The following is a 56,287-nucleotide window of genomic DNA, read 5'->3' as shown; positions in this document are numbered from 1 at the left end:
AGCCCCGTTCCGATGCAGGCGGAACGGGGATGGCTCTGGACGCCGCTTACGCGGCGTCCGAAGTGTCACTGGCAGGCGCGGGAACGGCCGCATGCTGCATCTTGAGGTTGGCCGGCCCGACCACCGGAGCCTCGCCCGCTGCGAGCTGGTCCTTGCCGTCATGCACGCGGGTGAGCGGCTCGACCTTGTCGGCGTCCAGGCCGTCGCGCATTTCGATCGACTTGAACTCAACGCGGGCCTCCTCGCGGCGATATTCCAGGAGCTGCGTCTTGGGCACCAGGAACTGGCTGGCGCGCACTTCGCGGACCGCATCCATTTCCTCGGTGAAGGCGCCGGAGCGGAACAGCGTCTCGATCGCCTTGGCCACCGAGCGCGTGATGCGCTGGCCCTGCTCTTCGCTGATGCGGCCGCCGGTCTGGGCGTCCTTGACGCGGTTGATGAAGCCGGCCGCCATCATGGCGACTTCGATCTGGTAGCGGAAATTGTCCTCCGCCGAATATTTGATGCGGTCCCACACCGCGATCAGCAATTCGGAGATCTCGTCCATGATCGCCGCCGCGCCGAAAAAGTCGAAGCTTTTCGTGCTGCCGCTATCGATCGAGCCCACCGTCAGGCCGGTATTGTCGCCGCCGCGCAGCGCCGCCATGCCTTCGTAGAATTCATCCAGCGAGCGCATCACATTGATGATGATGTGCGGATCGGTCAGGGAGCGCTCGCGCTCGGCCACCAAGAGGCGCAGGCGCTTGATTTCCTGGTCGCCGCCCGTCGCGTCGGCGACGATGAGCTGGTCGCGGTCGTTTTCGCGGGTGAGCAGCTCGCGCAGCTTGGGCATGACGAAGATGACATTGTAGGCGCCCACGTCGACATCGGCCATCAGCTTGCGGGAGACCGCCTGTTCGCCGTCGATCAGCGCCGACCAGAAGGCCAGATCGAGCAGGGGAGTAAGACCGAAGAAGGTCATCATCTCCTTTTCGTCATCGGCGAATTCCTGATAATGGCGCATGAAGACATTGTAGGCGAGCAGGATCTTTTGCGTACGGTTGACGCCTTCGGCCTGCTGGCCGTTGCGCGCCGCCCGCAGCAGTTCCCGGATCTGCGCGGCCTGCAGCGCGTCCTTCAGTGTGTTCACGGCTTTGATTATTCGATCTCGACGCATCTGATCTCCCCGTCGTGTCAAGAATCAGTTTCGCAGATTATAACAGTCCAAAAGAGGCAATGATGAGCTTACGGCGAGATACACACACCACTGCAAGCTTGCCCGAAAGCTCCCAGGGCGAACGAATCGCCAAAATCATTGCCCGGTCTGGGCTGTGCTCGCGCAGGGACGCCGAGAAACTGATCGGCGAAGGCCGCGTTACGCTGAACGGGAGGGCACTCGCGAGCCCGGCGGTCAATGTAACCTCGCGCGATGTGATTCTGGTAGACGGCAAATCCTTATCCACAGCCGAACCAGTCCGGCTTTGGCGTTACCACAAGCCAAAGGGGCGCGTCACCACTCACCGTGATCCACAGGGTCGCCCGACCGTCTTCGAGGCCATGCCTGAAGACATGCCGCGGGTAATTTCAATTGGCCGGCTGGACTTTAATACTGAAGGATTGCTGCTGCTCACCAACGACGGCGCGCTGGCGCGACATTTGGAAGCGCCATCAACGGGTTGGCTGCGCCGGTACAGAGTTAGGGTGAACGGCAGGCTGGAGCAGAGCGCCCTCGACGCGCTCGCCGGCGGCATCGAAATCGACGGCATCCGCTACGGCCCGATCGAGGCGGTGCTCGACCGCACCCAGGGCGCCAATAGCTGGCTGACGCTGGCCTTGCGCGAGGGCAAGAACCGCGAGGTGCGCCGCATCATGGATCACCTCGGCGTGGTGGTGAACCGGCTGATCCGGCTGTCCTTCGGCCCGTTCTCGCTGGGCGAATTGGAGCCCGGCGCCGTCGAGGAGGTGAAGCGGCGGGTGCTGGGCGACCAGCTCGGCGAGGAGATCGCGCTGGCGCTCGGCCTCAGGGACAAGAAGCAGAACCGGGGGCAGGCCGAGAAGGCGGGGGAGGCGAAGCCGTCGAAGCCTTCACGGCCCGCCAAGAGCGGACGGCCGGTGCGTAGCGCCCGCCCGAGCGGCGGGGCCGAGAAGCCCGCCCGCCCATCCGGCAGCGGCAAACCCGCGCGCCCCGGCGGCAAACCCACGCGCCGCGAGCGGCCAGCCCGATGAGGATCGTCGCCGGACGTTTTCGCGGCATGGCGCTCGCCGCACCCAAGAGCAACGACATCCGCCCGACCAGCGACCGCGTGCGGGAATCGATCTTCAACATCCTCGCCCACGGCATCGAGGGGGCCGAGATCGAAGGCGCGCGCGTGCTCGATCTCTTTGCCGGAACCGGCGCGCTCGGCCTCGAAGCCCTGTCGCGCGGCGCGGCTTACGTGCATTTCGTCGAGGACAATTCGACGGCGCGCGGACTGATCCGGCAGAATATCGAGACCGTCGGCGCGATGGGCGAGACCAAAATCTACCGCCGCGACGCGACCAAGCTCGGCGGCCGGGGCAATTTGCGCCCCTTCGACCTGATCTTCGCCGATCCGCCCTATGGCAAGCGTCTCGCCGAACCGGCGCTCGCCTCCGCCTTGGCCGACGGCTGGGCCGCGCCGGGCGCGATTGCGGTCGTCGAGGAGCACGCCGACGCCGAATTCGCGCCGCCGCCGGGCTTTTCGCTGCTCGACCGGCGTGTCTACGGCGACACCGCGGTGTTTTTTCTTACGTATACCCCGCAAGCGGCGGCTGGTTAACGAAACGCTAAGCCCTCTCCGGTGTTACCTCGACGCGCAAGGCAAATCGCCTCGGCGCCTAAAACGGTCCCGCCGCGGCTGAGCGGGCCAGGAGCGGAGCCCATGAGCTATATTGAAGACAGCCTCGGCGCGAACGAGACCGTGCATTATGTCGCCCACTTCCACTGGGTGCATTACGCGCTGGCTTACGGCGCGCTGATCGTGTCCGTCCTGCTCGGCATGCTGAGCTACAATGCCGAATATCCCATCGTGGTGCTCGGCCCGCCGCTTGTCGGCCTGGTGATCTATCTCGCCATCATGATCCCGATCTGGGCGACCGAGATCGGCGTCACCAACCAGCGGCTGATCTACAAGACCGGCATCATCAAGCGCTCGACCGCCGAATTGCAGCTCCGCGCCATCGAGCAGGTCAATCTGGCGCAGGACATCGGCGGCCGGATTTTCGGCTACGGCAAGCTGGACATTCACGGCACCGGCAATGAGGAGATCTTTTTGCCCGCCATCGGCAATCCGCTCGAGCTGCGCAAGGCGCTGCAGGAGGCAATCGGCGAGATCCAGCACGCGACGGAGCCGGTGAGCGCCGGGGCCTCGCCGCAGCGGGCGTAGGCGCACGCGTCGTCCCGGACGCCGTCATCGATCCGCTAGCACTGCGGCAATGCTGATGCGAGTGCGCCCCGGCTCTGACGGCCGGGGCGACGAAAGACAGGCTTCTGAATTCGCGGGGATCGCCGCTGTGCCGCGCGTCCCCCGCCCTTGCCTCCCACCCCCCGTTTGACTAAAGCTTGTGCACCCTGCGGCAGGCGGAGGGCGACGCGGGGAGCCGCACATGCAGAAACATATCGAGCCCGATTTCCCCCCGGAAGGCTGGCTCTCCTATAGCCTCGGCGCCGAGCGGATCGGCCTCGTCGCCATGCGCTTCCGCTGGCTGACGCTCGTCATCGTCATCGCCGTCTCCACGCTCGCCGCCTTCGGCATCAGCCGCATCCGGGTCGATGATTCGCTGACCGAGCTGTTCCGCGCCAACACGCCCGATTTCCGCAATTATGAAAAACTGTCGAGCCGCTTCCCCTCCAGCGAATATGACGTGCTGGTCGTGGTCGAAGGGCCGAATCTGCTGGCGCGCGAATCGATCGAGGCCCTGCGCAACACCGTCATCGAAATGCAGTTCGTGCCCGGCATGCGCGGCCTGATCTCGATCTTCTCCGCCCGCGCCTCGCCCGAGCCGGGCCGGCTGCCACCGCCGCTCTTCCCCGAGCCGCTGCCCGAGGGCGAGGCTTACGACGCCTTCATCCATCAGGTGAAGGACAACCGGATCATCTCCGGCAAAATCCTCTCCAGCGACGGGCAATTGACGCTGATCGTCGTCGCGCTCGATCCCGTAACGGCGCAAGGCCCCGCCCTCGACGACGCCATCCGCGAAATCGGCGCGACCACGGCGCAGAACCTGCAAGGCACCGGCCTCACCGCGCAGCTCGCGGGCGCTCCGGTGATGCAGCTCGAAATCCGCAATGCCGTGCAGCGCGACCGCGTCATCTATAACGGGCTCGGCTTCCTGATCGGCGTCATCATCGCCATGATCTTCTTCCGGCACATCTCCTTCATGGCGATTGCCGCGGTGCCGCCCGCCATAGCCGTGCTCTGGTCGCTTGGCGCGCTGGGCTGGTCCGGCTTCCAGCTCAATCTGTTCCTCAACGTCATCGCGCCGCTGACCATGGTGATGGGCTTTGCCGATTCCATGCAGATGACCTTCGCCCTGCGCGACCGCATGCTGGCGGGCGACAGCCGCTATGAGGCGACCAAATACGCCATCCTCGTCGTCGGCCCCGCCTGTTTCCTGAATGGCGCGACGGCCGCCCTTTCGTTCTTCGCGCTCACCTTCGCCGACTCGGCCCTGATCCAGACCTTCGGCATCGCCGGAGCGGTCTGCATGGGCGTGACCTTCCTCGCCGTCATCCTGGTGCTGCCGCTGTTGGCGATGCTGTTGCTCAGCCATGACAGCCGGATCGCCGCCCGCCTCGCCGAGAAGGACGGCGCCATGCTGCTCTTGCGCCGCTTCTGCGCCTGGGTCGCGGGGCGGGTGACGCGGCGGCCCTGTGCCTTTGCCGGGCTGGGGCTCGGCCTCGTCATCGGCTTTGGCGTCGCGCATATCACGCTGGAGCCGCGCTACCGCCTCGCCGATCAGGTGCCGGACCGCGAGCAGGCCGTGCAGGCCGCCGGCCGTCTCGACTCCAAACTCACCGGCGCCAATCCGGTCGACGTCATGATCGAGCTGCCGCCGGGCGAGACCGTCTATTCGCCCGGACCGCTGGCCGTCATCGCCGCCGTACACCGGGTGGTCGAGAAGCAGGCGGGCGTCGGCAATGTCTGGTCGGTGGAGACCATGGTGCGCTGGCTCGCCGAATCCGGCCAGACCGAAATCCCCATCCTGCAAACCTATGTCGGCCTCCTGCCGGCCCATCTGACACAGCGCTTCGTCACGCCCGAGCAGGACGCCGCCGTCGTCACCGGCCGCATCCCCGACATCGACGCCAGCGACCTGCTGCCGACCGTCAACACGCTGGACAAGGCGCTCGACACCGTCCGCGAGGCCTATCCCGGCTACCAGATCTCGGTCAGCGGCCTTGCCGTGATCGCCGCGCGCAATAGCGGCGCCATGATCCACAAGATCAACCTCATGCTCACGGCGGAAATGCTGATCGTCTCGGTGCTGATCGGCCTCGCCTTCCGCTCGCTGCTGATGGGCGCGGTCAGCCTGCTGCCCGGCCTGTTCCCGGTGGTGACGGCGGGCGCCTCGCTGGCGCTGACGGGAGAGGGCCTGCAATTTGCCAGCATCATCGCGCTGACGGTCGCCTTCGGGCTGGGGCTGAACGCCACCATCCATTATCTCAACCGGCTGCGCCTGGAAGACCGGCCGGGCCGCGACCCGGAAGCCGCAACGGCCCGCGCCGCCGTGCTGATGGGACCGGCGCTGATCCTCACCAGCATCGTGCTGGCCTGCGGCCTCGCCGTCACCGTGTTCTCCGACCTGCCCTCGCTGCGGCTGTTCGGACGCCTCAGCGCGACGACGCTGATCGCGGCCATGGTCGGCGGCCTGCTCCTGCTGCCGGCCTGCATGCTCCTGGTGAAGCGCGCCGAAAACGCCGCGCGGCGCCGGTTTTCGCGCGGCAGCAACGATCTCTCATCCGCCGCGACTTGACGGCCCCGCCGCACGCCGCTAGCCATGCGAAGGTGAGCGGGTCAGCAGGGACGCGTTCGACATACATACCGGCGCAATCCCCGCGAAGGCGGGGATCCAGTACGCCGCAGCATTTCGGGACGGGCAGAGCCCCGGCCCAGAGTTTGTAATTACTGGATCCCCGCCTTCGCGGGGATTTCGAAAGGAGTCCGAGGCTCTCCTCGAGCATGGCTCCCGGTGCAACCAGAAGGTCAAGGGCATGTCGGAAATCGGCAAGGAGATCGGGCATCATTGGCTCGGCGGCGCCCGCCTCTGGGGCCGGTTCAGCCTGCTCGGCCTCGCCGTCGCGCTGGTCGCCTTCGCCGCCGATCAGCTCCACAAATATTGGATGCTGGACATCTACCGCATCGGCGAGCGCGGCAAGGTCGTGATGACCTCCTTCTTCGATCTGGTGCTGCGCTGGAACCCCGGCATTTCCTACGGCCTCTTGCAGCAGGACAGCGATGCGGGGCGGATCGCCCTGACGGCGGTCTCGGCGATCGCGGTCGTGGCGCTCATTCTGTGGATCGGCAATGCCGGCTCGCGGCTGGCCGCCATTTCGCTGGGGCTGATCGCCGGCGGGGCGCTCGGCAATATCTGCGACCGCATCGTGCATGGCGCGGTGGCCGATTTCTTTTCCTTTCACTATGCCGGATTCTACTGGTACGTCTTCAACATCGCCGATGTCGCGATCACCGCGGGCGTCATCGGGCTGATGCTGGACTGGGCGTTCTCGAGTCACACAAAAGTCCCAAAAGGCGTATAAATCAGCAATAATGGCGATTCGGGGGAATCCAATGGTTAGCACTGTCCGGCTGCTGCGCAATTTGGCGATCGCTTCGCTTCTGGGCGGTTCCGTCGCTCTCGGCGGCTGCGCCGGTGGTGTCGGCGTCGATGTCGACGCGCCGATCCTGGACGCGGTCGGCATCAATTTCACGGCCAAGAAGAAGGACGATGACGACCTGCCGGAACGCACCGGCCTTGTCGTGCCGCCTTCGACCGACAAGCTGCCCGAGCCCGGCACCCACACCGCGAGCATCAACGGCAAGCAGAACTGGCCGCAGGACGCTGACCAGATCAAGAAGCGCAAGGCCGACGAAGAGACCGCCGCCCAGGAGAAATATTGCGCCGAGGGCGACTGGAGCAAGAAGGCCAACATCACCGAATTCGAGAAGAATGTCGGCCGGGAGGCGCGCTGCCCGTCTAAACTGGGCAAGGCGATCAGCAAAAACCTGAACAGCAAGGATCAGGTCGAACAGCAGCAATAGCGTGCGAGCCTAGGCCGAGCGGCCTAGGCCGCTGCGCATCCGCCTTTAGCCGTATGGTAGACCGAAAATGCTACGCCCGGCCGCAATCGCGCCGGGCGTGTCCGTTTCTGGCACAATGACGGCGCGCCGCTCCAGATACAGCGGGCGTTTCACCAAGATTCAGCATGGATTTCGCCCGTTGTTCCCGGCGGCGGCCCGAGCAGAAATTAACCGCCCGGGCCACTAGGCTTTGCGTCGGCCTGTCCAAATTGTAACTTGTCGCTGTGCAGTCCCATGGGATACTGCCGCACGGATAAATTCCTCGTTCACCAACACGGTGTCATTGTGTTGCACAGTCGAATTCTGGCCTCTCTGGGATCCCTGATGGTCTTGATCGGTTCGGCGTCGGCCGCCTCCGCCGCGAGTTCGGACGTTACCCACACGAAATTAGCCAACGGCATGGAAGTGGTCGTCATCCCCGATCACCGCGCGCCAGTCGCCACCCATATCGTCTTCTATAAAGTCGGAGCGGCGGACGAGCCGCAGGGCAAGTCCGGCATCGCCCATTTCCTCGAGCACCTAATGTTCAAGGGCACGCAGAAGATCGCGCCGGCGGAATTCTCCAAGATCGTCGCCCGCAATGGCGGCCAGGACAACGCCTTCACCACCCAGGACACCACCGCCTATTTCCAGCGCGTCGCCACCGACCGCCTGCCGCTGGTGATGGATATGGAGGCGGACCGCATGGTCAACCTGCGGCTGCTGGAGGAGGACGTCGTCAATGAGCGCAAGGTGGTGCTGGAAGAGCGCCGCACCCGCGTCGACAACGACCCCGGCAGCATCCTGTCCGAACAGATGAGCGCCGCGCTCTATCTCGCCCACCCTTACGGCATTCCCGTCATCGGCTGGGAGCACGAGATCAAGTCGCTGAGCCGCCAGGACGCCTTGGACTTCTACAAGCGCTTCTACTCGCCCGATAACGCCATCCTGGTCGTCGCCGGCGATGTCGAGCCTGAAGCCGTCATCAAGCTGGCCAACGAGACCTACGGCAAGGTCAAGCCCACCGGCCTGACGCTCACACGCCAGCGCGTCGACGAGCCCGAGCCGCAGGCGCCCCGCCGCGTCGTGCTGAAGGATCCGCGCGTCGCCAAGGACACGCTGTCGCGCCAATATCTGGCCCCCTCCTACGCCACCGCCGCAGACCGCGAGGCCGAAGCGCTGGAATTGCTCTCTGCCATCATCGGCTCGAGCAGCACCGGCCGCCTCTACAAGAAGCTGGTGGTCGAGGATAAGAAAGCCTCGGCGGCGGGCGCATGGTATGGCGGCGAAAGCCTCGATTCCGGCACCTTTGGCCTCTATGCGGTCGCGGCGGGCGACACCCCGCTCTCGGCGATCGAAGCCGCCGCCGACGAAGTCATCGCCGAAGTGCGCGACAAGGGCGTTACCGAGCCCGAACTGACCCGCGCCCGCAACGCCCAGATCGCCGAACTGGTCTATAAGGAAGACAGCCAGTTCAATCAGGCCCGCACCTATGGCTGGGCCATGGTCACCGGCCGCTCGATCGCCGACATGAAGGACCGTGCCAAGCGCCTCGAAGCGGTGACGCTGGCCGACATCCAGACCGCGGCGCAGAAATATCTCGACCTCAAGCGCTCCGTCACCGGCGAGCTGCTTGCCGTCAACAAGACGCTGGCTGCGCGCGGCAAAGTGTCCGTCCCCGGCCCAACCGACACCATCCACTAGGATTTGACCCCATGTTCTGGCGGCGTAATCGAGACGGTGAGAGCCGAAGCGCCCAGCGCGCGGCGTCGCTGGCTGCATCTTCCCTCTTCACTCTGTTCTTCCTCATTGCTCCGGCACAGGCCATGCAGATTCAAAAGGTCGTCAGTCCCAAAGGCGTCGAAGCCTGGCTGGTGGAGGATCACACCCTCCCGCTGATCGCCATGCAATTCGGCTTCAAGGGCGGCAGCAGCCAGGACCCGGCGAACAAGGAAGGGCTTGCCTATTTCGTCAGCGGCACGCTGGACGAGGGCGCCGGCGACATCCGCAGCCAGGAATTCCAGGAGCTGCTCGAAGGCCAGGCCATCGAGATCGGCTTCGAGGCGAGCCGCGACGTCCTGACCGGCGGCGTCAAGACCTTGACCAAGAACAAGGACGAAGCCTTCCGCCTGCTCGGCCTCGTGCTCAGCCAGCCCCGCATGGACCAGGACGCCGTCGACCGCGTCCGCGAGCAGATCTTCACCCTCATCAAGACCGACAATGAAGACCCCGATCAGGTCGCATCCAGCGCCTGGTTCGCCCAGGTCTTCGCCGGACACCCCTATGCGGTGCCGACCAAGGGCGATGCGACGACCGTCGCCAGCATCACCCCCGAGGATCTGAAGGGCTACGTGAAGCGCAATTTCGCCCGCGACAATCTCTATGTCTCGGTGGTCGGCGACATCGACGCGGCCGAACTCGCCCAGCGCCTCGACGGCATTTTCGGCGCGCTGCCGGCCAAGGCCGAGCTGAAGCCCATCCCCGAAGCCGTCTGGCACACTGAGCCGCGCAGTAAGATCATCCCGATGGCCATGCCGCAATCGGTGGTGATGTTCGGCCAGCCCGGTCCCAAGCGCAAGGATGAGGACTTCATGGCCGCCTACATCCTCAATTACATCATCGGCGGCGGCGGCTTCGCCTCGCTGCTGATGGAGGAAGTGCGCGAGAAGCGGGGCCTGGCCTATTCGGTCTACACCTATCTCTACCCGCTGGAGCGGGCCGGCATCCTGCTCGGCGGCGTCGCCACCGAGAACAAGTCGGTCGGCGAATCGCTGGAAGTCATCAAGAAGACGCTGAACCGCATCGCCACCGACGGCCCGACTCAGGCCGAGCTGGACGACGCCAAGCGCTATCTGACCGGCTCCTACGCGCTGCGCTTCAGCTCCAGCCAGTCGATCGCGCAGATCGTGCTCTGGCAGCAGATCGAGGATCTCGGCATCGACTATATCGACAAGCGCAACGCGCTGGTTGAAGCCGTGACCATGGCCGACATCAAGCGCGCGGCGAAGATCATCAAGCCCGACGACATGGTCATCACCATCGTCGGCCAGCCGGAAGGGCTGACCTCGACCGGAGAAAAGCCTGCCGCTCCCGCTTCCCTTCCGCGCGGCTGACCGTTAATGTCGGTGCATGACCATCACGCACCGGATTGACGGCTGCCTGGACAGCGCCATCGGCGCGCTCGGGCTCGGCGAAGACGAACTGGCGCGCTGGACCGACACGCTCGGTCCGCGCCTCGATGAGCTGAAGCGCCAGGCGCGCGAGAAGAGCCTCGGACCGCTTGCCGTGCTCTCGGACGAAGCGGATCTCGCGGAGGCCGAGGCGGCCTATGACAGGCTCGTCGAGGGCGCCCGCGTTCTGGTCATCTTCGGCACCGGCGGGTCGAGCCTTGGCGGACAGGCGCTCGCCCAGCTCGGCGGCTGGTTCATCCCGGGCGACGACCGCATCGGCAAGGGCCGCCGCCCGCGCCTGCGCTTCTACGACAATCTCGACGCGCTCTCGCTCGCCAAGGGCCTCGAAATCCTCGACCCCGACACCACCCGCTACGTCGTCATCTCCAAATCCGGCAACACCGCCGAAACCCTCAGCCAGACGCTGACGGTGATGGGCCGGCTGCGCGAGCAGGGCCGCGAAGCCGACATCCCGCGCCTGTTCCTCGGCATCACCGAGCCGGAGCGGCCCGGCGTCACCAACGGGCTGCGCGCACTCTTCACCGCGCTCGGCGTGCCGATGCTGCCGCATCGCAGCGACATCGGCGGCCGGTTCTCGGTCTTCAGCAATGTCGGCATGATCCCGGCCTTCGCGCGCGGCCTCGATTTCAACGCCTTCCGCGCCGGCGGCCAAGCCGTGCTCGAGGCGCTCGAAGCCGCCGCCGAGCCCGCCGATTTCCCGCCCGCGCTCGGCGCGGCGCTGGCGGCCGGTTTCGCCAAGGAGCGCGGCGTCAATATTTCCGTGCTGATGCCCTATGCCGACCGGCTGGCGCGCTTCTCCGATTGGTATGTGCAGCTCTGGGCCGAGAGCCTCGGCAAGAACGATTCGGAAGGCACCACGCCCGTCGCCGCGCTCGGCCCGGTCGACCAGCACAGCCAGTTGCAGCTCTATCTCGGCGGCGCGCAGGACCATCTGACCACCATCATCCGCCTCGCCGCCTTGCCGGAGGAAGACACCGCGCCGATGCCCGCCGATCTCGCGGCGCTGGCCGGCGCGGACTATCTCGGCGGCCGCACGGTCGGCGAACTGGTCATGGCGCAGACCAAGGCCATCACCGACGCCTTCGTCGCCCATAAAAGACCGGTGAGGATAATCGAGCTGCCCCGGCTTGACGAATGGAGCCTCGGCTGGCTGATGATGCATTTCATGCTTGAGACGATTCTCGCCGCCGAACTGCTCGGCGCCGATCCGTTCGATCAGCCCGCCGTGGAGCTCGGCAAGCGCCTGACCAAGGAGCGGCTTGCAGCCATGGCGGTTGGGGACAGCAATGCCGATACGCCAGCTACCGCCTCAGCTCATCAACCGGATCGCGGCGGGTGAGGTCATCGAGCGCCCGGCCAGCGCCGTCAAGGAACTGGTCGAGAACGCCATCGACGCGGGCGCGCGCAATATCGAGATCGTGGCGACCGGCGGCGGCCTCGGCCTGATCCGCATCACCGACGACGGCGACGGCATGGACGCGGACGATCTCGCGCTCTCCGTCGAACGCCATGCGACGTCCAAGCTGGCGGGCGAGGATCTGCTGCGCATCGCGACGCTCGGTTTTCGCGGCGAGGCGCTGCCCTCGATCGGCTCGGTGGCGAAGCTGACCATCGCGTCGAAGCCGCGCGGCGGCGGCCCGGGCTTCGAGATCGAGGTCAATGCGGGGCGCAAAACCGGTCCAAGGCCGGCGGCGCTGAACGGCGGCACCCGGGTCGAGGTGCGCGACCTGTTCTATGCGACGCCCGCGCGGCTGAAATTCATGAAATCGGAAGCCGCCGAGAATGCCGCCATCGCGCAATTGGTGAAGCGCGTGGCGCTGGCCTTTCCGCAGATCGGCTTTTCGATGTCGAGCGGGGACCGGGTCGGGGCGAGTTTCCCGGCGGTGCAGGATGGCGACGGGGAAGGCTTGCGGCTGCGTCTCGCCCGCGTGATGGGCAAGGAATTCGCGGCAGACGCCGTGCCGCTCGCGGCAGAGCGCGAAGGCGCGCGCATCGGCGGCTTTGCCGGGCTGCCGACGCTCAGCCGCCCCACTCAGCAGATGCAATATCTCTTCATCAATGGCCGCCCGGTGAAGGACCGCCTGCTGCTCGCCGCCGTACGTGCGGCCTATGGCGATCTCGTGCCGCGCGGACGCCATCCGATGGCGGTGGTGTTCGTCACGCTTCCGGCGGAAGAGGTGGATGTGAACGTGCATCCGGCCAAATCCGAAGTGCGCTTCCGCGACAGCGCGCTGGTGCGCGGGCTGGTGGTGAGCGCCATCCGCCGGGCGCTGGAGGCTGGCGGCGTCAAGACCAGCGCCGCGCTCGCCGGAGCGGCGATGGCGTTCGGCGGCGCCGTGCCAGGTAGCCGCAATGCGAGCGCGGCGACTGCATGGCGCCCGGCGCCCTACCCTGCCCGGCCGTCCGGCGGCCGATATGCCGGCGGCGGCTTCGCCGAGGATTGGCAGATGCCGCTCGATGGCGTCGCCGCGATCAGCGCCAATGCCACCGCCGCGCAGGAGCCGCCGCCCGTGCATCTGCTCGACCGCCCGCTCGGCGCCGCCCGCGCGCAATTGCACGAGACCTATATCGTGGCGGAAACCGGCAATTCGGTCGTCATCGTGGACCAGCACGCCGCGCATGAACGCCTCGTCTACGAGAAGCTGAAAGCGGCGCTCGCCAATGGCGGCATTGAGCGGCAGATGCTGCTGATCCCGGAAGTGGTCGAGCTGGACGCCGTCAGCGCCGCCCTGCTCGCCAGCCGCGCCGGTGAGCTGACCCGCCTCGGCCTCGTGCTGGAGCCCTTCGGCGAGGGCGCCATCCTCGTCCGCGAAGTCCCGGCCCTGCTGGCCAAGGGCAATATCAAGGCCCTCGTTGCCGACCTCGCCGAAGAGCTGGAAGCGCTCGGCACGGCCTCGGGCCTGGAGGAGCGCCTGCACGAGATCTGCGCCCGCATCGCCTGCCACGGCAGCGTCCGCGCCGGCCGCCTCTTGAAGCCGGAGGAGATGAACGCCCTGCTGCGCGAGATGGAAGCCACCCCCAACGCCAGCCAATGCAACCACGGCCGCCCGACCTTCATCGAGCTGCAACTCTCCGACATCGAGAAGCTGTTCGCGCGGCGCTAGCGCGTGACCGCAAGCAGCGTAAGTCGAGCCCCTTTTTGTCATCCCCGCGAAAGCGGAGATCGAGGACTCCGCAGCAATCGCGGTAAGGCACAGCCTGTCGGCGGTTGTTGCCCTTTACTGGATCCCCGCTTCGCGGGGATGACATCGCGAGGTGAGCAATCGCAGAGATCGCAACTGAGCTGTTGGACGAGGATAGTTCAAGCGGGAGCCAGCGCACGACCCTCAACCAATCCGCAGCCAGGTCCCCTCTCCCATGGGAGACCTTTGCGTATCGAAGGTCCTCTCCCCGTCGTCCCGGACGGCCGTCAGGCCGAGCCGGGACCCAATCATATTCAGCTATTGCTGCGGCAAGTGGAGAGGCGAGTGGGCCCCNGACCCAATCATATTTCCGCTATTGCTGCGGCAAGTGGAGAGGCGAGTGGGCCCCGGCTCTAACGGCCGGGGCGAAGGAATCGAAGTTTTGCAAAGGTCTCCCATGGGAGAGGGAAAGGCTGCGGCTTAGATGAGATGCGTGAGCCGGTTCCGTCTGACGGCCCTGCGTGACCGGCGCCTTCGCGCGCCGTTCACTCCGCCGGCACCGGCTCGGTGCGGGCGGGCTCCGCCTCCGGAGCGGGCTCGCGCTTCCTCTCGCCGAAGATCCAGCTCTGCAGATGGTCGAGATAGATGTAGACGACCGGCGTCGTATAGAGGGTCAGGATCTGCGACAGCAGCAGGCCGCCGACGATGGTGTAGCCGAGCGGCTGGCGCAGCTCCGAGCCGACGCCGGTGCCGAGCATCAGCGGTATGCCGCCGAGCAGCGCCGCCATCGTCGTCATCAGGATCGGCCGGAAGCGCAGCACGGCGGCGCGGTGGATCGCCTCCTCGGCGCTCAGGCCCTCGCTCTTTTCCACCTGCAGGGCGAAATCGACGAGCATGATGCCGTTCTTCTTGACGATGCCGATCAGCAGGATGATGCCGACAATGGCGATCACGCTCAGGTCCATGCCGACCGCCATCAGCAGCAACAGCGCGCCAAGACCCGCCGAAGGCAGGGTCGAGATGATGGTGATCGGGTGGATCAGGCTCTCATAGAGAATGCCCAGGATCAGGTAGATGACGAAGAGCGCCGCCGCGATGAGGATCGGCGTGCTGGACAGCGAGGCAGCGAATGCCTGCGCATTGCCCTGGAAGCTGGTCTGCAGCGAGAGCGGCTTGCCCAGATCCTTCTCGACCTGCTGGATGGCGCTGACCGCCTCGCCGATGGCCGTGCCGGGCTTGAGGTTGAACGAGATCGTCACCGAGGGGAACTGGCCCTGGTGGTTGACGACGAGCGGCGCGATGGTCGAGACGGTATCGACCAGCGTCGCCAGCGGCACCTGCTGCCCGGTCGATGACGGCACGTAGATGTAATTCAGCGATTCCGGCCCGAACTGGAATTTGGGGTCGACTTCCATCACCACATGATACTGGTTCAGCGTGCTGTAGATGGTCGAGACGATGCGCTGCCCGAAGGCGTCGTCGAGCGAATTGTCGATGGCGGCCGGCTGGATGCCGAAGGTGGCGGCGACCTCGCGCTTGATGGTGATGTCGAGCATCGGCCCGGCATTGAGCTGATCGCTGGTGACGTCGATGATGCCGGGGATGGCCTTGATACGGTCGAGAAACAGCGCCGCCCAATGGCTGAGCTCGGCCGGGTCGGCATCGTCGAGGCTGTACTGATACAGCGTCTTCGACACCCGCCCGCCGATGGTGATGTCCTGCGCCGCCTGCATGTAGAGCGTGATGCCTTGCACCTTCGCCAGATTGGTGCGCAGCCTTGCGATGACCTCCTCGATCGGGCCGCGCTCGCTCTTGGGCTTGAGGGCGATGAAGATGCGGCCATTATTGACCGTGGTGGTGCCGCCGCCCGCGCCGATCTGCGCGCCGGTCGAAGCGACGGCCGGATCCTGCAGCACGGCGTCGATCAGCGCCTGCTGGCGCTGCGCCATCGCCTGGTAGGAGATATCCTGCGCCGCCTCGGACTGGCCGATGATGAGGCCGGTGTCCTGTTCGGGGAAGAAGCCTTTCGGGATCACCACATAGAGATAGCCGGTCAGCACGATGGTGCCGATCATGACCATCAGCGTGATGAAGCGGAAGCGCAGCACCACCTTCAGCCCTGACTCATAGGCGGCGAGCAGCCCGTCGAAGCCGCGCTCGAACAGGCGGTAGAGCCAGCCATGGTCCTTGCTCTCCGGCTTCAGCAGGCGCGAGCACATCATCGGCGTCAGCGTCAGCGAGATCAGCAGCGACAGCACCAGCGCGACGCTCACCGTGACGGCGAATTCCCGGAACAGCAGGCCGATATAGCCGCCCATCAGGAAAAGCGGGATGAACACCGCGATCAGCGACAGGGTGATCGAGACGATAGTGAAACCGATTTCCCCGGCGCCCTTCAGCGAGGCCTCCATCGGCGAGGCGCCCTCCTCGATATGGCGGACGATGTTCTCGATGACGACGACGGCGTCGTCCACCACGAAGCCAACGGCGATGGACAGCGCCATCAGCGAGAGATTGTCCAGGCTGTAGCCGAGCACATAGAGCACCGCGAAGGTGCCGATCAGCGACAGCGGCACCGTGATGGCGGGAATGACCGTCGCCCAGAAATTGCGCAGGAACAGGAAGATCACCATCACCACCAGCGCGACGGTAAGCATCAGCGTGAACTGCACGTCGGCGACCGAGGCGCGGATGGTCTCGGTGCGGTCGGAAATGATGTTCAGCTTGATCGCCGCCGGGATCGAAGCTTGCAGCACGGGCAGCATTTTCTTGATCCGGTCCACCGTCTCGATGACGTTGGCGCCGGGCTGGCGCTGGATCGCCAGCAGGATCGCCCGCTGCTTGTTGTACCAGCCGGCGACCAGATCGTTTTCCGCCGCGCTGATGGCGCGGCCGACATCGCGGATGCGGACCGGCGCGCCGTTGCGATAGGCGATGATGAGATCGGCATATTGCTCGGGCTGCATGAGCTGGTCGTTGGTGTTCAGCGTATAGGTCTGGCGCGGGCTGTTGAGCGTGCCCTTGGGGAGGTCGACATTGGCCTGGCCGAGCACGTTGCGCACGTCCTCCAGGCTGATGCCGCGCGTCGCCAGCGCCTCCGGGCTGAGCTGCACGCGGATGGCCGGCTTCTGCTGGCCGCCGATGCCGACCAGCCCGACGCCGGAGATCTGCGAAATCTTCTGCAGCAGGATGTTCTCGGCATAGGCGTCGACCGTCGTCAGCGGCAGCGAATCCGAGGTCAGGCCGAGCACCAGGATCGGCGTGTCGGCCGGGTTGACCTTACGGATGGTCGGCGGGTAGGGGATGCCCGCCGGCAATTGCGCGCTCGCCGCATTGATGGCCGAGAGCGTGTCGCTGACGGTGCCGTCGATCTGCCGGTTGAGGTCGAACTGCAAGGTGATCTGGGTGAAGCCGAGCGCGCTGGCCGAGGTCATCTGGGTCAGGCCGGGGATCTGGCCGAACTGCAATTCGAGCGGCGTGGCGACGGAGGCGGCCATCGTGGCCGGATCGGCGCCTGGAAGCTGCGCGGTGACCTGGAGCGTCGGATAGTTGACATTGGGCAGCGCGCCCACCGGCAAGAGCGGATAGGTGACCAGCCCGGCCGCCAGCAAACCAACCATCAGCAGCGCCGTCGCGATCGGCCGCCGGATGAACGGCCCCGAGATGTTCATGGGATCGGCACCTGCTGGGCGCTTTGCTCCTCCGCTTCCTGCGCCGCCTTGCCGTGCAGCACCGTCACCGCAGCGCCGGGCTGAAGCCGGTATTGCCCGTCGACGACGACCTGCTCATTGGCATTGAGGCCGGAATCGATCAGCGCCTGCCCCTGGCTGATCTGCGCCACCTTGACGTCGCGCAGCTCGACCGTGCCATCGGGCTTGATGACATAGGCGTAAGAGCCCTTCTGCCCGAGCTGCACCGCCGAGGCCGCGACGGTCAGCCCGTTTTGCCGCGTGTCGAGCAGCAGTCGGATATTGACGAGCTGCCCCGGCCAGAGCCGGTGATCCTTATTCGGAAAATCGGCCTTGAGCTGGATCGAACCGGTCGTTTGCAGGATCTGGTTGTTGATGAGGTCGAGCTTGCCCTGATCGAGGCGGATCGAGTCGTCCTGGCTATAGGCCAGCACCGCGAGCGCGCCCTTGACCATCTGCTGCTGGATCTGCGGCAGATCCGTCTCGGGCAGGGTGAAGATCACCGAGATCGGCTCGATCTGGGTAACGACGACGAGGCCGTTCGGGTCGCTGGGGTGAATGATGTTGCCGACATCGACCTGCCGGATGCCGGTCACGCCCGCGATCGGCGAAGTCAGCCGCGTATAGCTGAGCTGGACATTGGCCTCCTCGATCAGCGCCTCGTCGGCCTTGACCGCGCTTTCGACTTGCGCCACCTGCGCCTTCTGGGTGTCGAGCAATTGCGCGGTGGCGTCGCCCTTGGCCGCCAGTTGGGCGTAGCGCTCGAGATTGGCCTTGGCATTGGCGAGCTGCGCCTGATCGCGGTCGCGGGTGGCGACGGTCTGGTCGAGCTGGGCCTGATAGGGGCGCGGGTCGATCTGCGCGAGAAGGTCGCCGGCCTTGACGGTCTGCCCCTCGGTGAAGTTCATGGTGACGATCTGGCCCTGGATCTGGCTGCGCACCAGCACGGTGTTATAGGCGATCACCGTGCCGACGCCGCTCAGGTAGATCGGCACGTTGCCGCTGCTCACCGGGCCGGCGACGACCGGAATTTTCGGCGCGGGCGCGGCGGGCGGCGCGGGCAGCTCGAACGGATAGCGATGCGTCACCGCGAGGCCGCCGGCGACCGCCAGCACGGCAACCAGCAATGCGGCCGGAACGGCAATCATGCGTCGCATGGCGGACCTCTCTTAGGCGGCTCAATTCACCGGCGGATACGCGACTGCGTCCCGACCGTCGGAAACGACCCCGTTCCCATCCCGGTCCCCGAGCTGGAGAAGCTGCTCGCTGACGGACCACCGCTGGCCGAATCGCTCGCTGACGGCGCCGCCGGCGAGCCGATCGTCCCGCCGGGCGAAAACATCGTCGAGCTCTGGCCCTGGGTCATCATGCCCGGCTGGCCGGTCATCGTGGGATCGACGGGGGTGACCGGCGGCATCGGGCTCAGCCCGCCGGGCGAAATCTCGGTGGCGCCGAGCGGTATGCCGACGCGGCCGACCGATGTCGTGCCGGCGACGCCGCCGGGCGAGGATGTCATCGCCTGGCCCTGCGATCCCTGACCGGCCATGTCCGTAGAGGTCATGCCCGGCACGATCGTCCCCGGCATGACCGGACTTTCGCCGGGCGTCGGCAATTCCATGGCGCCGAGTGGAATGCCCGGCGTGCCCACCGGTGAGCTGGGTCCGAAGCCGAGCGGCGAGGTCGCGCCGAGCGGCGCCGTCGGACCCGGCGCGCTCGACTGGGCGAAAGCCGGCGCGCCTGGGACAAGGGCCAAAGCCAGGAAAACGGCCACACAGCGTTTCGACATGGACGGGCCTCCTCCGCTTGGAGTTCAATCGCCCTCACACTGGAAGATTTCTAATTTCGGCCGGGCGATTGCTTTGCAGGAATTGTCATGATTTGCGCGGGCTTGCCGTCTTCGCACTAGAGGACGCAACACGGGCGGGCGTTCCGCCGTCGGGCTCCGATTGAGTTCCGCGCCCCGGCACGGTACTAAGCCGCCTCGGACCCCGCCGAGACCAGGAGCATCGATGACCGTCCCGAGCTTAACGGCCGATCTCGCCAACCATTATGCCGGTATCGCGCTCGGCCATGTCCGGCGCGAATATCCCAACAATCTCGACCATGCGCTGGCCGGGCCGGAGGATGCGCGCACGCCGAGCGCGCTGCATCCCATCTTCTATGGCAGCTACGATTGGCATTCCTGCGTGCATGGCTATTGGATGCTGGCTCGACTTCTCCGCCGCTTCCCCGGCATGGCGCGCGCCGGCGAAATCCGGGCATTGTTCGACGGGCAATTCATGGCGGACAAGGTCGCCGGCGAATGCGCCTATTTCGCCGCACCGACCGCCCGCCGCTTCAAGCGTCCCTATGGCTGGGCGTGGCTGCTGAAGCTTGCCGCCGAACTGGCGCTGTCGGACGAGCCGCGCTGGTCCCGCGCGCTGACGCCGCTTGCCGATCTCATCGCGGAGCGCTTCCGCGCCTTCCTGCCGCTCGCCACCTATCCGGTGCGCGTCGGCACGCATTTCAACACCGCCTTCGGCCTCAGAATGGCGGCTGATTACGCGGCGGTCAGCGGGGATGCGGCGTTCGCCGCGCTGCTTCTCGACACGGCGCGCCGCTGGTACGGCGCCGATGCCGACTGCCCGGCTTGGGGCGAGCCGAGCGGCGACGATTTCCAGTCCCCGGCGCTGATCGAGGCGGAATGCATGCGCCGGCTACTCCCGCCTGAGGCGTTCCTGCCCTGGTTCGACCGCTTCCTACCCCGTCTCGCCGAACGGCAGCCGGCGACGCTGTTCCGCCCCGCCACCGTCAGCGACCGCACCGACGGCAAGATCGCGCATCTGGACGGCCTCAATCTGAGCCGGGCCTGGTGCTGGCGCTCGCTCGCCTCGGCGCTCGCGGCGGACGATCCCCGCCGCGCCGCCGCCCTGGCCGCCGCCGATGACCATCTCGCGGCCGGTCTCCCCCACCTCACCGGCGACTACATGGGCGAGCACTGGCTGGCGAGTTTTGCCGTGCTCGCGCTGGAGGCGTAAGCCGTCGGTCATGGTCGCGCAGGGTCCGGACGGGATCGGCGCAATTCCGCCCATCCGGACAAGACCTTCTTAAGCGAAGCTGCCGACAATAGCCCCCCGCCGTCGAAGGCAGGAGAGGGGCATGAACGCACGAGATCCGCGCGCGATCGACCGGCTCGCCGCCATCGCCGTCCTGGTCTTCGGCATCGGGACGCCCGCCGCCACTGCCGGCGAGCCCGCGCCGGCAACGCCCGAACAGATGGTCGAGGCGCTTCACGCCGCCTTCGGCGATCATCACAGCCGCGCCATATACGCCAAGGGCGTCGTCACCGAAGGCAGCTTCACCCCCACCAGCCAAGCCAGGGCGCTCAGCCACGCGGCGCTTTTCGCCGGGCCGGCGCTGCCGGTGACGGTGCGCTTTTCCAATTTCACCGGCTTCCCCGATATTTCCGATACCGCCGGCATGGCCAATCCGCGCGGCATGGCGATCAAGTTCAAGCTGCCGGACGGCGCGGAGGCCGACATCGTGGCGCAAAGTTTCAACGGCTTCCCGGTCGCCAGCGCCGCCGAGTTCCGCGAATTGCTCCTGGCCGCCGCCGACAGCCGCGCCGACCCCGCCAAGCCGTCGCGGCTCGATGCGTTTCTCGCCGGCCACCCGATCGCCAAGACCTTCCTGACGACGCAGAAACCCGACCCGTTCAGCTACGCAACCCTGGCCTATTTCGGCGTCAACGCCTTCCGGTTCACCGACGCGGCGGGCGAGAGCGTCCTCGTCCGCTACCAATTCCTGCCGATGGGGGGAGAGCATTTCCTCAGCGGCAGCCAGGTCGCGGCGAGAGGGCCGGACTATCTGCAGGAGGACATGCCCAAGCGCCTCGCCGACGGCCCGGTGCATTTCGACTGGTTCGCCCAGCTCGCCGGTCCCACGGATGCCGCCGACGACCCTTCCGTCGCCTGGCCGGACAGCAACCGCGTCGTCAAGCTCGGCACCATCAGCATCGACCGCATGGCGCCGCGCCCGGCGGAGGCGGACAAGTCGCTGCTGTTCCTGCCGTCGCGCGTGCCCGCCGGCATCGAGCCCGCCGACCCGATGATCGCCATCCGCTCGCCCGCCTACCCGGTCTCCTTCCGCGAGCGCCAATAGCCGGCGGGAGCGGATCGCGGGGCGCGCCCGCATCCAAGCCGCTTTAAAGCGATGCCGCGCCAGTCGGCGGAGAGACATCGCGGCCGTGCAGAGCGTGCATCTTGGCAAAGCCCTCGGCCACGGTGGTCCGCTTCAGGCTGTGGATGAGCCAGCGGCCGGCGGGGCCGGGCGGCGCGTCCTTGCGATAGACCGCGTGCATCGGCATCAGCAGGCTCTGGGTGGCGGGAATCGCGACCCGGATGACGCAGAGCCTGCCGCTGGCGATGTCGTCCGCCACCATGAACTGGGGCATGTGCCCGAAGCCCAGGCCGGCGCGTAAAAAGGCGTGCTTGGCCCCCAGATCCGCCAGCCGCCAATTGCTTTGCGAGTAGACGCCGTAGCTCTGGCCTTGCGTCAGTCTCGAGCGGTCGGTCAGCACGAGCTGAACGTGCTTCCGCAATTCCGCGTCCGGGATAATGCCTTCATATGAGGCAAGCGGATGCTTCGGCGCGACGACTGTCGTCATCGGCACGTCGAGCAGCAGCTCCTTGCGCAGCGTATCCGGCACCACCGGCAACGTGCCGACGACGCCGATGCGGCAGCTTCCGTTCAGCACCGGCTCGATCACCGCGCCCAGCACCTCGACATGCACCCGCAGCGGCACGCTGGGGAAGGCCTCGCGGAAGGTGCCGACCGCCTCGGTCAGCGCGCAGAGCGGATACATCGCGTCGATGCAGAGCGACAGTTCCGGCTCCAGCCCTTCCGTAAAGGTGCGGGCGCGCGCCTTGAAGCCGTCCATGCCGTCGGCGATGGCCCTGGCATCGCTCAGCAATGCGCGTCCATGCTCGGTCAGGCTCGGATAGCGCGCGGTGCGGTCGAACAGCTTCACGCCGAGCTGGATTTCGAGATTGGCCAGCGTCTGGCTGACCACCGATTGGGCACGGTTCAACTTGCGGCCGGCGGCGGAAAAACTGCCTTCCTCGGCGGCGGCGATGAAGGTCCGCAATTGGTCCAGTGAAAGGCCGTCGAGGGCCATCTATCGTTCCCTCCGATGGGTTCCATCTAAATATATAGGCTTTTGAGATGGGTGGCCAGATCCTAGCTTTTCCGGACGAACAACCCTCAGGAGAGCGCCTTGACTCCGAAAATTGGCATCGTCATCGGATCGACCCGCCCGCAGCGTTTCGGCGAGAAACCCGCCCGCTGGATCGCCGGCATCGCCTCGCAGCGCACCGACCTCGCATTCGAGCTCATCGACCTGCGCGACTACAAGCTGCCGCTGTTCGATGAGCCTTTCTCGCCCGCATGGGGTGCGATCGAGAATGAGGTTCAGCAGCGCTGGGCCGCTAAGCTGGACAGCCTCGACGGCTTCATCCTGGTCACCCCCGAATATAATCACGGGCCGAGCGCGGTGCTGAAAAATGCGCTCGACTACGCGGCCAAGGAGTTCATCCGCAAGCCGGTCGCCTTTGTCGGCTATGGCGGCGTCGGCGGCGCGCGGGCCGTCGAGCAGTTGCGGCTGGTCGCGACGGAGCTGCAGATGGTTTCCGTTCGCAATGCCGTACACATCGGCGGCGGCGAATTCATGGCGCTTTGGCAGCAAGGCAAATCCTTCGAGGAGTTTCCGCATCTGGCGCAGACGGCGGTACCGATGCTGGACGAACTCGCCTGGTGGGCGAAAGTCCTCAAACACGCGCGCGCGACAGCGGTTTAAAGGGCGGGGGGGGGCGCGGCTGGTCACCGCCCATACGGCCAGCCGGCCCGCTTGGCCTTGGCGTCTCGGCGCCCGCGGCTCTAAGCCGGATGGGTCAGCACCTTGGGGCGTGGCGCGAGCTGCACGATCAGCGTCGCCGAAAAAAGCAGCGCCGCCCCGAGCCAGCCGATGGGCGGCAGCCGCTCGCCGAGCAGAAGCGCGCCTGCCAGCGCCGCGAAAAGCGTTTCCATGCTCATCAGCACGGCCGCCTCGGAGGCGGGCGTGTGCTTCATGGCGATGGCCAGCAGCGTGAAGGTGAGCGCGCTGGACAGCACGCCGACATAAAGGATCGGCCCGGCGGCCCTGGCCAGCGCGGCGATAGAGATCGGTTCGACGATCAGCGCGGCGATCGCGGCGAGGACGGCGACGGTCGCGAACTGGATGAAGGTGAAGGTCATCGGCGCGCCGAAACGCGGCGAGCGGCTGGTCACCACCAGATGCACCGCCCAGAAAATGGCGCAGAAGGCGATCAGCCCGTCGCCATAGGAAAAGCTCGCCAGCGTGCCGCCGCCGAGCGCCCATGTCCCGGTAAAGGCAAGCCCGACAGCGGCCCAGACGACGCCGGTCGGGGCGCGCCGGGCGGTCAGCCAGATGATGAAGGGCGTGATGACGACATAGAGGCCGGTCAGGAAGCCGGCATTGGTGATCGTCGCGGTGAGGAGGCCAGTCTGCTGGAAGGCCGCGCCGAGGAAGAAGACGACTCCACCCATCATGCCGAGCCTGACCAGCCCGCGCGGCTCGATCGCCGGGCGGGCCGGCCCGTTAGCGCGCCGGCGTAATTCCAGCAGGGCCAGCGGGGCGAGGGTGCATGACGCGACCAGCGCGCGCGCCGTGATGAACAGGAACGGCCCAATGTCGCTCATCGCCTCCTTCTGGAAATAGAAGGCGAGGCCCCAGATGGCGGCTGCGAGCAGCAGCAGGAAATCGGCTGTAAGGCGGTTCATTGGATCTCTTGGCTATCGGCTATCCGGCCCGCGCGGCGGCGCGAAAGGCCGATGGCAGCGCAACCGCGGCGAGCTGAGCGCCGCCGCCGGTCGATTCGGTCGCTATGGCGCTAGCAATTCCGGGCGGAGGTAGGCAAGTGCCGAATCACTTACGTGGTCTGCGGCGGCCTTCGGAGACGAATCAGTCGCAGGCGGGTGGAGTTCTCAAAAACGAAAGGGGCCCCGAGAAGGGGCCCCTCCAGCACCGCGATATTATCGCAATTAGAAGTCGATCTTCGCGCCGATCATGAGCGAGGAGACATCTTCCGGGTCACCAGCCAAAGCATCGTCCTCAAACGACCAGAAACGAGCCTGAGCATAGAGGTCCATTGCGGCTGCGTCGATGTGCTGAACGACGCCGAGGCCCCAGAGTTCGGCACTCGTGCCTTCGAAGGTAATGTCTTCATAATTGCCGTACTCACCATACAGCGTCGTGGCGCCGTATGAGAAGAACTTCCGTTCGATACCGGCCTGCGCGAAGTAGAAGCTACCCTCGACATCGGTATCTTCGTTGTCACGCTGGCCAGCCGCAAAGTTGGCGAACAGGCCGGTCGGCACATGCATCACGGAGATAGAACCAACCACCTGCTCGTACGTGCCGAGATCGGAGGTGACGTTATCGTCTTCAGCCTTAGCGTATGCAATACCTGCTGCAACCTTGACGGAATTGAATTCCTTCGCGAAGCGCAGAGCTACGTCATAATAGTTGTCGTCGCCCCAAGCGGCCGACAAAATGAAGCCGTAAACGGACGGCGAGTCATAACGGATCAGGTCGTCGCGGCCGCCATCAAAATCAGCGGCGTACTGCTGAACTGTGCCCCTGCCGTTCACAACATCGAAGTTCGGCGTGTGGTCGGGATTGGCGACGATCAGCGTGTTGGCGAGGCTGATTTCCGCTGCACCGTCCGAAGCGGTCGACTGCTGACCGATCGTGAACCGGCCGTAAGTGGAGCTCTCGATATACACGTTGTTCTGACGGATCGAGAGTGTCGCGCCGCCGTCGCCTTCGTCGTCAGTCGCGCTGACGCCAGCCGACGAGGAGTCGCTCACGCCGAGTTCGATCTTGTAACCAGCCTTCAGGCCGGGATTGATCTGAGCTTCGCCCTTGAAGCCGAGGATCGTGGTGATCGCGTCATTGTCGACGACATAAGCGTCGGAGTCATTGCCGTCGTCCCAGATCAGCAGGCCCTTGGCGACCGTGCCGTAGAGCTGCAGCGTGACGACGCGGTTGCCCTTGCGAGCAACGGTTGCTTCCAGTTCAGCAACGCGGTCTTCCAGGTCTGAAACGCCGCCCTTGCCGAGGTCGGCGGCCTTCGCCGGCGTCATTGCAGCACCAAGCAACATGCTTGCAGCTGCGACCAATGTAATACGACTTACCATCTATATCTCTCCCCCATGAGTGCCTAAAGAAGGGCGGGCAGCCTCCCAGCCTCCATCCCCTTCGATGGAACATAAGATTCCCGCTTAATTTGATTAAATCCAGAATTAAATATGATGGAGCCGTCCTAAGGCACTGGTGGCGTTGCAGCTTTGGCACAGGTGCTGAATTAGGAAGCTGCAATCGGAGCGAATGCTCACGGATCGGGCGGGGCGGAAGGTGATGTCGTATCGAGGTTGCAGCAGGGCGCCAATCCGGCGCCGGAGGGGATTGAAAAAGCTTGCGGGCCATGTGGACTAACGCTAGCGTCAAGCGGGCGCTTATTGCGCCTGCTGGAGCAAAACTTGCGCCAAGGGGCGAGATCATGGATGAAGTGCCGGAGCGATCTTCTACCGGTCCCATCCAGTCCTATTTGAGCGTCCAGAACATCTATAAGCGCTACGCCGAGCTGGAAGTGCTCAAGGGGGTTTCACTCGAAGCCGCCCAGCACGAGGTCGTGTCGCTGATCGGCGCGTCGGGCTCGGGCAAGAGCACGCTCTTGCGCTGCATCAACCTTCTCGCCATTCCCGACCGGGGCGATATCTGGATCGACGGCGTGCGGCTGCCGCTGTCGCAGGACGATGGCGGACCGCGCCGCATCCGCGACCAGAAGGCGGTGCGGCTGATGCGGGCGCGCCTCGCCATGGTGTTCCAGAGCTTCAACCTGTGGTCCCACAAGACCATCATCGAAAATGTCATGGAAGCGCCGATCCACGTGCTCAACGCGCCGAAAGCCGAGACGCGCGACAAGGCGGAGGCGCTGCTCGCCCGCGTCGGCATCGCCGACAAGCGCAATGCCTATCCGGCGCAGCTCTCGGGCGGCCAGCAGCAGCGGGCCGCAATCGCCCGGGCGCTCTGCATGGAGCCGAAGATCCTGCTGTTCGACGAGCCGACCTCGGCGCTCGATCCCGAACTGGTCGGCGAAGTGCTGAAGGTGATGCGCGACCTGGCGGCGGAAGGCCGCACCATGGTTGTGGTCAGCCACGAAATGAGTTTCGTTCGGGAAGTCTCGAACAAGGTGATCTTCCTGCACCAGGGGGGGATCGCGGAGCAAGGGACGCCGGCCGAGCTGTTCCGCAGGCCCCAGACCGAGGCTTGCCAGAAATTCCTGTCCAACATCCTGCAATGATGGACATCCAAAGCCAAACCTGCCGCCAATACAGCCATCACAGAAAGGGATCTCGATGCGCATGTTGAAACAACTGATGTTCGCTTCGCTTGTCGTCGCCGGCGCGATTGCCGCCGGCCCGGCCGGGGCGCAGCAAAAGACCATCACCATCGCCACCGAAGGCGCCTACCCGCCCTTCAACGCCAAGGATTCGACCGGCGCGCTGATCGGCTTCGACGTCGATATCGCCAAGGCGCTTTGCGAGGAGATGAAGGCGAAATGCGAGATCGTCGCGCAGGATTGGGATGGCATCATCCCCGGCCTCGAGGCGAAGAAATACGACGCCATCTCCGCCTCGATGTCGATCACTGACGAGCGCAAGCAGAAGGTCGACTTCACCAACCCGTATTATTCGAACTACCTGCGCATCCTGGCCAAGAAGGGCTCGGGCATCACCGGTCCGGACGGGCTGAAGGGCAAGACGGTCGGCGCGCAGCGCTCGACGGTCGCCGCGACCTATTCGGAAGACAAGCTCGGCCGCACCTCGACCGTGAAGCTCTACGATACGCAGACCGCCGCCTATAGCGACCTGGAGGCCGGCCGCCTCGACGCGCTCGTCTCCGACGTCTACCCGGCCTATGACTGGCTGAAGGACAAGCCGGAATATGAGTTCGTCGGCGAGAAGATCGACCTCAACGACAAGATCGGCATCGCCGTCCGCAAAGGCGACACCGAGCTGCAAAGCGCCTTCAACAAGGCCCTCAAGGCCATCCGCGACAACGGCACCTATGGCAAGCTCAACGCCAAATATTTCCCGTTCGATATTTTTTGATCGGATGATGACGGCGTCCTGAGACGGACGATGCCGCGCGGATCACCTCCGCGCGGCATTCTCTTATGCGATTGCGCGGACGGAGGAGGGCGGCGTGACTGGAGCGCTCGGATTGCTGAGTTTTGGCGATGGCGGCTGGGGCGACGAGCTGCTGCGCGGCACGCTGGTCACGTTGCAGCTCGCGGTTTGCGCGCTGGCGCTGGGCCTCAGCCTCGGCCTGCTGCTCTCGGCGATGAAGCTCTCCAAACACCGCCTGCCGCGCTATATCGGCGACCTCTATATCGCCTTCATCCGGGCGACGCCCGAATTCCTGATCCTGCTGCTGTTCTATTTCGGCATCGAGCGCGCGGTGCAGGCGGTGCTGGTCGCGGTCGGCCTCGACGTTGCTTTCGAGATGCCGCGCTTTCTCGCCGCCGTCATCGGCCTCGCCGCCATCTTCAGCGCCTATGCGGCCGAAGTGTTCCGTGGCGCCTATATGGCCGTGCCGAACGGGCAGATCGAAGCCGCCATCGCTTGTGGCATGTCGGACTGGCAGACCTTCAACCGCGTCCGGCTGCCGCAAATGTGGCGCTTTGCGATTCCGGGCCTCGGCAATCTCTGGATGGTGCTGCTGAAGGACACCTCGCTCGCCGCCGTCATCGCCGTCGACGATCTGTTGCGCCAAGCCAAGATCGGCAGCGAATCGACCCGCGCGCCGCTGACCTTCTACCTCGCCGCCGGCGCCATCTACCTCGTGCTGACGGGGGTCTCCGACCTTGCCCGCAACGGCCTGGAGCGGCGGGCGCGGCGCGGCATGGCGGGAGTGTAGCCCTTGGATTTCTATTTCGACGCTAAGATCTGGGCATCGGACACGGTCTGCGCGGCGCTGCGGCCGGTCTCGCCGACGCTGTTCGCCACGAGTTGCGGCCGTTTCATTGACGGCTTCTTCGTTTCGATCGAACTGCTCGTCATAGCCACGTTGATCGGCTTCCCGCTCGCCATCGGCCTCGCATTGGCGCGGACGTCGCGCTCGAGCATACTCTCCGCACTCTCTTATTCTTATAGCTATGTGTTCCGGGGCACGCCGCTGCTGGTGCAGCTCTGGATCTTCTATTACGGCTTCGGCGCGCTCGGGGCGAGCGGCCTCGGCCTGCTCTGGCCGCTGTTCCGCGACGCCTATTCCGTCGGGCTGATCGTGCTGACCATCAATACCTCGGCCTATTCCGCCGAGATCATCCGGGGCGGCATCGTCAATGTGCCGAACGGGCAGCTCGAGGCCGCCGTCGCCTCGGGCATGAGCTGGTGGACGACCATGCGGCGCATCGTGCTGCCGCAGGCGCTGCGCATCGCCTGGCCGGCCTATAGCAACGAGGTGCTGCTGCTCTTGAAGGGCAGCGCGCTGGTCTCGACCATCACCGTGCTCGACCTGATGGGCCAGACGCGAACGATCTTTGCCCGCAGCTACAGCCTCGACATCTTCGTCTACGCCGTCATCCTCTACCTGATCCTCTCCGGCGGGCTGACGGTGCTGCTGCGCTGGATCGAGATGCGGATGCGGCTTCCGGGATATTAAGAATACACGCTGCGTTGCAAGCGCCGAGACAAGCTGCCGCTCCCTTGAATGCAGCATTGACAATGTGTTAAATGCTTATTTAAAATGCGTGCCTAATCGGTGTGCATCGCACGCCGACGACATTGGCCGAAGAGGCCGCCGGGCAGTTTCGCCCCATGACGTCCCGCCATTCGGCCGGAGCGCGTCGTGGGGTTTTTGTTGTGATGAGCACGATGGGTAAGAGCGTCACGATCGGCATCCTGTTCTCCACCAGCGGGCCCTATGCCGCCATCGGCCGGGATTGCCGCGACGGCGCCGATCTCGCCTTGGCCGAACTGGCGGCGGATCCGTCGGCGCCGGTCCGCTTCGACGCCATCCATGCCGACCCGCAGGGCGATCCGCGCCGCTATCTCGACGAGGCCCGCGCCATGCTCGGCGAGGCCGGCTGCCGCCAGATCGTCGGCACCATCACCTCGATCGCCCGCAAGGAAGTCATCCCGCTGATCGAGAAGCATGACGGCCTGCTCTGGTATGTCTGCCCCTATGAGGGTTTCGAGGCCAATGAAAGCGTCATCTATACCGGCGCCTGCCCGAACCAGCACCTGATCCCGCTGTTCGACTATCTGATGCCGCGCCAGGGCAAGCGCGCTTTTCTCATCGGCGCCAATTACGTCTGGGGCTGGGAGATGAACCGGCTGGCCCGGGATTTGCTTCTGGAAGCCGGCGGTGAGGTGGTCGGCGAGCGCTGCCTGCCGCTGGAGGAGACCGATGTCGAGCGGCTGATCGGCGAGATCCGCGAGCGCCGGCCGGACTTCATCCTCAACAATCTGATCGGCCCCGCGTCCTATGCCTTCCTGCGCGCCTATCACGCGCTCGGCGAGCGCGACAGGGCCTTCCATCCGGAGAGGCGTCCCGTGGTGAGCTGCGATCTGACGGAATGCGAGCTGGGCGCGGTCGGCGACGGCATCGCGGCGGGCAATCTCTCGGCGGCGAGCTATTTCGATACTCTGGACCTGCGCGAGAACGTCGCCTTCAAGGCGCGCGTCGCGGCCGCCTTCGGGGCGGGACGGCGGGTTTCGGCCTTCTTCGAGGCGAGTTATACGACCGTCCACATGCTGGCCGCCGCCATCGCCGAGACCGGCAGCGACGATCCCGCCGCCGTCAAAGCCGCCGTGCATGGGCGCGGCTTCGACACGCCGCATGGGCCGCTGCGCATCGACCCGCGCACCAATCACGCCGCGCTGCCCTTCCATCTCGGGCGGATAACGGCGGATGGCGGCTTCGACATCGTCGCATCACGGCCCGCGATGGCGGCCGATCCCTATCTGACGGCGCGCATGAAAGGCGGCCGGGGCAATCTGAGGGTGGTGTCATGACCCAGCTTCCCGAACTCGTCGGCTGGCGCGCGGTGATTTTGCACCGCCAGGACGAAAGCATGGGCCGCATGGTTCGCCAGCTCAACCGGCTGGGCCTCAGCGTGCAGGTGCAGTGGGAACCGCTCGATCTCGGCCGGACTCCCGCCGACATCGTCTTCGTCGACGCCGATCAGGGCTGGTGCGGCCTGCTGCCCTGGGAAGAGGAACCCGCGCCGCTGCCGGTCGTCGCGCTGTTGCAATCGGAAGCGCCGGGCCGCGTCGCCTGGGCGCTCGGCCAGGGCGCGGGGGCGATCCTGTCCAAGCCGGTGGTTGCCTCGGCGATCTATCCGGTGATGGTGCTGGCCGTCTGCGTGCACCTCGAGCGCATCGCGAATGCGGAACGCCGCGCCCTCCAGGACGAGCGCATCCGGATGCGGCCGCTGGTGCATGGCGCGGTGATGACGATCATGAGCCGCCACGGTCTCGACGAGGACACCGCCTATCGCCGCCTGCGCCGCGCCGCCATGGGCCGCCGCATCACCATGGAACAGGCGGCGGGCGAATGGCTCGCCGGCATTGTGCCGCTGCCGGAGGCCGGCTGATGCGGGTGCTGCGCGAAATCGCCCGCCGCCCGACCGCCCTGTTCGGCCTCGCCGTGGTGCTGACGGTCGTCGTCGCCGCCATCGGCGCGCCGCTCCTGGCGCCGTTTTCGCCCAGCGAGCAGCTTTTCGACGGCCTGACGCTCGAAGGCGCGCCGATCCCGCCCGACGCCACCTATCTGCTCGGCACCGACGCGCTCGGCCGCGACCTCCTCTCGCGCCTGCTCTACGGCGCGCGCACCTCGCTCATCATCGGCCTCGTCGCCAATGGCACGGCGGTCGCCATAGGCCTGTTCGTCGGCATGACCGCCGGCTATCTGCGCGGCGCCGTCGGCAATGCCATGATGCGCTTCACCGACCTGATGATGGCCTTCCCGGCGCTCCTGCTCGCCATCGTGCTGGCGGCGATCTTCCGGCCGAGCCTGTGGATCGTCGCCATGGTCATCGCCATGGTGAATTGGGTGCAGGTGGCGCGCATCGTCTATACCGAGACGCGCGGCCTCGTCGAACGCGACTTCATCCTCGCCGAGCGCTCGCTGGGGGCGGGGCATGGCCGCATCATCTTCCTGCATATCCTGCCGCATCTGATGCCGACCGCCATCGTCTGGGGCACGCTCGGCATCGCGACCACCGTGCTGCTGGAGGCGACCTTGTCCTTCCTCGGCATCGGCGTGCAGCCGCCGGAGCCGTCCTGGGGCAACATCATCTTCGAGAGCCAGAGTTTCTTCTCGGGCGCGCCCTGGCTGGTGTTCTTCCCCGGCATCGCCATCCTGCTGACGGCGCTCTCCTTCAATCTGGTCGGCGACGCCCTGCGCGACATCTTCGATCCGACCCAGCGCGGGAGGATGTGAGGTGATCAAACTCATCGCCCAGCGCCTCGCCGCCTCCGCGCTCATCCTGCTCGGCGTCGCCGCCATCACCTTCGTGCTGCTCTATCTCCTGCCCGCCGATCCGGCGGTCAATCTCGCCGGCCGCTCGGCGACGGCGCAGACGGTCGCCAACATTCGCCACGAGCTCGGCCTCGATCAGCCGCTGCTGACTCAGTTCCTGCACTATCTGGGCAATCTCGCGCAGGGCAATCTCGGCCGCTCCTACACGCAGAAGACCGAGGTCGTCACGCTGATTCTGGCGCGGCTGCCTGCCACGCTTATCCTGATGGCGGCGGGCATTGCCGTCGAAGTCGCGCTCGGCCTGATCTTCGGCGTCATCGCCGCGCTCAATCGCGGCGGCCCGGTCGACCGGCTGGTGATGGCAGCCTGCTTCGTCGGCGTCTCCGCGCCGCAATTCGTCGTCGCGCTTTTGCTCCTCTACGTCTTCGCGCTGATGCTCGGCTGGTTCCCGATGTCCGGTTTCGGCACGGCGGCGCATGTCGTGCTGCCCGCGCTGACGCTCGGCGTGCTCGGCGCGGGCTGGTACGCCCGCATGGTGCGCTCGGCGATGATCGACGTGCTGAACCAGGATTATGTGCGCACCGCCCGCGCCAAGGGGATTTCCGAGCGCCGCGTCATCTTCCGCCATGCGCTGCCCAACGCGCTTTTGCCGATCATCGCCATGATCGGCATCGACATCGGCCAGTTCATGAGCGGCGTCGTCGTGGTCGAGGCGGTCTACGGCTGGCCCGGCATCGGCCAGCTCGTCTGGCAAGCGATCCAGCAGGTGGATCTGCCGATCATCATGGGCGTGACGCTGGTCTCCGCCTTCGCGATCGTCGCCGGCAACCTCATTGCCGACCTCGTCGCGCCGCTGATCGATCCGCGCATCCGCGCCCGGTAAAAACTTTGCAGAAGGGGACGAAGGACATGATGAAGAACTGGCTGAAGCGAACCGCATTGGCGGGGTGCATCGCACTCCTGCCGCTTCCCGCGCTGGCCGCGGGCGGCACCATCACCGTGACCTACAAGGACGACATCGCCACGCTCGACCCGGCCATCGGCTATGACTGGCAGAACTGGTCGATGATCAAGAGCCTGTTTTCCCGGCTGATGGACTACACGCCCGGCACCGACACCCTGGTGCCCTCGCTCGCCGAGAGCTTCACCGTCGCGCCTGACGGCCTGACCTATACGTTCGTGCTGCGCAAGGGCGTGAAATTCTCGAACGGCCGCGATGTGGTGGCGGGCGACGTCAAATATTCCATCGAGCGCGCCGTCAATCCCAAGACGCAAGGGCCGGGCGCGGGCTTCTTCGGCGCCATCGCCGGCTTTGACGATTTCTCCGCCGGCAAGGCCGAGACCATCACCGGCATCGAAACGCCCGACGACGGCACCGTGATCTTCAAGCTGTCGCGTCCGGACGCGACCTTCCTGCATGTGCTCGCCATCAACTTCTCCTCGGTGGTGCCGAAGGAAGCGGTTGAAGCCGCAGGCGCCGATTTCGGCAAGAAGCCGGTCGGCTCGGGCGCCTTCGTGCTGAAAGATTGGGTGATCGGCCAGAAGCTGACCTTCGAGAAGAACCCCAATTTCTACGTCAAGGACACGCCCAAGATCGACGGCTTCACCGTCGAGATCGGCCAGGAGCCGCTGGTCGCCGTGCTGCGCCTGCAAAAGGGCGAAGTCGACATCGCGGGCGACGGCATCCCGCCGGCGAAATTCCTCGAGATCAAGAACGGCCCGGACGCCAAGGACATCATCATCGATGGCGAGCAGCTCCAGACCGGCTATGTGACGCTGAACACGCAGGTGAAGCCGCTCGACGACCTGAAGGTGCGGCAGGCGCTCAACATGGCGATCAACAAGGAGAAGATCACCCGCATCGTCAATGGCCGCGCCACGCCCGCCAATCAGGTGCTGCCGCCGCTGATGCCGGGCTATAATGCGGCCTACAAAGGCTATGCCTATGATGTGAAGAAGGCCAAGGCGCTGCTCGCCGAAGCCGGGCACAAGGACGGCTTCTCGACCGTGCTCTATGCCTCCTCGACCGATCCGAACCCGCGCATTGCCCAGGCCATCCAGCAGGATCTGGCCGCCATCGGCGTAAAGGTCGAGATCAAGGCGCTGGCCAATCCGAACGTGATCGCGGCGGGCGGCACCAAGGGCGAGGCGCCGATGGTGTGGTCGGGCGGCATGGCCTGGATCGCCGACTTCCCGGACCCGTCCAATTTCTACGGCCCGATCCTCGGCTGCGCCGGCGCGATCCAGGGTGGCTGGAACTGGAGCTGGTATTGCAATGAGGCGATGGACAAGCGCGCCGTGGCCGCCGACTCGATCTCCGACCCGGCCAAGAAGGACGAGCGCGCCGCCGCCTGGAAGGGCATCTTCACCGACATCATGGCCGATGCGCCGTGGATCCCGGTGTTCAACGAGCGCCGCGTGGTGGCCAAGTCGAAGCGCATGGGCGGAGCGGGCAACATCTATGTCGACCCGACCCGCGTGATCAATTACGACGCGATTTTCATCAAGTAGGAAGCGCGGAACAAGCGGCTTAGCCCTCACCCGGCGCAGTGGATTCCTCCTCTTAGCCCTCTCCCCTCGTGGGAGAGGGCGGGCGCCGGGGGCGACCGGGTGAGGGTGAGGCCGCTTGCTCAAGCCTCTCGTCCAAAAAACCGACCCCCAGGGAGTGCCCACATGTGCGTGGCCTGCGACTACACCATCCACCGCGCGAAGCATAATTTCGGCTGGAACCGCGATTTCGCCCCGGCCCTCGTCGCCAAGCCCGGCGCCACCATCCAGTTCGAATGCATGGATTCCTCCGGCGGCCAGATCGGCGCCAATGCGACGCTGCAGGACGTCATCGACCTCGATTTCAGCAAGGTCAATCCGGTCACCGGCCCCGTCTATGTCGAAGGTGCCGAGCCGGGCGACGCGCTGAAGATCACCATCCGCGAATTCACACCGTCCGGCGTCGGCTGGACCGCCAACATCCCCGGCTTCGGCCTGCTCGCCGACCAGTTCGCCGAACCGGCCCTGCATGTCTGGAAATACGATCCGGCCAGCATGGCGCCGTCGCTGTTCGGCCCCGGCGGCAAGGTGCCGCTCAAGCCATTCGCCGGAACCATCGGAGTCGCGCCCGCCGAGCCGGGCCTGCATTCCGTCGTGCCGCCGCGCCGGGTGGGCGGCAATATGGACATCCGCGACCTGACCTCGGGCGTCACCCTTTATCTGCCGGTCGAAGTCGAAGGCGCGCTGTTCTCCATCGGCGACACCCATGCCGCGCAGGGCGACGGCGAGGTCTGCGGCACGGCCATCGAGAGCCAGATGAACGTCGCGGCAACGCTGGAGCTGGTCAAGGGCGCCAATCTCGCCTCGCCGCGCTTCACCACGCCCGGCCCGGTCAGCCGCCATCTCGACGGCGCGGGCTATGAGGCAACGACCGGCATAGGCCCCGACCTGATGGTCGCCACCCGCGAGGCGGTGATGCGCATGATCGACCTGCTCACCGCCGAACACGGCTACAGCGCCGTCGACGCCTATATGCTCTGCTCGGTCTGCGGCGACCTCCGGATTTCCGAAGTCGTCGATCTGCCGAACTGGGTGGTCTCCTTCTATTTCCCGAGGATCGTCTTTTCGTGACCGGACCCGTGGGCGCCCTGACGAGTTCGCATCCTCTGTTGACGGTGAGCGATCTCACCGTCGACGCCCTGACCGATCGCGGCGCCAAGCGCGTGCTCGACGGCGTCAGCTTCGCACTGAAGGCCGGCGAGACGCTGTGCCTTGCCGGCGAGTCCGGCTCGGGCAAGTCCGTCACCTCGCTGTCGATCATGCGGCTGCTGCCGCGCGCGTCGCTGCGGGTGGTGTCGGGCAGCATCGATCTGGCGGGCACCGAGCTGACCCGGCTCTCGGACCGGGCCATGCGCGCGGTGCGCGGCGGCGACATCGCCATGATCTTCCAGGAGCCGATGACCTCGCTCAATCCGGTGATGTCGATCGGCGCCCAGCTCATCGAGGCGATCAGGACGCATCAGCCGATGGACGAGCGCGCCGCCCGCGCCCGCGCTTTGCAGATGCTCGACGCGGTGCATATCTCGCAGGCCGAGCGGCGGCTGTCGCAATATCCGCATGAGCTGTCGGGCGGGATGCGCCAGCGGGTGATGATCGGGATGGCGCTCTCCTGCCAGCCAAAGGTGCTGATCGCCGACGAGCCGACCACGGCGCTCGACGTCACCGTGCAGGCGCAGATCCTGAAGCTGATCCGCGAATTGAAGAGCGAATTCGGCACCTCGGTGCTGCTCATCACGCACGATATGGGCGTCGTCGCGGAGATGGCCGACCGGGTCGCGGTGATGAAGGAAGGCAGGATCGTCGAGATCGGCGGGGCGGTCGATGTGTTCGAGCGTCCGCAGGCCGCGTATACGCGCGAGCTGATCGCCGCCGTGCCGCGCCTCGGCGCGCGGGCGGGGACCGACGGGCCACCGCGCGTCACCGGCGAGGCGCGCGCGCCCATGGCCGAGGGGGAGGATTTTCCCATCCTGACCGTCCGCGACCTGACGGTGAGCTATGGCGGCGGCGCCGGCTGGTTCCGGGCCGGCCAGGGGCACGCCGCGGTCGAGGCGATCTCCTTCGACGTGATGGCGGGCAAGACGCTCGGCCTCGTCGGCGAAAGCGGCTCGGGCAAATCCTCGACCGGCAAGGCCGTGCTCGGCCTCACCCCTTTCACCGGCACCGTCATCATCGACGGCCATGTCGTCGGCGATCACGGCCCCGGCGCCATGCGCCCGATCCGCCGCCTGGCGCAGATGATCTTTCAGGACCCCTACGCCTCGCTCGACCCGCGCATGACCGTCGGCGCCGCCATCGCCGAGCCGCTGATCATCCACCGCATCGGCGACAAGGCCGACCGCGCCGACCGCGTCGCCGACCTCCTGCGCCGCGTCGGGCTGATGCCGGATGTCGCCTCGCGCTATCCGCATGAATTCTCCGGCGGCCAGCGCCAGCGGATCTGCATCGCCCGCGCCCTGGCGCTGCGCCCGAAGCTCATCGTCGCCGATGAAAGCGTCGCCGCGCTCGACGTCTCCGTGCGCGCCCGCGTGCTCGACCTGATGCTGGAGCTGCAGGAGACCGAAGGGCTGGCCTATCTCTTCATCTCGCACGACATGGCCGTCATCGAGCGCATGTCGCATTCGGTCGCGGTGATGAAGTCCGGCAAGATCGTCGAAATCGGCTCGCGCCGCGAGGTGTTCGAGGCGCCGCGCGAGACCTATACCCGCGAGCTGATCGCCGCCGTGCCGCTGCCGGTCCCGGCGATGAAGCATGTCGAGGGCGAGACGGCGCCGGCTCTTTCATAGGTCCGGCCTTGCAAAAAGCCGGCGTTATTTCCCGGATCAGGAGGCGTATATAAGGAGTGAAGCCGCGATTCTGCCCGGTGAAAGGAGATCGACCATGGCCCATGCCTTCAAAACCATCCCGTCCCCGGTCGGCCTGCTGAAACTGGTCGCGAGCGATCAGGGCCTGACCGCCATCCTCTGGGAGAATGACGATCCGAAGCGGGTGCGGCTCGGCGCGCTGCGCGAAGACCCCGAGCACGCGATCCTGCTTCAGACCGAGCAGCAGTTGGCCGAATATTTTAGGGGCGAGCGGACCGCATTCACCGTCAGGCTCGACATGATCGGCACCGAATTCCAGAAGAAGGTCTGGGAAGCGCTCCTGACCATCCCATTTGGCGAAACGCGCAGCTATGCCGATTTAGCCAGGCAGGTCGGCCGCCCGACCGCCTATCGCGCGGTGGGCGCGGCGAACGGACGGAACCCGATTTCGATCCTGGCGCCTTGCCACCGCGCGATCGGCTCGAGCGGCGCGCTGACCGGATTTGCCGGCGGCCTCGAGGCCAAGCGGTATTTGCTGGCGCTCGAGCGCCGGCGCGAGACGGCGGCGGCAGCGTGAAATTGAATAGAGGCGGGATTGCTTGGCTCAATTCACTCTCAGACGAAATCCCCGCGAAGGCGGGGATCCAGTACGCCGCAGCATTTGCGGTCGGGCAGAGCCCGGATCTCCGCCTTCGCGTGGATTTCGAAAACGAGTATTCATTGAAATGGATCGTACTCAAACCATGGGTCAGACAGAACAGCATTATCTGATCTTCGACACCGCAGGCGGCTTTTGCGGCATCGCCTGGAACGGGGTCGGCATCACGCGCTTCCGGTTGCCGGCCCGCAGCGCGGAGGCGACCGAGCGCAATCTGCTGCGCCGGTTGCGCGGCGCGCAGCCCGGCACGCCGACGCCGGATGTGCTCGAGGCCGTCGCCGCCGCGCGGCGCTATTTCGAGGGCGAGGCGGTCGATTTCTCTCACCTCGCGCTCGACCTCGAAGCGCAGGACGAATTCTTCCGCCAGATCTATGCCGCCGCCCGCCGCGTCGGCTGGGGCGAGACGACCACCTATGGCGCGCTGGCCAAGCAACTCGGCGCCGGGCCGGAAGCCGCGCGCGATGTCGGCCAGGCGATGGCCAAGAATCCCGTGCCGCTCATCATCCCCTGCCACCGCGTGCTGGCGGCGGGCGGCAAGGTCGGCGGCTTCTCGGCTCCAGGCGGCGCGGCCGCCAAGGTCCGCATGCTGGAGCTGGAAGGCGTCCGGGCGGGCCCGCCAAAACCGGCGCAGCAATCGTTCGATCTTTAGCGCGTGGCCCAGACCAGACGGAAGCAACGCGCGCCGTTGACCCGATCCGCCGTCAAGCCCTCCCCCATGGCAGACGGCCTCAGGCCGAGCCGGGATCCAATCATATTTCCGCTGTTGCTGCGGCAAGCGGATAGGCGAGTAGACCCCGGCTCTAACGGCCGGGGCGACGGAATAGATCGCCGGCGTTTTGCAAAGGTCTCAAGGGTGCGGCGCTATCGTGCCGCAGAGAAGGCTCGCGGAACCCTGCGCCGATCCAATCCATTGGGCGCGCCAGGAGTCCCGGTATCATCCCGCGAGCATTGCAATCGTAACCGGGTCTCCGCCCGCGACATGAAACCGTAACGCGCCCAAGGCGAGACTAGATCGGATGATTTTGGATTGATCCAATCCAAAATCATGAACAGTGATCTAGATTCTTACATTTAGAGCGGGGTGACGGGCGGTAAACCGATACCCGCTTGGCCTCATCCCGCTCTGGCCGCCCACCAGCAACCGGCCTCGCCGCATCCGCGGCGACACGCCCGACCGGCATGAGAAGATCGTTTTCAATGACAAGCACCATCCAGCGGTTTTTGGCTGACATTCACGCCCTGCGCCCCCGTATCGAGCGCGGCGCGGCCGAAATGGAGAAAGCCCGGCAATTGCCCGCCGACGTCGTCGAGGGCATGAAAGAGGCCGGCGTCTTCCGCATGTTCGTCCCCAAAGCGCATGGCGGCTTCGAACTCTCCCCGCCGGACGCTGTCCAGGCGGTCACCGCCCTGAGCCGCCTCGACGGATCGGTCGGCTGGATCGCGGCCATCGGCGGCGGGGTGGGGCTTGCCGCCTCGCTGGTCTCGCGCGACCTCTACAATCGCATTTACGGCGAGGGTCCCGACGTCATCATCGCCGGCTCCACCCAGCCGGGCGGGACGGCGGAGAAGGTTGCGGGCGGCTGGCGCGTCAATGGCCGCTGGCCTTTCGCCAGCGGCTGCCGGCACGCCGAATGGTATATGGGCTTTTGCGCCATGTCGGAGGGCGGAAAGCCGCTGCCCGGCGCGGTGCCCGGCATGCCGCTCGTGCGGGGGATCGTGCTACCGGCGGGCGCCTGGGAGATCGAGGACACCTGGCACGTGCCTGGAATGAAGGGCACCGGCAGCCATCATGTCCAGGTCCGCGACGCCTTTGCGCCTGAAACCAATATCTTCGATTTCGAGCATAGCGAGTCGTGCGTCCCCGGCCCCCTCTATAAGGTCGCCAAGGCGGTGTTTCCGCTGATGCAGGGCGCGGTGTCGCTGGGCATCGCGGAGGGCGCGCTCGATGATGTCGTCGCCCTCGTGAAGGCGGGACGCCAGGCCCGCTGGACCAGCGCGCCGATGCGCGAGAGCGAGCTGTTCCTGCGTGAGCTCGGCGGCATCCAGGCCGATCTGCGCGCCGCGCGGGCCTTGCTGGAGCGGGACGCCGAGGCCGTCTGGCGCCTCGCGCTGGATGGAACGCCGGTCGGCGAACCGCATCTCGCCCAGGGCGTCCAGACCGCGACCTGGGTCATCGCGACCTCGCGGAGGGCGGCCGATGCCTGTTTCGCGGCGGGCGGCAGCCAGGCCCTATATGAGCCCTCGCCCTTGCAGCGGCGAATGCGCGACATCCACGTCGCCGCCCAGCACGCCATGATCCAGCCCCGGCAATATGTTCGCGCCGGTGCGGCACTGCTCAAAGACGCCGAGAAGGACGTCAACGTCAGCGCCTGAGCCCACATTCCGGATACAGATGGTTAACGACGCCGCCGGTCAGGACGGCGCCGGGGCGGGCGCCGTCTGGAAATGGGGCGGGGGGATGGCCACATCCCCCGATGAACGTCAGGAGCGAGCATGGCTGACAATGCATTGATCGTCGGCGCCAGCGGCATCATCGGCAGCGCCGCCGCCGAAATCCTGAACCGGGAAGGCTGGCAGGTGTCGGGGCTGGCGCGCAATCCGATCCCGCAGGACGGCGTCACCCCCGTCGCCGCCGATCTGCTCGACCCGGCCTCGCTCCGCGCCGCGCTGGCGGGGCTCAATCCCACCCATGTCTTCCTCACGAGCTGGCTGCGGCAGAACACCGAAGCCGAGAATATCCGCGTCAACGCGGCCATGGTCCGCAATGTCCTCGAGGTGCTGAGCCCCGCGGGAAGCGTTCGCCATGTCGCGCTGGTGACGGGCCTGAAACATTATCTCGGGCCGTTCGAGGCCTATGGCAAAGGCGCGCTGCCGCAAACGCCGTTCCGCGAGGAGCAGGGCCGGCTCGACATCGAGAATTTCTATTACGCGCAAGAGGATGAGGTCTTTGCCGCCGCCGAGCGCGACGGCTTCACCTGGAGCGTCCACCGGCCGCACACCGTCATCGGCAAGGCGGTCGGCAATGCCATGAACATGGGCACGACGCTCGCCGTCTATGCCAGCATCGCCAAGGCGACCGGCCGGCCCTTCCGCTTTCCGGGCGTCGCCGCGCAATGGAACAGCCTGACCGACATGACCGACGCGCGGCTGCTCGCCCGGCATCTGCTCTGGGCCTCGACGACGCCGGCCGCCGCCAATGAGGATTTCAACGTCGTCAATGGCGACGTCTTCCGCTGGAATTGGATGTGGGAGCGGCTGGCCGGCTGGTTCGGCATCGAGGCGGAGCCGTTCGACGGCATCGTGCGCCCGCTCGAGACGCAGATGGCCGATGATGCGGGCATCTGGCGCGAGATCGCCGCCCGTCACGGCCTCGCCGAGCCCGACATCCACCGGCTGATCTCGCCCTGGCACACCGACGCCGATCTCGGCCGCCCGATCGAGGTGGTGACGGACATGTCCAAGAGCCGCCGCCTCGGTTTCACGCTGTATCAGCCGACGGACGATGCGTTCTTCGATCTGTTCGCCCGGTTGCGGGAAGATCGGCTCATACCTTGAGCCAGGGGCGCGACGCGGTGCAGGCCATCGGCGTCTCGAGCGGCGCGCCAATTATTTGGGAGTTCGCCCATGCCTCTTCCGCCGCTTGGACCTCCGAGCAGTGACGGCCGCGACCAGGAGCGGCCGCCGCACATCCCCTATTACAGCCTTTGGACCAAGCCGGACGGCATCAGCAGTCTGGCCGTCTGCGCCCTCGGCGGCTTCGTTTTGCAAAGCGTGGGCGGCCAGGCGGCGCCGATGTGGATGCGGCAAATGCCCGACGCGGTGGAGGCGGTCTATTTCGCGGTGCTGCCGGTTGGCTGGGTCGGCGAGTGGCATGAAAGCCCGAAGCCGCAATGGGTGGTGCCGCTCTCCGGCCGCTGGTTCATCGAGGCGCAGGACGGCCTGCGGGTCGAGATGGGACCGGGCGATATCCATTGGGGACAGGATATCGGCACCAGCGCCGTCGATGGCAAGAAGGGCCACCGCTCCGGGCAGATCGGGGCCGAGCCCTGCGTGATGCTGATGCTGCAGTTCAGGGCCACGCATGGCGCCGGCGCCGCCTGCCCCTTCGGCGAAGCGGCCAGCCTGCCGGCCTGAATGCGTAAGTTCATGGCGGGCGGCGTAGGCTCGCCGGCATGACCGGCGCTAAGCAGGCAAGGCCGGTGGCAGGAAGAGGAAACCTGCCACCGCCTGCATTCAATTAGCGGCCGCCGCGGCGGGTCATGTCTTCCCAGAATGCCCGGATGCCTTCCTGGCTCTTGGGGTGATAACCGCCATAACGGTCCGAATTGTCGGTCCAGCCATTTCCAGCAGAGCCGGCCTGCGCCGACGTAGCGCCGGCCAGCAGCAATGCAACGAATGCTGCACGAATAATTACGCTCATGATCGTCTCCTTTTGTCAGCCGAATGTTTTACTATCGGCTTACTGTGCATATAAATGATTTCGCCTTCGAACGCTTGTGCAAAACGATTACGATTGTATTGGGCGTTCGAAATATCTTTACCGAGATCTTCGCGTGCCGCCGGCGTGATTTGCGGCGGGCGCACGCGATGCACCGCGCGGAACGCGTCCCGCGCGGGCTGCTCGGCGGTCAGGCGGTGAGGCGTCAGTAGGCGGCTTCTGCCGCCGCGAGGCCGCGCGTCACGCGTGTCGGCGCGTCCAGCACGCCGAAATCCTCGGAGGTGATATTCGCCAGATTGGGATGGGCGAGCACTGCGGCGGCGACTTCGCCGCTCATGAAGGCCTGCATGGCGGCGCGATCCCGCCAGACATAGACGCCGCCATAGCTGTTCCCGGCTGTGTTGCCGAGCCAGTATTTGGTAAGCAGCCCCGGCATCGCGGCGAAGGTCGGAGCCAGACTGTCGGCAATGGCGCGGTACTGCTCTTCAGTTGCGTCCTTTAAATTGAAGTTGATGATCTGTATGTGCATTAAGAATTTCCTTCAATTGTTGGTCCGACGTCTGTCGGCTCGCCGGTCCCCAGCCTCCATCCAACAGAGAATGGCCGCAGCCGCCACTGGAAAGTGAAGTGCGGTTACACGCGTAATCAAATTGACCGCAGGCCGACGCGATGGCGTGAACCTTATCCACGTCCGCGCGCCCGACATCCGGCGGACACAATGCGCGGCGGGTGCGCCGGCCGCTAATTCGCTCTTATACAATCCCGCGCTAAACCGGCTTTTCGCCAGACAGTAGCGCTTGACGGACTGCCGCGCCTGCCTTACATCCTAGCCCTGCCGGACGCGCTTCCAAGCGCATCGCGGCGTCGGGGGTGTAGCTCAGTCGGTTAGAGTGCCGGCCTGTCACGCCGGAGGTCGCGGGTTCGAGCCCCGTCACTCCCGCCATTCATTGACTTTCATGCGCGCCCTCGGGCAGCGGCTCTCCACACCAAAAATCCTGATTGTGACCGCAAGGCTCGCGACAGCGAGTGAATGCAAATTTGCAACGCTCGCGGGGCCAGATTTGCCCGCGCGCGCATCCTTCATTGCCATTCCGGCGTTTGTATACGCATTTCCATAAAGCAGACCGCGAAGGTGCGTGAGTCGTTCGGCGAGCGCTTCCTCAATCAAATAGCTGAAGGTTTTCAATGAAGAAGCAGCTTGTCACGATTGCGATCATGCTCGGCGCCGCCATCCCCGCCAAGGCCGACGAGACCGGCCTCGCCTCGATCCATGAATGGAAGAAGGAGAGCGGCCGGCGCATCTGCATGGCCGAGCATTTTCATGATGGGGCAGGCAGCGGCAAGACGCGCAAGGAGGCCGAAGCGGCCGCCAAAGCCTCCTGGGCGTCCTTCACCGCCTTCGAATATGGCTCCAACTGGGGCCGCTACGATCTCGCCGCCAGCAAGAAGCTCGATTGCGTGCAGAACGCCAATGGCTGGTCCTGCGCCACCACCGCCCGCGCCTGCAAGCGCGATGGCGGCGTCGTCAAGGCCAAGGGGCGCCCGGCGGGCTGAGCTGCTCAGGCCGCCTCGGCGAGGCGGGCAAATCCGGCGGCAAGGTCGGCCTTCAGGTCGTCGACGGCGTCGAGGCCGATATGAAGGCGCAGCGCCGGGCCTTCATCATGCCATTCGGTGACGCTGCGATAGGCGCGCGGGTCGAAAGGCACGATGAGGCTTTCATAGCCGCCCCAGCTATAGCCCATGCCGAGCAGCGCAAGACCGTCCAGCATGGCGGCCAGCGCGGCTTTCGAGCACGGCTTCAGCACCACCGAGAACAGCCCCGATGAGCCGGTGAAATCGCGCTTCCATAGCGCGTGGCCGGGATGGCTCGGCAGGCCCGGATGCAGCACGCGGGCAACCTCCGGCCGCGCTTCCAGCCACGCGGCGATCTCCAGTGCCGAGTCGCGATGCCGCGCCAGCCGCACCGCCATGGTGCGCAGGCCGCGCAGGGCGAGGAAACAGTCCTCCGGCCCGGCGCACAGCCCCAGATCCTCATGCGCGCGCTGGATATACGGCGCGGCGCGCTCATTCGCGGTGATGATGCCCAGCATGGCGTCGGCATGGCCGACCACATATTTCGTCGCCGCCTGGATGGAAATGTCCGCGCCATGCGCCAGCGGCTTGAAGTAGAGCGGCGTCGCCCAGGTGTTGTCGAAGGCAAGCCAGACGCCGCGCGCCCGGCAGGCTTCGGCGATGGCCGGCAGGTCCTGCATCTCGAGGGTCTGCGAGCCCGGCGATTCGGCGATGACGAGCCGCGTGCGCTCGCCGATCAGCTCGTCGATGCCCGCGCCGATGGCCGGGTCGTAGAATCGCGCGGTGACGCCGAGCCTGCCCAGCAGCCGGTTCGCCACGCGCCGCGTCGGATGATAGACATTGTCGGTGATCAGAATGTCGTCGCCCGCTTCGACGAAGGCCATCAGCACCGCCGTGATCGCGGCAAGCCCCGACGGCGCGACCCAGCTCCGGGCGCCGCCTTCGAGCGCCGTGATGGCCGATGTCAGCGCGCTGACGGTCGGCGTGCCGCGGCGGCCATAGGTATATTCGCGGTCATAGGCGTTCAGTTCCTCGTAGCTGGGAAAGATCACCGTCGAGCCGCGATAGATCGGCGCGTTGACGAAACCGTGCTGCGCTTCCGGATCGCGGCCGAGATGGATGAGGCGCGTTTCATCGGACAGGCCCTTGCCTGATCGCGTTTCGGATTTCGCCATGCTGGTCATTCCTCCTGCGGCTTGCATTTGCGCGTAGTAGGTCACGGAAATCCCCGCCGCGCAACGCGGGGCACGAGCGCGGGATGCGCGCGACGCCATCGGCAATCGCGGATCGGCCATTGGGTCCCGGCTCACCGCTTCGCGCCGTCCGGGACGACAACATTGGCCGGCTCTCCGCACGGGGTCGACTCGGCTGCGGCGCGGGGTGAACGCGCGGGCCGCTAATGCGGCTTGCGCCGGATAATGTCTATGATATCTATGAAGGCTGCGCGGGTATGATGTAATGGCAGCCTGTCAGCTTCCCAAGCTGAACGCGCGAGTTCGATTCTCGCTACCCGCTCCAGATCACGCGTCCTGATAGGTCTTGCGCCGTTCCAGCGCCTCGAGCAGCTCGGCGGCGAGCATTTCGGCGGGCGCCGCTCCTGCGACGATGGGCATGCCGTCGACCACGAAAGTCGGGACGCCGGAAATGCCGACGCGACGCGCCGCCGCCAATTCCTGCGCCACCTCGGCCGCGCCTTCCTCGCCCGCGAGCAGGGCCAGTACGCGGTCACGGTCCAGGCCGGCGGCCTCGCCGATATCGGCCATGGTTTCCGCGTCGCCGATATTGCGGCCTTGCACGAAATAGGCCTGGAACAGCCCCTCGACCACGGCGTCCTGGCAGCCTTCGCGCCCGGCCAGCCAGATCAGCCGGTGGCAGTCCACCGTGTTGGGTGTCCAGCGCATCAGGTCGTGGCGGAATTCGAGGCCGGCGGAGCGTCCCGCTTCGGCGACGCGGGCGTCCAATTGGGCGGAGTGGTCGGCCGAGCCGAATTTCCGTTGCCGGTACAGCGCGCGGTCGACGCCCGCTTTCGGCATGTCCGGATTGAGCTGTAACGGCTTCCAGACGACAGTGACGCCGAGCTTGCCCGCGAGCAGCCTCGACGCTTCCTCAATCCGCCTTTTGCCGATCCAGCACCAGGGGCAGATGGCGTCGGAGATGATTTCGACCGTGATCGTCGGAGGGCTGGATGCCATCATGTTCAATGCCACAGACCTGTCAGGTGATAGCGGGGGCGTTCCCGGCGCGGAGTAAAATGCGCGGCGACCCCTCCGAGTTCCGGCACCTCGAGCGGTGAGCGCGGCGGCTTGCGCAAAGCGAGCAGGCGCCGGATGCGCTCCTCGGTCGGCGGATGGGTGCGCAGCAGCGACGGCACCGGCACGTTGCGCCCGGGCATGAAGATGTTTTCCCAGATCCGGCCCTGATAGGATTCGATCTTATGCAGCGCGCTGGCCAGCGCGCCCGGGTCGCCCGAGAGCCGCGCGCCTTCCAGATCCGCCTCATATTCGCGGGCGCGCGACAGGCCGAGCTGCAGCAGGTTGGAGGCGGTCGGCGCGAAATAGAGCAGCAGGATGCCGAGCCAGGGGAAGCCTTGCCCGCCCATCAGCGCGATCGGCAGGCTGAACAGAAACAGGAACACGCCCGCGATCGACATGAAATGGGTGAAGCGGCTCATCGTATCCGCCAGATTCATGATCCAGAGGTCGTTGTGCCGGATATGGGCGATCTCATGCGCCAGCACGCCGCTCAGCTCACGGGGGTTGAGTCTGTTCAATAGCCCTTGCGTAATGGCCAGGATCGAATCCGAGCGCGTGCCGGTGGCGAAGGCGTTGATGACCGGGCTCGGAATGATGTAGAGCACCGGCGCGGCGGGCAGGCCCGCCCGTCCCGACAATTCCGCCACCACGCGCAAGACCGGCGCGCCCTGCAGCGGCGTGACGCGGCGCGCGCCGTACATCCGCATGATGATCTCGGGCGCGATGCGCGGGCTGAGCAGCAGGAGCCCCAGGATCAGCGCGAAGGACCAGATCACGCCGGGGCGGCCCCAGAGCAGCCAGGCGCAAACGGCCATGATCAGGCCGATGCCGCCGATCAGGACCACAGAATGCAGCAAATTCCGTGTATTCGCCGCCAGCTTTGCCTTCACCTCATTGTCGAACGCCATACGCGCGATGATCCCTGCCCAAGGTTTCGGCCATCCAGCCTATAGGGCGCGGGGGCAGTTTCCAAGTGCCGAGAGCTTTCGCCCAGATGGGAGTTGCCGCCCCCCCTGTCGCTGGCTAAGACAAGCGAGGGACGATGCGGCGGGGCACAATTCAAATGACCAAACACGATCCTTGGACCGAGTGCGTGGCAGGGCTAACGGTGTTTTTCACCATGGCCTATGCTCCATTCGTCAATGCATTGGTGCTCGGCGGACCGGAAGTCGGCATGCCGCAGGCGCCGGTCTTCTATGCGACCTGTCTGGCCGCCGCGCTCGGCTCGGCGCTTTGCGGCTGGTACGCGAACACGCCGACGGCCCTGGCTCCAGGCACCGCCTTCAACGCCTTCATCGCCCAATATGTCCAGCATTCCGACCTGACCTGGCCCGAGGCGCTGGCGATCTGCTGCTTTGTCGGCGCGGCGCTGATGCTGATGTCGTCGAGCGGCTTTCGGCGCGAGGTAATCGAGGCGATCCCGCGGCCGATCAAGATCGCCGTGGTCGGTGGCATCGGCGCGCTGTTGGCTCAGCTCGGCATCGACATCGCCTTTCCGGCCGGCGTGGAGCGCGACATGCCCGCCGTCCGCCTGTTCCTGCTGGGCGTGCTGACCATCCTTCGGTTCAATGTCACCTTGCGAAGCTACGCCAAGAAGCTGGAGGCGGAGCATAAGCCTGTCATCGCCCGAAGCATCGATTTGATCGGCCGCTCCGGCTTGCTGATCTCGGTGATCGTCGTTGCCCTGGCGTTTCATTATTGGGGCATGACGACGAAAAGCGTGACCTCGGAAGGCTGCTACTGGGTCTGGAGCTGCCAGCCGGGGAGCTTCGCGCGGATTGCGCAGCTCGGCGATCATGTGCTCGTCGCCATCCCGTTCGGCATCTTCGTCACCTACATGATGTTCGCCGATATCGCGGGCAGCCCCTATCATCTGCTGCCGAATGACGATCCCGACCGGGACGGAAAGATCGACCGCTCGCTCATTGTCGACTCGGGCATGAATGTCATCGCGCCCATTTTGGGCACGTCGCCGGTGGTGTTTTACGCCGAGAACAGCGCCGGCAAGCTGGTAGGCGCCAGGACGGGCGCCTCGGCCTATTGGGTGGCGGGATGCTTTCTGCTGCTCGCCGTCGTGGGCGTGCTGTTTTCCTATCTCGGAAAGCCGCTGTTCGAACTGATCCCCAAGATCGCCGTCGCCCCGGCCTTGTTCACCGTCGGGCTGTTCGTCATCGCCAGCTCGCTTTCGAGCGATGACGTCATGCCGGAAGCCGGGCCGAAGGAAAGCGATGGCTCGACCGAGTCGCTGCTGCCGGCGGCTGTCTCGATCATCCTGACGCCGATCGGCCTTGAATATGGCCTCGCCGGCGGCATCCTGGCCTATTACGCCTTCTTCGTGATGGTGCCCAGAGCGGCGCGGCCGGACAGGGTCAAAATCGACCCGCGGCTTCACCTGTTCGCATTCGTCGCCTTCTTCGCCATCCTGGTGAAGCTCGGCGTCTCCTGAGCTAAGCCAGCGGCACCGGCGTTGCGTTGCTGCCGGTGTCGCTGCGCGGCGCCTTGTGCAGCAGCGGAATGATCTCCTCGACCCGGTCGACCACGTGATAGCGGATGTCGAGCGCCGGGCTGATGAAATGCTGCGCGCGCATCTGGTTGAACAGGTTCAGGAGCGGCGCCCAGTAATTTCCGACATTGGCGATCACCACCGGCTTGGCGTGGTGGCCGAGCTGCACCCAGGTGATCTGCTCGACCAGTTCCTCCAGCGTGCCGACGCCGCCGGGCAGCGCGACGAACGCATCGGCCCGCTCGAACATCAGCATCTTGCGCTCATGCAACGAATTCACCTCGATCAGCTCGTCGAGATTGTCGAGCGGAATTTCATGCGCCGGCATGTTCGGCGGCCTGATGCCGATCACCCGGCCGCCCCCTTCCAGCACGGCTCGCGCGATTTCGCCCATCAGGCCGACGCTGGCGCCGCCATAGACCAGCCCGATGTCTTCATCGGCCATGGCGCTGCCGAGTTTTCTTGCGGCCTCGGCGTAGAGCGGGTCGGCGCCGACGCCTGAGCCGCAGTAAACGCAGATGCTCTTGATAGACCTTTGCTTTAAAAGGGTTTTTGACGTCCCATTACCGCCAGCTGTCCTATGTACCACTTCGAACCTTCCGCTTTCCCGTCTTACGATCTACGCTATATGGTATCGATGCCTGCAAAGTTTGATTGAAGCGTGGCCTTGGCCGCAGGGCGCTTTTATGATTAAAGAAGAGAAATGATTGAAAAGAGCCTTATTCCCTACGTACAAGCTTTACGCCAGGGCGGTTACCAAGCCAGCCAGGCTAAGGCATTGCAGGCAAATGTTTTTGCAGCCGATGCCGTCAAGCCACAGGGCACGGGCATCGCGCGGTGAGTGAGAGAAGGGTGAAGCCGATGCGGAAAGCCCGGGTGCTTTTCCTCCTTCTGCTTGTCGTCGCCGTCATGTGCGCCGGCATTTATGCCCTGCGCCACCACTATATTCCCCGCGACGACGGCACCATGCATCCGACCGAGGCGCCGGGCGTGCTTCCGGCCAATCCGAGCGCCGCGACCGTGGTCCGCCCGACCTTCGACATCGTCAGGGCCGAGCCCGATGGCTCCGTCATCATGGCCGGCCGCTCCGAGCCGGGCTGGAGCGTCAGCATCCAAAGCGGCGGTCGCCAAATCGGCGCCACCACCGCCGACGACAATGGCGAATGGATCGTGCATCCGGTCAACCGGCTGCCCAAGGGCGAATATTCCCTCGAATTGCGCGCGCAGTCCCCCAAGGGTGACCGCACGCTGTTTTCCGCGCAAAGGCTGGCGCTGTCGCTCTCCGATCCCAAGGTCGACCAGCCGCTCGTCGCGCTGACCGAGGAAGGCAAATCCACCCGCGTGCTGCAAATGCCGCAAGCCGGGGCATCGGAGCCGGCGCCCAGGCAGGCCGCCGCCACCGCCGGTTTCGAGACCGCGACGGTCGCCGTGCCGCAGCCGGACGCCGCGCCGCCCAGCCCCATCGGCTTCGCCTCGGTCGACTATGAGGACGGCGGCGCCAAGAGCATGCTGCACATGAACGGCCAGGGCACGCCGGGCACCCGCGTCATGCTCTATGTCGACAACGAATATTTCGGCACCGCGACCGCCGACGCGACCGGCACCTGGAGTTTTTCCGGCAATCGCGTGCTGTCCGGCGGCGCCCATACGCTGCGCGCCGACCTGCTCGCCCGCGAGGCCACGAAGGTCGTCGCCCGCGCCGAAGTGCGCTTCGACCGCGCCGACGGCAATCAGCAGGCGCTGGCCGAGCCGGCTCCCAAGCTCGCCGCGCTCGGTGACCGTGTGCCGGCGACCAAGCCCGCGCCCGTCACGCTGACCACGCCCGAGGGCGGCGCCATCATCGTCCGCCGCGGCGACACGCTCTGGCAGATCGCCCAGCGCCATTACGGCGACGGCGCCAAATACACCCAGATCTTTCGCAACAACCGCAAGCAGATCCGCAATCCGAACCTGATCTACCCGTCGCAGCGTTTCGACCTGCCTCAATGACGCGATAGCCCGGCCGCGGCCCGCGCCGGCTGCGGCCCCCGCCCGGCCAGCCTCTCGCAAGCTCCCTCCCCCACATTCCCAATCACGGATATGTTCGGCGCCTGACGCCCTTGGGCAATGGCGGCGCAGCGTCCGATCGACAGATTGCAAGGCTGCGGTTGCGCGGCCTCACGAGCAGGCCATGCTGAAACAATGCCGCGACGATCACGCCGAACATGAAATGGCCCTCGCCGCCGGTCTGGCCGAGGTTGCCGCCGAGCTTCGCCTGATCGACGCCGCCGACCTCATCGCCTTCATCCGCACCCGCCAGTTCGGCAATCTGCGCAGCCTCGTCAACGCCTCGATCGAGATGTATTTCAAGCCCGGCACGGTCTCCTTCGGCCAGTCTGGCGAGGCGCGCCTCGGCTGGAGCGGCGAGCCCTCGATCATGCTCGACATGGAATTCCACCACCGCGCGGTCGACATCTTCTTCCGCCTGGTGCTGGAGGCGCGCCAGGCCGGCGTCGAGATCGAATATATCTCCTTCGGCACCAAGAGCTTCGCCGACCCGCGCGAGCCGCTCCGCCGCCTCTCCGAAGCGCTCGCCGACGCCCGCTTCCGTCCGGGCTCGATGATTTAGCGCGCGGCCCTCCACGATCCGCAGCCGGACTCCCTCTCCCTTGGGAGAGGGCGGGGGTGAGGGGTTCGTGAGTCAGCCGTGAGACCGCAACCCCTCACCCGGCACGCTTGCGCGCGCCACCCTCTCCCCTTGGAGAGGGTTGGGCTGCGGCGAGGAGGCGCGTTGCTTTCAAACAAAAGATACCGCAACCGCCACAAGATACCTGTGCATGCGCCCACCCGGTCAGCGTGCGGCAAGCCAGCCATGCTTCCTCGACGTGTGGTGGCCGTGGCTGATCGAATCAGCCGAGGCCGCCAGCGGCGGATGATCGACGGATGGAGACTGCAATGACGGGAGCCGCGGGAATTTTGTCCTCATCGGCGGTGCCACCAGCCGGCCCCTCGATACGCGCCCAGGCCGTGCAGATGGATGAGCCGCAGAAATCCGAACTGACCGAGCTGTCGGCCTTCTCAGAGCTCATCAACGGCTTCGACACCGACGAGGCGCCCTCCGCCGAGCCCCAGCCCGAGCGCCACGAGCTGGAGGACGAGGACATGGACGGCGACGACGCCTCCGCGCCGCTTTCCGCCGAGATCACCCACCAGAAATGGTTCACCGACGATCTCGACGCCCCCGCCGCCGAGGCCGCGCCCGAGCCGAAGCCGCCGCGTCCCCCGGTGCGCCTCGCCGATTCGCAGGCCGACCCGACCAGCGAGGCCATGCAGCAGGCGCTCTCCTCGCTGGTGCTGACCACGGCCGCCTATGAGTGGCCGCATCCGTCGCTCCCCCAGTTGGACGATGAGATCGACCTCCCCGAGCAGCCGGTCGCCGCCGCGCCGCAGGCCGCCCCACCGCCGCGCGCCGAAACCCCGGCCTTCCTGCAGAAGCCGCCTCCCCCGCGCCAACCGCTCGCGCCGCCGCCATCGCCGCTGACGGAGAGCGACGGCGCACCGCCCGGCATCGAGGCCAGCCTGTTCGCCCTCGAAAGCGTGCTTGGCGGCAATTCGCCCACGTCGAGTGACGAGCGGCATCGGCGGTCCGCCCTGGTCCGCGAGGCCGATATGGCCACCTTCCGCCACGAGCAGCAGGCGCCGGCCCATGTCCGCTCGCCGCTCGGCAAGATCGCCGACCGCATCGTGCGCGAGTTGGAGAATCTGCCCGCCGCGCCGCGCCGCGCCGGCTGACGCGCCGCAGCTTTCGGGGGTTGCCGCCGTCGCCCGCCCCATGAGAGAAATGGCGGCGGCCACGGCGATCATCGCCGGGGCCCGAGGAGCGCGTGTTTGAGCGGCAAGATCTATCTCCGGCCCGTCGGCGTAATCTGGGGCGACGTGGCGGCGGCCGCCATCGCCGAAGGCGCGGCTTTGCCGCTCGCCGGGGGTCCGGCCGCCTTTCTCGGCGCGCAACTGATCGAGGGCGTGCCCGGCCGGACGGCCCGCCGCCAGCTTTCCGCCCGCGACATCGCCGCCAGCGCCGAGCCGCAGATCCGCGCCACGCTCGACCGCCTGACCGCACCGCGCCCACCCATCGCCGGCCTTGCGCTGAACCGCCCGCTGCTCATGGGCATCGTCAACGTCACCCCCGACAGCTTTTCCGATGGCGGCGACTTCGCCGAGGCCGGGAGCGCGGAAGCCCAGGCCCGCCGCCTTGCCGCCGAAGGCGCCGACATCATCGACATCGGCGGCGAATCGACCCGCCCCGGCGCCGCGCCGGTGGACGCGGCCGAGGAACTGGCGCGCATCCTGCCGGTGCTGGCCGGCCTTCGCGGTCTCCCAACGCCGATCTCCATCGATACCCGCAAAGCCGCTCTGATGACCGCCGCCGTCGCGGGCGGCGCGGCGATCATCAACGACGTCTCCGCCCTCACTTACGACCCCGGCGCGCTCGCCGCCGCGGCACGCTCGGGCGTTCCCATCGTGCTGATGCATGCGCTCGGCGACCCCCGCACCATGCAGGACCAACCTGCCTATGCCGATGTGCTGCTCGAGGTCTACGACTATCTCGCCGCCCGCATCGAAGCCTGCGAAGCCGCCGGCATCCCCCGCCGCCTGCTGATCGCCGATCCCGGCATCGGCTTCGGCAAGACGCTCGAGCATAATCTGGCGCTGATGGCGGGCATCGCCCTGTTCCACGGTCTCGGCGTGCCGGTGCTGCTGGGTGCATCCCGCAAGCGCTTCATCGGCGCGATCAGCGGCGTAACCGACCCGAAACGGCGCAGCCATGGCAGCGTCGCCGCCGCCCTTGCTGCCGCCGCCGAGGCGGTGCAGGTCCTGCGCGTGCACGATGTCGCCGCGACCCGCGAGGCCCTCGATGTCTGGCGCGCGTCTGTGCAGGGCCGCTGGCAGCCCCGCTAAGCCATGCCGGGCTTGACCTCCTGAAATGATGTGAGAAGATAATTTACTGGAACACAACAACCCTGGATGTTATAGGCTGACCCACGCAGATTTAATTAGATTTGAATAATCCCGTCAGGCTTTATTTTCCTTACCGCAACATCATTCCGCGAAAGGTAAGTATTTTAACTCAAGATAACCCCCTATGCGTATTCTCCATCATTTTCTCTTCGAGCCAAACCTTTTAGCATTCGAGGAAACAGTTGATGTCGGGTAGACTTTTCGGCACGGACGGCATTCGCGGTCAGGCCAATTCCAGCCCCATGACCGCAGAAATTGCAATGAAAGTGGGCATGGCTGCCGCCCATCTGTTCACCAATGGCGACCATCGCCACCGGGTCGTGATCGGCAAGGACACGCGGCTCTCGGGCTATGTGATCGAGTCCGCCCTGGTCTCCGGCTTCACCTCCGCCGGCATGGACGTGTTCCAGCTCGGGCCGATGCCGACGCCCGCCGTCGCCATGCTCACCCGCTCGCTGCGCGCCGATCTCGGCGTCATGATCTCCGCCTCGCACAACCCCTACCAGGATAACGGCATCAAGATTTTCGACCGCGAGGGCTTCAAGCTCTCCGACGATTTCGAGGCCCGCATCGAGGAACTGGTCGGCGGCGACGTCTCCGGCCTGCTCGCCGAGCCGGACAAGATGGGCCGCGCCAAGCGCATCGACGGCGTCTTCGACCGCTATATCGAATATGCCAAGCGCACGCTCGACCGCTCGATCCGCCTCGATGGGCTGAAGGTCGTCATCGACTGCGCCCATGGCGCCGCCTACCGCGTCGCGCCGCAATCGCTGTGGGAACTTGGCGCCGATGTCGTGGCGATGGGCGTCACGCCTGACGGCTTCAACATCAACCGCGATTGCGGCTCGACCTCGCCCGACGCGCTCTGCCGTAAGGTCCGGCAGGTCGGCGCCCATATCGGTGTCGCGCTGGACGGCGATGCGGACCGCGTCATCATCGTCGACGAGACCGGCGCCATCGTCGATGGCGACCAGCTTCTCGCCGTCATCGCCCAGAGCTGGCTGGCCGACAAGCGCCTCGTCGGCAACGGCGTCGTCGCCACCGTGATGTCCAATCTCGGCCTGGAGCGCTTCTTGAACGGCATGAATCTGGACCTGCTGCGCACGCCGGTCGGCGACCGCGCCGTGGTCGAGCGGATGCGCGCCGGCGGCTACAATCTGGGCGGCGAGCAATCCGGCCATATCGTCATGACCGACTACACCACCACCGGCGACGGCTTGGTGACGGCGCTGCAAATCCTCGGCGTGGTCATCACCAGCGGCAAGCCGGTGAGCGAAGTCTGCAAGCGCTTCGAGCCGGTGCCGCAAGTGCTGAAAAGCGTGCGCACCAACGGCTCGCGCCCGCTCGAGAACCCGAGCGTCTCCGCCATCATCGAGAAGAACCGGCTGCGCCTCGGCAATAACGGCCGGCTGCTGATCCGTCCCTCCGGCACCGAGCCTGTCGTCCGGGTCATGGCCGAGGGCGACGACGAGGCCCTGGTCGCCTCCGTGGTCGGGGACATCGTGACGGCGCTGGAGACGGCGTCAGCGCATCCGTGACGCGCCGCCCCGCTGGCGGCGCGGCCGGATCAGCGACAGCATCCAGTTCTTGAGGCCCAGCCACCTGATGTCGAAGGCCAGCCTGCGGATGCCGTCGGCGAGGCGGCTGCCCCGGCTGGCCGCCAGACGCCGGCTCGCCCTCTGGCCGAGCGAGTCGATGGAGGAAATGCCGGGTGCCGGAATGACGACACGCGGCGCGATGCCGTAGGTGACGAGCCCATTGTCCCAGACGCGCCAAAGGTCCTGGTCGACCGGGAACACCCGCAGCCCTTTCCAGCCGAGAAAGCGCCGCGCGCCCTTCGGCGTGATGATATAGGCGCCCGTATTGGTCGGCACGCGGGAGAATTTCACCGCCACGAACCCCTCGGCCACCGGCTGCGCCGGAAACACCCGCCGCCGGTGCGCGCTCGACAGCCGCATGATGTCCCAGCCCGCCGGAAACCGCTCCGTGGCCCCCAGAATGACCCGCAGCTCCGGGCCGAAGGCCATGTCGTCCTCCAGCACCAAGGCGGGCACCCCGCCCTCGGCGATCGTCCTGAGCACCACGAGATGGCTCGCATAGCAGCCGATTTCGCCGGGCCGCATTTGCGACGCGATCGAGCCATCGGGATGCAGGAAATACGGGCGGAGCCAGTCCGGCATCGCGGTGCTGCGCACGGCGGAAACGCGCTCGAACGGCAGCGAGATCGCCTCGAGCTGCGCGCTCATGCGTGCCAGCCGGTCCTGGTCCTTGTCCAGATTGATGAGGTAGACGGGAAGGCTTTCCATGCGGCGAATCTAGAGCGAAATTGCCGCCGGGGAAACCGCTCAACCAAAACGTGCACCGCAAATTCGCTGATTGCGGGGCTTGAGGGGCCGTGCTTCGCGCATCCTATCGAGCGAGATCGGTAGACGGAAATAACGGACGCCGCTCACAACCCGTAATCGGTTCCGAAATCCCCGCGAAAGCGGCGACTCAGTACGCCGCGGCGTTCCGCAGTCGGCAATGCCGCAATATTGGATCTGTGAATACTCGATACTGCCTTCGAGGAGATTTCGAATACCTATCAGTACAGATTATCTCACCACCAACCCCATCCCCTCTTGCCATTCCAGCCCCCTACCTTGCTCCGCC

General features: G+C 66.0%; 52 protein-coding genes and 2 tRNA genes. 39 read left to right on the top strand and 15 right to left on the bottom strand.

The window, feature by feature from the left end; all coding sequences use genetic code 11:
- Positions 1-46 precede the first annotated feature (46 nt).
- Positions 47-1,129 (bottom strand): hypothetical protein, encoded by a 1,083-nt coding sequence (locus BLEFHOIH_RS12685; protein WP_088345975.1) that lies wholly within the window; start codon positions 1,127-1,129, stop codon positions 47-49.
- An 86-nt stretch (positions 1,130-1,215) separates the two neighbouring features.
- On the opposite strand from BLEFHOIH_RS12685, the gene BLEFHOIH_RS12680 reads away from it, so the two are divergent.
- From BLEFHOIH_RS12680 to mutL, 10 genes are all read left to right on the top strand, one after another.
- Complete coding sequence (locus tag BLEFHOIH_RS12680) at positions 1,216-2,205, top strand: pseudouridine synthase (protein ID WP_088345973.1); 990 nt, start codon at positions 1,216-1,218, stop codon at positions 2,203-2,205.
- On the top strand, positions 2,202-2,777 hold the full coding sequence (gene rsmD, locus BLEFHOIH_RS12675) for a 16S rRNA (guanine(966)-N(2))-methyltransferase RsmD (protein WP_088345971.1): 576 nt from the start codon (positions 2,202-2,204) through the stop codon (positions 2,775-2,777). Before BLEFHOIH_RS12680 ends, rsmD begins: the two co-directional genes overlap by 4 nt.
- A gap of 102 nt (positions 2,778-2,879) precedes the next feature.
- Positions 2,880-3,383 (top strand): PH domain-containing protein, encoded by a 504-nt coding sequence (locus BLEFHOIH_RS12670; protein ID WP_088345969.1) that lies wholly within the window; start codon positions 2,880-2,882, stop codon positions 3,381-3,383.
- 220 nt (positions 3,384-3,603) lie between these two features.
- Positions 3,604-5,973, top strand: coding sequence for an MMPL family transporter (locus BLEFHOIH_RS12665; RefSeq protein ID WP_088345967.1), 2,370 nt, complete (start codon positions 3,604-3,606; stop codon positions 5,971-5,973).
- Positions 5,974-6,211: 238 nt separating this feature from the next.
- Complete coding sequence (lspA, locus tag BLEFHOIH_RS12660; RefSeq protein ID WP_088345965.1) at positions 6,212-6,757, top strand: signal peptidase II; 546 nt, start codon at positions 6,212-6,214, stop codon at positions 6,755-6,757.
- Positions 6,758-6,788: 31 nt separating this feature from the next.
- Entirely contained in the window at positions 6,789-7,259 is a 471-nt protein-coding gene (locus BLEFHOIH_RS12655) for a hypothetical protein (RefSeq protein WP_088345963.1), read from the top strand.
- A gap of 363 nt (positions 7,260-7,622) precedes the next feature.
- Positions 7,623-8,981, top strand: coding sequence for a pitrilysin family protein (locus BLEFHOIH_RS12650; protein ID WP_245296991.1), 1,359 nt, complete (start codon positions 7,623-7,625; stop codon positions 8,979-8,981).
- A gap of 122 nt (positions 8,982-9,103) precedes the next feature.
- Positions 9,104-10,390 carry a pitrilysin family protein gene (locus BLEFHOIH_RS12645; protein WP_245296990.1) on the top strand — a complete coding sequence of 429 codons (1,287 nt, stop codon included), beginning with the start codon at positions 9,104-9,106 and terminating at the stop codon, positions 10,388-10,390.
- 16 nt (positions 10,391-10,406) lie between these two features.
- Positions 10,407-11,807, top strand: a complete 1,401-nt coding sequence (locus BLEFHOIH_RS12640) for a glucose-6-phosphate isomerase (protein ID WP_088345957.1) — start codon at positions 10,407-10,409, stop codon at positions 11,805-11,807.
- Positions 11,755-13,572: a DNA mismatch repair endonuclease MutL gene (gene mutL, locus BLEFHOIH_RS12635; protein WP_088345955.1), complete on the top strand. Its 1,818-nt coding sequence runs from the start codon at positions 11,755-11,757 to the stop codon at positions 13,570-13,572. Before BLEFHOIH_RS12640 ends, mutL begins: the two co-directional genes overlap by 53 nt.
- 563 nt (positions 13,573-14,135) lie before the next feature.
- Here the strand turns inward: mutL and BLEFHOIH_RS12630 are convergent.
- Genes BLEFHOIH_RS12630 through BLEFHOIH_RS12620 form a run of 3 tightly spaced genes read right to left on the bottom strand, consistent with a single transcriptional unit; the run spans position 14,136 to position 19,065 of the window.
- Positions 14,136-17,261, bottom strand: coding sequence for an efflux RND transporter permease subunit (locus BLEFHOIH_RS12630; RefSeq protein ID WP_088345953.1), 3,126 nt, complete (start codon positions 17,259-17,261; stop codon positions 14,136-14,138).
- Positions 17,258-18,436 carry an efflux RND transporter periplasmic adaptor subunit gene (locus tag BLEFHOIH_RS12625; protein WP_088345951.1) on the bottom strand — a complete coding sequence of 393 codons (1,179 nt, stop codon included), beginning with the start codon at positions 18,434-18,436 and terminating at the stop codon, positions 17,258-17,260. Before BLEFHOIH_RS12625 ends, BLEFHOIH_RS12630 begins: the two co-directional genes overlap by 4 nt.
- A 26-nt stretch (positions 18,437-18,462) precedes the next feature.
- Positions 18,463-19,065 carry a hypothetical protein gene (locus tag BLEFHOIH_RS12620; RefSeq protein ID WP_176427210.1) on the bottom strand — a complete coding sequence of 201 codons (603 nt, stop codon included), beginning with the start codon at positions 19,063-19,065 and terminating at the stop codon, positions 18,463-18,465.
- Between the two features lie 223 nt (positions 19,066-19,288).
- Here BLEFHOIH_RS12620 and BLEFHOIH_RS12615 point away from each other — a divergent pair, with 223 nt between their 5' ends.
- Positions 19,289-20,296, top strand: coding sequence for a DUF2891 domain-containing protein (locus BLEFHOIH_RS12615; protein WP_088345949.1), 1,008 nt, complete (start codon positions 19,289-19,291; stop codon positions 20,294-20,296).
- 121 nt (positions 20,297-20,417) lie between these two features.
- Positions 20,418-21,419, top strand: coding sequence for a catalase family peroxidase (locus BLEFHOIH_RS12610; RefSeq protein WP_088345947.1), 1,002 nt, complete (start codon positions 20,418-20,420; stop codon positions 21,417-21,419).
- A 43-nt stretch (positions 21,420-21,462) separates the two neighbouring features.
- Here the strand turns inward: BLEFHOIH_RS12610 and BLEFHOIH_RS12605 are convergent, their stop codons facing one another.
- Positions 21,463-22,434, bottom strand: a complete 972-nt coding sequence (locus BLEFHOIH_RS12605; protein ID WP_088345945.1) for a LysR family transcriptional regulator — start codon at positions 22,432-22,434, stop codon at positions 21,463-21,465.
- Between the two features lie 99 nt (positions 22,435-22,533).
- On the opposite strand from BLEFHOIH_RS12605, the gene BLEFHOIH_RS12600 reads away from it, so the two are divergent.
- Entirely contained in the window at positions 22,534-23,112 is a 579-nt protein-coding gene (locus BLEFHOIH_RS12600) for an NAD(P)H-dependent oxidoreductase (protein ID WP_088345943.1), read from the top strand.
- Positions 23,113-23,192: 80 nt separating this feature from the next.
- Here BLEFHOIH_RS12600 and BLEFHOIH_RS12595 read toward each other — a convergent pair whose 3' ends face one another.
- Together BLEFHOIH_RS12595 and BLEFHOIH_RS12590 are read right to left on the bottom strand one after the other, a co-directional pair.
- Entirely contained in the window at positions 23,193-24,095 is a 903-nt protein-coding gene (locus BLEFHOIH_RS12595; RefSeq protein ID WP_088345942.1) for a DMT family transporter, read from the bottom strand.
- A gap of 261 nt (positions 24,096-24,356) precedes the next feature.
- The gene (locus BLEFHOIH_RS12590) at positions 24,357-25,514 is read right to left on the bottom strand and encodes a porin (RefSeq protein ID WP_088345940.1); all 1,158 of its coding nucleotides are present in this window, start codon (positions 25,512-25,514) and stop codon (positions 24,357-24,359) included.
- Between the two features lie 362 nt (positions 25,515-25,876).
- Here BLEFHOIH_RS12590 and BLEFHOIH_RS12585 point away from each other — a divergent pair, with 362 nt between their 5' ends.
- The 16 genes from BLEFHOIH_RS12585 to BLEFHOIH_RS12510 all read left to right on the top strand — a co-directional run bounded on the left by BLEFHOIH_RS12585 (position 25,877) and on the right by BLEFHOIH_RS12510 (position 42,006).
- Entirely contained in the window at positions 25,877-26,680 is an 804-nt protein-coding gene (locus tag BLEFHOIH_RS12585; RefSeq protein WP_088345938.1) for an ATP-binding cassette domain-containing protein, read from the top strand.
- Positions 26,681-26,741: 61 nt separating this feature from the next.
- Positions 26,742-27,491, top strand: coding sequence for an ABC transporter substrate-binding protein (locus BLEFHOIH_RS12580; protein WP_210191670.1), 750 nt, complete (start codon positions 26,742-26,744; stop codon positions 27,489-27,491).
- A gap of 94 nt (positions 27,492-27,585) precedes the next feature.
- A complete protein-coding gene (locus BLEFHOIH_RS12575; protein ID WP_088345934.1) occupies positions 27,586-28,299 on the top strand; it encodes an ABC transporter permease subunit in 714 nt (237 codons plus the stop codon).
- A 3-nt stretch (positions 28,300-28,302) separates the two neighbouring features.
- Positions 28,303-29,043, top strand: coding sequence for an ABC transporter permease subunit (locus BLEFHOIH_RS12570; RefSeq protein WP_210191669.1), 741 nt, complete (start codon positions 28,303-28,305; stop codon positions 29,041-29,043).
- A 212-nt stretch (positions 29,044-29,255) separates the two neighbouring features.
- The gene (locus BLEFHOIH_RS12565) at positions 29,256-30,398 is read left to right on the top strand and encodes a transporter substrate-binding domain-containing protein (RefSeq protein ID WP_088346252.1); all 1,143 of its coding nucleotides are present in this window, start codon (positions 29,256-29,258) and stop codon (positions 30,396-30,398) included.
- A complete protein-coding gene (locus BLEFHOIH_RS12560) occupies positions 30,395-30,979 on the top strand; it encodes an ANTAR domain-containing protein (RefSeq protein ID WP_088345932.1) in 585 nt (194 codons plus the stop codon). Before BLEFHOIH_RS12565 ends, BLEFHOIH_RS12560 begins: the two co-directional genes overlap by 4 nt.
- Positions 30,979-31,827, top strand: coding sequence for an ABC transporter permease (locus BLEFHOIH_RS12555; protein ID WP_088345930.1), 849 nt, complete (start codon positions 30,979-30,981; stop codon positions 31,825-31,827). The genes BLEFHOIH_RS12560 and BLEFHOIH_RS12555 overlap by 1 nt, the downstream gene beginning before the upstream one ends.
- Position 31,828: 1 nt before the next feature.
- Positions 31,829-32,749 carry an ABC transporter permease gene (locus tag BLEFHOIH_RS12550; RefSeq protein WP_088345928.1) on the top strand — a complete coding sequence of 307 codons (921 nt, stop codon included), beginning with the start codon at positions 31,829-31,831 and terminating at the stop codon, positions 32,747-32,749.
- Between the two features lie 26 nt (positions 32,750-32,775).
- Positions 32,776-34,377 carry an ABC transporter substrate-binding protein gene (locus BLEFHOIH_RS12545; protein WP_088345926.1) on the top strand — a complete coding sequence of 534 codons (1,602 nt, stop codon included), beginning with the start codon at positions 32,776-32,778 and terminating at the stop codon, positions 34,375-34,377.
- Between the two features lie 162 nt (positions 34,378-34,539).
- Positions 34,540-35,484, top strand: coding sequence for an acetamidase/formamidase family protein (locus BLEFHOIH_RS12540; RefSeq protein ID WP_088345924.1), 945 nt, complete (start codon positions 34,540-34,542; stop codon positions 35,482-35,484).
- The gene (locus BLEFHOIH_RS12535; RefSeq protein WP_245296988.1) at positions 35,481-37,196 is read left to right on the top strand and encodes an ABC transporter ATP-binding protein; all 1,716 of its coding nucleotides are present in this window, start codon (positions 35,481-35,483) and stop codon (positions 37,194-37,196) included. The genes BLEFHOIH_RS12540 and BLEFHOIH_RS12535 overlap by 4 nt, the downstream gene beginning before the upstream one ends.
- 94 nt (positions 37,197-37,290) lie before the next feature.
- The gene (locus tag BLEFHOIH_RS12530; RefSeq protein WP_088345920.1) at positions 37,291-37,791 is read left to right on the top strand and encodes a methylated-DNA--[protein]-cysteine S-methyltransferase; all 501 of its coding nucleotides are present in this window, start codon (positions 37,291-37,293) and stop codon (positions 37,789-37,791) included.
- Positions 37,792-37,957: 166 nt separating this feature from the next.
- On the top strand, positions 37,958-38,521 hold the full coding sequence (locus BLEFHOIH_RS12525) for a methylated-DNA--[protein]-cysteine S-methyltransferase (RefSeq protein ID WP_088345918.1): 564 nt from the start codon (positions 37,958-37,960) through the stop codon (positions 38,519-38,521).
- A gap of 548 nt (positions 38,522-39,069) precedes the next feature.
- Positions 39,070-40,245, top strand: coding sequence for an acyl-CoA dehydrogenase family protein (locus tag BLEFHOIH_RS12520; RefSeq protein ID WP_245296987.1), 1,176 nt, complete (start codon positions 39,070-39,072; stop codon positions 40,243-40,245).
- A 120-nt stretch (positions 40,246-40,365) separates the two neighbouring features.
- Positions 40,366-41,427 (top strand): SDR family oxidoreductase, encoded by a 1,062-nt coding sequence (locus BLEFHOIH_RS12515; RefSeq protein WP_088345914.1) that lies wholly within the window; start codon positions 40,366-40,368, stop codon positions 41,425-41,427.
- Between the two features lie 69 nt (positions 41,428-41,496).
- Complete coding sequence (locus tag BLEFHOIH_RS12510; RefSeq protein WP_088345912.1) at positions 41,497-42,006, top strand: hypothetical protein; 510 nt, start codon at positions 41,497-41,499, stop codon at positions 42,004-42,006.
- Between the two features lie 103 nt (positions 42,007-42,109).
- Here BLEFHOIH_RS12510 and BLEFHOIH_RS26215 read toward each other — a convergent pair whose 3' ends face one another.
- Positions 42,110-42,292: a hypothetical protein gene (locus BLEFHOIH_RS26215; RefSeq protein ID WP_125461684.1), complete on the bottom strand. Its 183-nt coding sequence runs from the start codon at positions 42,290-42,292 to the stop codon at positions 42,110-42,112.
- A gap of 223 nt (positions 42,293-42,515) precedes the next feature.
- The gene (locus BLEFHOIH_RS12500; protein WP_088345908.1) at positions 42,516-42,839 is read right to left on the bottom strand and encodes a YdhR family protein; all 324 of its coding nucleotides are present in this window, start codon (positions 42,837-42,839) and stop codon (positions 42,516-42,518) included.
- A 337-nt stretch (positions 42,840-43,176) separates the two neighbouring features.
- On the opposite strand from BLEFHOIH_RS12500, the gene BLEFHOIH_RS12495 reads away from it, so the two are divergent.
- Positions 43,177-43,253 (top strand) — tRNA-Asp (locus BLEFHOIH_RS12495).
- Here BLEFHOIH_RS12495 and BLEFHOIH_RS26210 read toward each other — a convergent pair.
- Positions 43,242-43,496 (bottom strand): hypothetical protein, encoded by a 255-nt coding sequence (locus BLEFHOIH_RS26210; RefSeq protein WP_125461683.1) that lies wholly within the window; start codon positions 43,494-43,496, stop codon positions 43,242-43,244. The genes BLEFHOIH_RS12495 and BLEFHOIH_RS26210 overlap by 12 nt on opposite strands.
- Between BLEFHOIH_RS26210 and BLEFHOIH_RS12490 the strand changes: the two genes are divergently transcribed.
- Complete coding sequence (locus BLEFHOIH_RS12490) at positions 43,496-43,864, top strand: hypothetical protein (protein WP_176427209.1); 369 nt, start codon at positions 43,496-43,498, stop codon at positions 43,862-43,864. The two genes, BLEFHOIH_RS26210 and BLEFHOIH_RS12490, sit on opposite strands and share 1 nt — an antisense overlap.
- A gap of 5 nt (positions 43,865-43,869) precedes the next feature.
- Here BLEFHOIH_RS12490 and metC read toward each other — a convergent pair whose 3' ends face one another.
- On the bottom strand, positions 43,870-45,057 hold the full coding sequence (gene metC, locus BLEFHOIH_RS12485) for a cystathionine beta-lyase (RefSeq protein WP_088346250.1): 1,188 nt from the start codon (positions 45,055-45,057) through the stop codon (positions 43,870-43,872).
- Positions 45,058-45,326: 269 nt separating this feature from the next.
- Between metC and BLEFHOIH_RS12480 the strand changes: the two genes are divergently transcribed.
- Positions 45,327-45,400, top strand: a tRNA-Gly gene (locus BLEFHOIH_RS12480).
- Between the two features lie 2 nt (positions 45,401-45,402).
- On the opposite strand, the gene BLEFHOIH_RS12475 is transcribed toward BLEFHOIH_RS12480, so the two are convergent.
- Together BLEFHOIH_RS12475 and BLEFHOIH_RS12470 are read right to left on the bottom strand one after the other, a co-directional pair.
- Positions 45,403-46,077 (bottom strand): DsbA family oxidoreductase, encoded by a 675-nt coding sequence (locus BLEFHOIH_RS12475; RefSeq protein WP_088345906.1) that lies wholly within the window; start codon positions 46,075-46,077, stop codon positions 45,403-45,405.
- Between the two features lie 2 nt (positions 46,078-46,079).
- On the bottom strand, positions 46,080-47,042 hold the full coding sequence (locus tag BLEFHOIH_RS12470; protein ID WP_088345904.1) for a zinc metalloprotease HtpX: 963 nt from the start codon (positions 47,040-47,042) through the stop codon (positions 46,080-46,082).
- 134 nt (positions 47,043-47,176) lie between these two features.
- Here BLEFHOIH_RS12470 and BLEFHOIH_RS12465 point away from each other — a divergent pair, with 134 nt between their 5' ends.
- Entirely contained in the window at positions 47,177-48,580 is a 1,404-nt protein-coding gene (locus BLEFHOIH_RS12465; RefSeq protein WP_088345902.1) for an NCS2 family permease, read from the top strand.
- Between the two features lies 1 nt (position 48,581).
- Here BLEFHOIH_RS12465 and BLEFHOIH_RS12460 read toward each other — a convergent pair whose 3' ends face one another.
- Positions 48,582-49,226 (bottom strand): TIGR00730 family Rossman fold protein, encoded by a 645-nt coding sequence (locus tag BLEFHOIH_RS12460; RefSeq protein ID WP_088345900.1) that lies wholly within the window; start codon positions 49,224-49,226, stop codon positions 48,582-48,584.
- A gap of 114 nt (positions 49,227-49,340) precedes the next feature.
- Between BLEFHOIH_RS12460 and BLEFHOIH_RS26655 the strand changes: the two genes are divergently transcribed.
- The 6 genes from BLEFHOIH_RS26655 to glmM all read left to right on the top strand — a co-directional run bounded on the left by BLEFHOIH_RS26655 (position 49,341) and on the right by glmM (position 55,173).
- Complete coding sequence (locus tag BLEFHOIH_RS26655) at positions 49,341-49,478, top strand: hypothetical protein (RefSeq protein ID WP_170937134.1); 138 nt, start codon at positions 49,341-49,343, stop codon at positions 49,476-49,478.
- A gap of 20 nt (positions 49,479-49,498) precedes the next feature.
- On the top strand, positions 49,499-50,626 hold the full coding sequence (locus BLEFHOIH_RS12455; RefSeq protein ID WP_088345898.1) for a LysM peptidoglycan-binding domain-containing protein: 1,128 nt from the start codon (positions 49,499-49,501) through the stop codon (positions 50,624-50,626).
- Between the two features lie 181 nt (positions 50,627-50,807).
- On the top strand, positions 50,808-51,245 hold the full coding sequence (locus tag BLEFHOIH_RS12450) for a hypothetical protein (protein ID WP_088345896.1): 438 nt from the start codon (positions 50,808-50,810) through the stop codon (positions 51,243-51,245).
- A gap of 326 nt (positions 51,246-51,571) precedes the next feature.
- Positions 51,572-52,408: a hypothetical protein gene (locus BLEFHOIH_RS12445; protein WP_125461682.1), complete on the top strand. Its 837-nt coding sequence runs from the start codon at positions 51,572-51,574 to the stop codon at positions 52,406-52,408.
- Between the two features lie 96 nt (positions 52,409-52,504).
- The gene (gene folP, locus BLEFHOIH_RS12440; RefSeq protein WP_088345892.1) at positions 52,505-53,575 is read left to right on the top strand and encodes a dihydropteroate synthase; all 1,071 of its coding nucleotides are present in this window, start codon (positions 52,505-52,507) and stop codon (positions 53,573-53,575) included.
- A gap of 245 nt (positions 53,576-53,820) precedes the next feature.
- On the top strand, positions 53,821-55,173 hold the full coding sequence (glmM, locus tag BLEFHOIH_RS12435) for a phosphoglucosamine mutase (protein ID WP_088345890.1): 1,353 nt from the start codon (positions 53,821-53,823) through the stop codon (positions 55,171-55,173).
- Here glmM and BLEFHOIH_RS12430 read toward each other — a convergent pair.
- Positions 55,159-55,941: a glycosyltransferase family 25 protein gene (locus BLEFHOIH_RS12430; protein ID WP_088345888.1), complete on the bottom strand. Its 783-nt coding sequence runs from the start codon at positions 55,939-55,941 to the stop codon at positions 55,159-55,161. The genes glmM and BLEFHOIH_RS12430 overlap by 15 nt on opposite strands.
- Positions 55,942-56,287: the final 346 nt, after the last annotated feature.

Origin of the sequence: Rhodomicrobium sp. R_RK_3 (genome assembly GCF_002198715.1) — a bacterium.
GTDB lineage: Bacteria > Pseudomonadota > Alphaproteobacteria > Rhizobiales > Rhodomicrobiaceae > R-RK-3.
Note: the sequence above shows the minus strand (reverse complement) of the source record. Positions and strands in the feature narration are given on the sequence as shown.

Excerpts from the sequence above, each read along its gene's own strand:
- BLEFHOIH_RS12560 (WP_088345932.1), top strand. The coding sequence starts at position 30,395 with ATGACCCAGCTTCCCGAACTCGTCGGCTGGCGCGCGGTGATTTTGCAC.
- BLEFHOIH_RS12580 (WP_210191670.1), top strand. The coding sequence starts at position 26,742 with ATGTTGAAACAACTGATGTTCGCTTCGCTTGTCGTCGCCGGCGCGATT.
- BLEFHOIH_RS12610 (WP_088345947.1), top strand. The coding sequence starts at position 20,418 with ATGAACGCACGAGATCCGCGCGCGATCGACCGGCTCGCCGCCATCGCC.
- BLEFHOIH_RS12585 (WP_088345938.1), top strand. The coding sequence starts at position 25,877 with ATGGATGAAGTGCCGGAGCGATCTTCTACCGGTCCCATCCAGTCCTAT.
- BLEFHOIH_RS12615 (WP_088345949.1), top strand. The coding sequence starts at position 19,289 with ATGACCGTCCCGAGCTTAACGGCCGATCTCGCCAACCATTATGCCGGT.
- BLEFHOIH_RS12630 (WP_088345953.1), bottom strand. The coding sequence starts at position 17,261 with ATGAACATCTCGGGGCCGTTCATCCGGCGGCCGATCGCGACGGCGCTG.
- BLEFHOIH_RS12650 (WP_245296991.1), top strand. The coding sequence starts at position 7,623 with ATGGTCTTGATCGGTTCGGCGTCGGCCGCCTCCGCCGCGAGTTCGGAC.
- rsmD (WP_088345971.1), top strand. The coding sequence starts at position 2,202 with ATGAGGATCGTCGCCGGACGTTTTCGCGGCATGGCGCTCGCCGCACCC.
- BLEFHOIH_RS12455 (WP_088345898.1), top strand. The coding sequence starts at position 49,499 with ATGCGGAAAGCCCGGGTGCTTTTCCTCCTTCTGCTTGTCGTCGCCGTC.
- BLEFHOIH_RS12590 (WP_088345940.1), bottom strand. The coding sequence starts at position 25,514 with ATGGTAAGTCGTATTACATTGGTCGCAGCTGCAAGCATGTTGCTTGGT.
- BLEFHOIH_RS12510 (WP_088345912.1), top strand. The coding sequence starts at position 41,497 with ATGCCTCTTCCGCCGCTTGGACCTCCGAGCAGTGACGGCCGCGACCAG.
- BLEFHOIH_RS12665 (WP_088345967.1), top strand. The coding sequence starts at position 3,604 with ATGCAGAAACATATCGAGCCCGATTTCCCCCCGGAAGGCTGGCTCTCC.
- BLEFHOIH_RS12605 (WP_088345945.1), bottom strand. The coding sequence starts at position 22,434 with ATGGCCCTCGACGGCCTTTCACTGGACCAATTGCGGACCTTCATCGCC.
- BLEFHOIH_RS12430 (WP_088345888.1), bottom strand. The coding sequence starts at position 55,941 with ATGGAAAGCCTTCCCGTCTACCTCATCAATCTGGACAAGGACCAGGAC.
- BLEFHOIH_RS12640 (WP_088345957.1), top strand. The coding sequence starts at position 10,407 with ATGACCATCACGCACCGGATTGACGGCTGCCTGGACAGCGCCATCGGC.
- BLEFHOIH_RS12555 (WP_088345930.1), top strand. The coding sequence starts at position 30,979 with ATGCGGGTGCTGCGCGAAATCGCCCGCCGCCCGACCGCCCTGTTCGGC.
- mutL (WP_088345955.1), top strand. The coding sequence starts at position 11,755 with ATGCCGATACGCCAGCTACCGCCTCAGCTCATCAACCGGATCGCGGCG.
- metC (WP_088346250.1), bottom strand. The coding sequence starts at position 45,057 with ATGGCGAAATCCGAAACGCGATCAGGCAAGGGCCTGTCCGATGAAACG.
- lspA (WP_088345965.1), top strand. The coding sequence starts at position 6,212 with ATGTCGGAAATCGGCAAGGAGATCGGGCATCATTGGCTCGGCGGCGCC.
- BLEFHOIH_RS12545 (WP_088345926.1), top strand. The coding sequence starts at position 32,776 with ATGATGAAGAACTGGCTGAAGCGAACCGCATTGGCGGGGTGCATCGCA.
- BLEFHOIH_RS12515 (WP_088345914.1), top strand. The coding sequence starts at position 40,366 with ATGGCTGACAATGCATTGATCGTCGGCGCCAGCGGCATCATCGGCAGC.
- BLEFHOIH_RS12680 (WP_088345973.1), top strand. The coding sequence starts at position 1,216 with ATGATGAGCTTACGGCGAGATACACACACCACTGCAAGCTTGCCCGAA.
- BLEFHOIH_RS12475 (WP_088345906.1), bottom strand. The coding sequence starts at position 46,077 with ATGATGGCATCCAGCCCTCCGACGATCACGGTCGAAATCATCTCCGAC.
- BLEFHOIH_RS12525 (WP_088345918.1), top strand. The coding sequence starts at position 37,958 with ATGGGTCAGACAGAACAGCATTATCTGATCTTCGACACCGCAGGCGGC.
- BLEFHOIH_RS12530 (WP_088345920.1), top strand. The coding sequence starts at position 37,291 with ATGGCCCATGCCTTCAAAACCATCCCGTCCCCGGTCGGCCTGCTGAAA.
- BLEFHOIH_RS12520 (WP_245296987.1), top strand. The coding sequence starts at position 39,070 with ATGACAAGCACCATCCAGCGGTTTTTGGCTGACATTCACGCCCTGCGC.
- BLEFHOIH_RS12470 (WP_088345904.1), bottom strand. The coding sequence starts at position 47,042 with ATGGCGTTCGACAATGAGGTGAAGGCAAAGCTGGCGGCGAATACACGG.
- BLEFHOIH_RS12625 (WP_088345951.1), bottom strand. The coding sequence starts at position 18,436 with ATGCGACGCATGATTGCCGTTCCGGCCGCATTGCTGGTTGCCGTGCTG.
- BLEFHOIH_RS12500 (WP_088345908.1), bottom strand. The coding sequence starts at position 42,839 with ATGCACATACAGATCATCAACTTCAATTTAAAGGACGCAACTGAAGAG.
- BLEFHOIH_RS12490 (WP_176427209.1), top strand. The coding sequence starts at position 43,496 with ATGAAGAAGCAGCTTGTCACGATTGCGATCATGCTCGGCGCCGCCATC.
- BLEFHOIH_RS26215 (WP_125461684.1), bottom strand. The coding sequence starts at position 42,292 with ATGAGCGTAATTATTCGTGCAGCATTCGTTGCATTGCTGCTGGCCGGC.
- BLEFHOIH_RS12655 (WP_088345963.1), top strand. The coding sequence starts at position 6,789 with ATGGTTAGCACTGTCCGGCTGCTGCGCAATTTGGCGATCGCTTCGCTT.
- BLEFHOIH_RS12465 (WP_088345902.1), top strand. The coding sequence starts at position 47,177 with ATGCGGCGGGGCACAATTCAAATGACCAAACACGATCCTTGGACCGAG.
- BLEFHOIH_RS12445 (WP_125461682.1), top strand. The coding sequence starts at position 51,572 with ATGACGGGAGCCGCGGGAATTTTGTCCTCATCGGCGGTGCCACCAGCC.
- BLEFHOIH_RS12540 (WP_088345924.1), top strand. The coding sequence starts at position 34,540 with ATGTGCGTGGCCTGCGACTACACCATCCACCGCGCGAAGCATAATTTC.
- glmM (WP_088345890.1), top strand. The coding sequence starts at position 53,821 with ATGTCGGGTAGACTTTTCGGCACGGACGGCATTCGCGGTCAGGCCAAT.
- BLEFHOIH_RS12620 (WP_176427210.1), bottom strand. The coding sequence starts at position 19,065 with ATGTCGAAACGCTGTGTGGCCGTTTTCCTGGCTTTGGCCCTTGTCCCA.
- BLEFHOIH_RS12450 (WP_088345896.1), top strand. The coding sequence starts at position 50,808 with ATGCTGAAACAATGCCGCGACGATCACGCCGAACATGAAATGGCCCTC.
- BLEFHOIH_RS12565 (WP_088346252.1), top strand. The coding sequence starts at position 29,256 with ATGGGTAAGAGCGTCACGATCGGCATCCTGTTCTCCACCAGCGGGCCC.
- BLEFHOIH_RS12670 (WP_088345969.1), top strand. The coding sequence starts at position 2,880 with ATGAGCTATATTGAAGACAGCCTCGGCGCGAACGAGACCGTGCATTAT.
- BLEFHOIH_RS12645 (WP_245296990.1), top strand. The coding sequence starts at position 9,104 with ATGCAGATTCAAAAGGTCGTCAGTCCCAAAGGCGTCGAAGCCTGGCTG.
- BLEFHOIH_RS26655 (WP_170937134.1), top strand. The coding sequence starts at position 49,341 with ATGATTGAAAAGAGCCTTATTCCCTACGTACAAGCTTTACGCCAGGGC.
- BLEFHOIH_RS12595 (WP_088345942.1), bottom strand. The coding sequence starts at position 24,095 with ATGAACCGCCTTACAGCCGATTTCCTGCTGCTGCTCGCAGCCGCCATC.